At 65.4% G+C, this 57,651-nt stretch carries 43 protein-coding genes and 1 pseudogene (1 of these 44 cut by a window edge); 10 read left to right on the top strand and 34 right to left on the bottom strand.

Features of this window, described 5'->3' with window-relative positions; translation table 11 throughout:
- The 4 genes from A3K89_RS25035 to A3K89_RS25050 all read right to left on the bottom strand — a co-directional run.
- Positions 1–13,562 carry the 5' portion of a non-ribosomal peptide synthase/polyketide synthase gene (locus A3K89_RS25035; RefSeq protein WP_157105446.1) on the bottom strand. Its footprint begins 13,105 nt before the window's first position, so only the first 13,562 of its 26,667 coding nucleotides appear in the window; its start codon is at positions 13,560–13,562; the stop codon falls past the left edge of the window.
- A gap of 419 nt (positions 13,563–13,981) precedes the next feature.
- Positions 13,982–14,419, bottom strand: a complete 438-nt coding sequence (locus A3K89_RS25040) for a PPOX class F420-dependent oxidoreductase (protein WP_068432343.1) — start codon at positions 14,417–14,419, stop codon at positions 13,982–13,984.
- A gap of 9 nt (positions 14,420–14,428) precedes the next feature.
- Entirely contained in the window at positions 14,429–15,037 is a 609-nt protein-coding gene (locus tag A3K89_RS25045) for a TetR/AcrR family transcriptional regulator (RefSeq protein ID WP_068432346.1), read from the bottom strand.
- Positions 15,034–16,482 carry an amidohydrolase gene (locus A3K89_RS25050; RefSeq protein ID WP_068432348.1) on the bottom strand — a complete coding sequence of 483 codons (1,449 nt, stop codon included), beginning with the start codon at positions 16,480–16,482 and terminating at the stop codon, positions 15,034–15,036. Before A3K89_RS25050 ends, A3K89_RS25045 begins: the two co-directional genes overlap by 4 nt.
- A 41-nt stretch (positions 16,483–16,523) precedes the next feature.
- Between A3K89_RS25050 and A3K89_RS25055 the strand changes: the two genes are divergently transcribed.
- A complete protein-coding gene (locus tag A3K89_RS25055) occupies positions 16,524–16,952 on the top strand; it encodes an acyl-CoA thioesterase (protein ID WP_068432354.1) in 429 nt (142 codons plus the stop codon).
- On the opposite strand, the gene A3K89_RS25060 is transcribed toward A3K89_RS25055, so the two are convergent.
- The 12 genes from A3K89_RS25060 to mftE all read right to left on the bottom strand — a co-directional run bounded on the left by A3K89_RS25060 (position 16,949) and on the right by mftE (position 32,746).
- The gene (locus tag A3K89_RS25060; RefSeq protein WP_068432356.1) at positions 16,949–18,880 is read right to left on the bottom strand and encodes an acetoacetate--CoA ligase; all 1,932 of its coding nucleotides are present in this window, start codon (positions 18,878–18,880) and stop codon (positions 16,949–16,951) included. The two genes, A3K89_RS25055 and A3K89_RS25060, sit on opposite strands and share 4 nt — an antisense overlap.
- Before the next feature lie 124 nt (positions 18,881–19,004).
- Complete coding sequence (locus A3K89_RS25065) at positions 19,005–20,630, bottom strand: AMP-binding protein (RefSeq protein WP_068432359.1); 1,626 nt, start codon at positions 20,628–20,630, stop codon at positions 19,005–19,007.
- 49 nt (positions 20,631–20,679) lie between these two features.
- Positions 20,680–21,456 carry an ethanolamine ammonia-lyase subunit EutC gene (gene eutC, locus A3K89_RS25070; protein WP_068432362.1) on the bottom strand — a complete coding sequence of 259 codons (777 nt, stop codon included), beginning with the start codon at positions 21,454–21,456 and terminating at the stop codon, positions 20,680–20,682.
- A complete protein-coding gene (locus A3K89_RS25075) occupies positions 21,453–22,865 on the bottom strand; it encodes an ethanolamine ammonia-lyase subunit EutB (protein WP_068432365.1) in 1,413 nt (470 codons plus the stop codon). The genes eutC and A3K89_RS25075 overlap by 4 nt, the downstream gene beginning before the upstream one ends.
- Positions 22,862–24,301 (bottom strand): ethanolamine permease, encoded by a 1,440-nt coding sequence (gene eat, locus A3K89_RS25080; protein ID WP_068432368.1) that lies wholly within the window; start codon positions 24,299–24,301, stop codon positions 22,862–22,864. The genes A3K89_RS25075 and eat overlap by 4 nt, the downstream gene beginning before the upstream one ends.
- A gap of 90 nt (positions 24,302–24,391) precedes the next feature.
- Entirely contained in the window at positions 24,392–25,363 is a 972-nt protein-coding gene (locus A3K89_RS25085) for a cation diffusion facilitator family transporter (RefSeq protein WP_068432371.1), read from the bottom strand.
- 117 nt (positions 25,364–25,480) lie between these two features.
- Positions 25,481–26,023, bottom strand: a complete 543-nt coding sequence (locus A3K89_RS25090; RefSeq protein ID WP_174551508.1) for a DUF779 domain-containing protein — start codon at positions 26,021–26,023, stop codon at positions 25,481–25,483.
- A complete protein-coding gene (gene adh / locus A3K89_RS25095; RefSeq protein ID WP_068432382.1) occupies positions 26,023–27,546 on the bottom strand; it encodes an aldehyde dehydrogenase in 1,524 nt (507 codons plus the stop codon). The genes A3K89_RS25090 and adh overlap by 1 nt, the downstream gene beginning before the upstream one ends.
- 95 nt (positions 27,547–27,641) lie before the next feature.
- Complete coding sequence (locus tag A3K89_RS25100; protein WP_068432387.1) at positions 27,642–28,937, bottom strand: transcriptional regulator; 1,296 nt, start codon at positions 28,935–28,937, stop codon at positions 27,642–27,644.
- Between the two features lie 137 nt (positions 28,938–29,074).
- On the bottom strand, positions 29,075–30,559 hold the full coding sequence (mftG, locus tag A3K89_RS25105; protein WP_068432391.1) for a mycofactocin dehydrogenase MftG: 1,485 nt from the start codon (positions 30,557–30,559) through the stop codon (positions 29,075–29,077).
- On the bottom strand, positions 30,556–31,953 hold the full coding sequence (gene mftF, locus A3K89_RS25110) for a mycofactocin biosynthesis glycosyltransferase MftF (RefSeq protein ID WP_068432393.1): 1,398 nt from the start codon (positions 31,951–31,953) through the stop codon (positions 30,556–30,558). Before mftF ends, mftG begins: the two co-directional genes overlap by 4 nt.
- Before the next feature lie 103 nt (positions 31,954–32,056).
- On the bottom strand, positions 32,057–32,746 hold the full coding sequence (mftE, locus tag A3K89_RS25115; protein ID WP_068432396.1) for a mycofactocin biosynthesis peptidyl-dipeptidase MftE: 690 nt from the start codon (positions 32,744–32,746) through the stop codon (positions 32,057–32,059).
- Positions 32,747–32,834: 88 nt separating this feature from the next.
- Here mftE and A3K89_RS25120 point away from each other — a divergent pair, with 88 nt between their 5' ends.
- The 4 genes from A3K89_RS25120 to A3K89_RS25135 all read left to right on the top strand — a co-directional run bounded on the left by A3K89_RS25120 (position 32,835) and on the right by A3K89_RS25135 (position 36,621).
- A complete protein-coding gene (locus A3K89_RS25120) occupies positions 32,835–33,551 on the top strand; it encodes a GntR family transcriptional regulator (protein WP_068432403.1) in 717 nt (238 codons plus the stop codon).
- A 142-nt stretch (positions 33,552–33,693) separates the two neighbouring features.
- Entirely contained in the window at positions 33,694–35,256 is a 1,563-nt protein-coding gene (locus A3K89_RS25125) for an NCS1 family nucleobase:cation symporter-1 (RefSeq protein ID WP_114329771.1), read from the top strand.
- Positions 35,257–35,265: 9 nt separating this feature from the next.
- Positions 35,266–35,961 carry an aspartate/glutamate racemase family protein gene (locus A3K89_RS25130; RefSeq protein WP_068432405.1) on the top strand — a complete coding sequence of 232 codons (696 nt, stop codon included), beginning with the start codon at positions 35,266–35,268 and terminating at the stop codon, positions 35,959–35,961.
- A 6-nt stretch (positions 35,962–35,967) separates the two neighbouring features.
- Entirely contained in the window at positions 35,968–36,621 is a 654-nt protein-coding gene (locus A3K89_RS25135; protein WP_302050748.1) for a nucleoside/nucleotide kinase family protein, read from the top strand.
- A gap of 18 nt (positions 36,622–36,639) precedes the next feature.
- Here A3K89_RS25135 and mftD (A3K89_RS25140) read toward each other — a convergent pair whose 3' ends face one another.
- The 5 genes from mftD (A3K89_RS25140) to mftA are packed head-to-tail and all read right to left on the bottom strand — an operon-like array spanning position 36,640 to position 40,729.
- Positions 36,640–37,815: a pre-mycofactocin synthase MftD gene (mftD, locus tag A3K89_RS25140; RefSeq protein ID WP_068432481.1), complete on the bottom strand. Its 1,176-nt coding sequence runs from the start codon at positions 37,813–37,815 to the stop codon at positions 36,640–36,642.
- Positions 37,812–38,990: a pre-mycofactocin synthase MftD gene (gene mftD, locus A3K89_RS25145; protein ID WP_068432414.1), complete on the bottom strand. Its 1,179-nt coding sequence runs from the start codon at positions 38,988–38,990 to the stop codon at positions 37,812–37,814. Before mftD (A3K89_RS25145) ends, mftD (A3K89_RS25140) begins: the two co-directional genes overlap by 4 nt.
- A 13-nt stretch (positions 38,991–39,003) precedes the next feature.
- A complete protein-coding gene (mftC, locus tag A3K89_RS25150; RefSeq protein ID WP_068432415.1) occupies positions 39,004–40,236 on the bottom strand; it encodes a mycofactocin radical SAM maturase in 1,233 nt (410 codons plus the stop codon).
- A gap of 60 nt (positions 40,237–40,296) precedes the next feature.
- Positions 40,297–40,614, bottom strand: a complete 318-nt coding sequence (mftB, locus tag A3K89_RS25155; protein ID WP_068432417.1) for a mycofactocin biosynthesis chaperone MftB — start codon at positions 40,612–40,614, stop codon at positions 40,297–40,299.
- 1 nt (position 40,615) lies between these two features.
- A complete protein-coding gene (mftA, locus tag A3K89_RS25160; protein ID WP_068432484.1) occupies positions 40,616–40,729 on the bottom strand; it encodes a mycofactocin precursor MftA in 114 nt (37 codons plus the stop codon).
- Positions 40,730–40,843: 114 nt separating this feature from the next.
- Here mftA and mftR point away from each other — a divergent pair, with 114 nt between their 5' ends.
- Together mftR and mftM are read left to right on the top strand one after the other, a co-directional pair.
- Positions 40,844–41,476, top strand: a complete 633-nt coding sequence (gene mftR, locus A3K89_RS25165) for a mycofactocin system transcriptional regulator (RefSeq protein WP_068432418.1) — start codon at positions 40,844–40,846, stop codon at positions 41,474–41,476.
- 121 nt (positions 41,477–41,597) lie between these two features.
- Positions 41,598–42,422 carry a mycofactocin oligosaccharide methyltransferase MftM gene (gene mftM, locus A3K89_RS25170; protein WP_068432421.1) on the top strand — a complete coding sequence of 275 codons (825 nt, stop codon included), beginning with the start codon at positions 41,598–41,600 and terminating at the stop codon, positions 42,420–42,422.
- On the opposite strand, the gene A3K89_RS25175 is transcribed toward mftM, so the two are convergent.
- From A3K89_RS25175 to A3K89_RS25185, 3 genes are read right to left on the bottom strand one after another with little or no spacing between them, the layout of a single operon-like run.
- Positions 42,419–43,069 carry a MadR family response regulator transcription factor gene (locus tag A3K89_RS25175; RefSeq protein ID WP_068432423.1) on the bottom strand — a complete coding sequence of 217 codons (651 nt, stop codon included), beginning with the start codon at positions 43,067–43,069 and terminating at the stop codon, positions 42,419–42,421. The genes mftM and A3K89_RS25175 overlap by 4 nt on opposite strands.
- A gap of 6 nt (positions 43,070–43,075) precedes the next feature.
- Positions 43,076–44,413: a MadS family sensor histidine kinase gene (locus A3K89_RS25180; protein WP_068432431.1), complete on the bottom strand. Its 1,338-nt coding sequence runs from the start codon at positions 44,411–44,413 to the stop codon at positions 43,076–43,078.
- The gene (locus tag A3K89_RS25185) at positions 44,410–45,627 is read right to left on the bottom strand and encodes an iron-containing alcohol dehydrogenase (protein ID WP_068432434.1); all 1,218 of its coding nucleotides are present in this window, start codon (positions 45,625–45,627) and stop codon (positions 44,410–44,412) included. Before A3K89_RS25185 ends, A3K89_RS25180 begins: the two co-directional genes overlap by 4 nt.
- Before the next feature lie 216 nt (positions 45,628–45,843).
- On the opposite strand from A3K89_RS25185, the gene A3K89_RS25190 reads away from it, so the two are divergent.
- A complete protein-coding gene (locus A3K89_RS25190) occupies positions 45,844–46,890 on the top strand; it encodes a ferredoxin--NADP reductase (RefSeq protein WP_068432435.1) in 1,047 nt (348 codons plus the stop codon).
- Position 46,891: 1 nt separating this feature from the next.
- Here the strand turns inward: A3K89_RS25190 and A3K89_RS25195 are convergent, their stop codons facing one another.
- From A3K89_RS25195 to A3K89_RS25225, 7 genes are all read right to left on the bottom strand, one after another.
- Complete coding sequence (locus tag A3K89_RS25195; protein ID WP_068432436.1) at positions 46,892–47,185, bottom strand: PASTA domain-containing protein; 294 nt, start codon at positions 47,183–47,185, stop codon at positions 46,892–46,894.
- A 35-nt stretch (positions 47,186–47,220) separates the two neighbouring features.
- Entirely contained in the window at positions 47,221–47,889 is a 669-nt protein-coding gene (locus tag A3K89_RS25200) for an ABC transporter ATP-binding protein (RefSeq protein ID WP_068432443.1), read from the bottom strand.
- Positions 47,886–48,797, bottom strand: coding sequence for an ATP-binding cassette domain-containing protein (locus A3K89_RS25205; RefSeq protein ID WP_068432446.1), 912 nt, complete (start codon positions 48,795–48,797; stop codon positions 47,886–47,888). Before A3K89_RS25205 ends, A3K89_RS25200 begins: the two co-directional genes overlap by 4 nt.
- Positions 48,794–49,615 (bottom strand): ABC transporter permease, encoded by an 822-nt coding sequence (locus A3K89_RS25210; protein ID WP_068432449.1) that lies wholly within the window; start codon positions 49,613–49,615, stop codon positions 48,794–48,796. The genes A3K89_RS25205 and A3K89_RS25210 overlap by 4 nt, the downstream gene beginning before the upstream one ends.
- A complete protein-coding gene (locus tag A3K89_RS25215; RefSeq protein ID WP_068432452.1) occupies positions 49,608–50,684 on the bottom strand; it encodes an ABC transporter permease in 1,077 nt (358 codons plus the stop codon). The genes A3K89_RS25210 and A3K89_RS25215 overlap by 8 nt, the downstream gene beginning before the upstream one ends.
- Positions 50,639–52,249 carry an ABC transporter substrate-binding protein gene (locus A3K89_RS25220; protein WP_068432453.1) on the bottom strand — a complete coding sequence of 537 codons (1,611 nt, stop codon included), beginning with the start codon at positions 52,247–52,249 and terminating at the stop codon, positions 50,639–50,641. The genes A3K89_RS25215 and A3K89_RS25220 overlap by 46 nt, the downstream gene beginning before the upstream one ends.
- A gap of 126 nt (positions 52,250–52,375) precedes the next feature.
- On the bottom strand, positions 52,376–53,629 hold the full coding sequence (locus A3K89_RS25225; protein ID WP_068432455.1) for an MFS transporter: 1,254 nt from the start codon (positions 53,627–53,629) through the stop codon (positions 52,376–52,378).
- 95 nt (positions 53,630–53,724) lie between these two features.
- Between A3K89_RS25225 and A3K89_RS25230 the strand changes: the two genes are divergently transcribed.
- Positions 53,725–54,297: a TetR/AcrR family transcriptional regulator gene (locus A3K89_RS25230; RefSeq protein ID WP_068432456.1), complete on the top strand. Its 573-nt coding sequence runs from the start codon at positions 53,725–53,727 to the stop codon at positions 54,295–54,297.
- Here the strand turns inward: A3K89_RS25230 and A3K89_RS25235 are convergent.
- Both A3K89_RS25235 and A3K89_RS25240 read right to left on the bottom strand, forming a co-directional pair.
- Positions 54,256–55,038 (bottom strand): glutamate racemase, encoded by a 783-nt coding sequence (locus A3K89_RS25235; RefSeq protein WP_068432457.1) that lies wholly within the window; start codon positions 55,036–55,038, stop codon positions 54,256–54,258. The two genes, A3K89_RS25230 and A3K89_RS25235, sit on opposite strands and share 42 nt — an antisense overlap.
- 3 nt (positions 55,039–55,041) lie before the next feature.
- Positions 55,042–56,217: a cystathionine gamma-synthase gene (locus A3K89_RS25240; RefSeq protein WP_068432487.1), complete on the bottom strand. Its 1,176-nt coding sequence runs from the start codon at positions 56,215–56,217 to the stop codon at positions 55,042–55,044.
- A gap of 73 nt (positions 56,218–56,290) precedes the next feature.
- Here A3K89_RS25240 and A3K89_RS25245 point away from each other — a divergent pair, with 73 nt between their 5' ends.
- Positions 56,291–57,475, top strand: coding sequence for an acyl-CoA dehydrogenase family protein (locus A3K89_RS25245; protein WP_068432460.1), 1,185 nt, complete (start codon positions 56,291–56,293; stop codon positions 57,473–57,475).
- A 35-nt stretch (positions 57,476–57,510) separates the two neighbouring features.
- On the opposite strand, the pseudogene A3K89_RS26870 reads toward A3K89_RS25245, so the two are convergent.
- Positions 57,511–57,651 (bottom strand): annotated as a pseudogene (locus A3K89_RS26870) (IS30 family transposase); the annotation flags it as partial.

Genomic DNA, 57,651 nt, shown 5'->3' on the forward strand with positions numbered 1-57,651 from the left:
CGACGTGCGCGGAACTCGGTCAGCGCCAGGACGAGTGCTGCGAGGAGGCCGTCGTTGACACCGCCGTTGAATCGGGCGGGCACCGTCGTGAGAGTTGCTTCGGTGACCGTCTCCGACAGTTCGACGTCGACTCGATCGGTCGTCGACAGCGTGTCGACAGTCGGATCGAATCGACGACTTCCGAGCATCGGATCCGAACCGGCGAGAACTTCGGTCCACCACGTGACTTCGGCTTCGCGCGCACTGTCGTGTGCCGCGTCGACCAGGCCGTGCGCCCACCGACGCATCGACGTGCCGACCGGTGCCAGCGCGACGTTCTGATCGGCAGCTGCCTGGCCCCACGCAATGGCCAGGTCCGGCAACAGGATTCGCCAGGAGACGCCGTCGACGACGAAGTGGTGAGCGACGATGAGCAGAATGCCGGGTCGTGGGGTCTCGTCGACATCCGACACGAAGTCGAACCAGACGAACTCGAGCATGCATCCCGACTCGGGATCGAGCCGGTCCTTCGCGGCGTCGAGTTCGTGCTCGGCGCGCGCGAGAAGGTCGTCGTCCGAGATCGACGCGTCCAGCTCGACGCGGGTGATCATCCCGTCGACGTCGCAGGTGCCGGGTTCACGGGTGTGGAACGTCCACTCTCCGCCTTCGGCACGTTCGAGGACTGCACGCAGGACGTCGTGGTGGTCGACCACCGCAGTGATGGACCGCTCGAGCAACTCGCGTTCGATGCCGGTCGGCAGCGTCACCGCGACCGACTGCGCGAAACGGGAGAATCCGCCAGGACCGTCGACGATCGAGTGCATGATCGGCGTCAGAGCGAGCAGTCCGACGCCGCCGCCGGGAAGTTCGGCAACGACTTCACGCTCTTCTGCGTCGCCGAGAACTGTTGCCACCTCGGCCAACCCGGCCACCGAGCGCCGCTCGAACACATCGCGCGGAGTGAACGAGATGCCACGCGCACGTGCTCGCGACACCAGCTGAATGGAGACGATGCTGTCTCCGCCGAGTGCGAAGAACGACTCGTCGACGCTGACCTGCTCGACGCCGAGGACGTCGGCGAACACCTCGGCGATGATCCACTCGACCTCGTTGCCCGCAGCACGGAACGCCTGCTGCTCGAACACCGGCGCGGGCAGCGCCGCGCGGTCCAACTTGCCGACCGGAGTCAGCGGAACCTGGTCGAGCACGACGATGGCGGCGGGCACCATGTGTGCCGGCAGCGAGCGTGCGACGAAGGCCGACAGCTCGTCGACGTCGACGACCGCATCCCGAGCAGGCAGGACATAGGCGACCAGAGCCATCGTGCCGTTGGCCTGTTCGTGTCCGACGGTGGCGGCGAACGACACGCTGTCGTGCTGGACGAGAGCGGTGTCGATCTCGCCGAGTTCGACGCGGAAGCCACGGATCTTGATCTGGAAGTCCGAGCGGCCGACGAATTCGATGTTGACTGCTGCCGGGTCCTCCAACACCGCGTCGGAACCGAACGTCCAACGGACGATGTCTCCGGTGCGGTACATGCGGGCGCCGGGGGCACCGTACGGGTTGGCGACGAAGCGCGTCGACGTCAGATCCCTGCGCTCGTGGTAACCACGGGCCAGTGCGCCGCCCGCGAGATAGAGCTCACCTGCGGCACCCACCGGAACGGGGTTCATCCGGGCGTCGAGCACCAGAGCCGACATGCCGTGAATCGGACGGCCGACGGTGATCGGCATACCGGGACGCAACTCGGCGAACGTCGAGATGATGGTCGTCTCGGTCGGGCCGTACCCGTTGTAGTACTTGCGTCCCACCGCCCACCGGGCCAGCAGATCGGGAGTGGTCACGTCGCCACCGACGGACGCGACCTTCAGGCTGTCGACTCCCGTCGGGTCGACAGTGCCCAGAACGGCAGGCGTGATGATGGTGTGCGTGACCTGCTCGGTCTTCAGAAGGTCTGCGAGGTCCTCGCCACCGATGATCGACGCGGGCACGACGACGAGCGTCGCCCCCTCGGAGAACGCCGCCATCCATTCCAGTACGGACGGATCGAAGCTCGGTGAACAGATGTGGAGGAAGCGGGAGTCCGAGTCCAGGTGGTACAGATCGGTCGCGGCGTCGAGGACACCACCGAGACCGCTGTGCGTCACGACGACGCCCTTCGGTAGACCGGTGGATCCGGACGTGTAGATCATGTACGCGGCGTGGTCGATCGCGAGCGGCGCGAGCCGGTCGGCATCGGTGATCGGCGCGTCGGACTGCTCGGCCACGGTATCGGCGAACGCCGGATCGTCGATCTCGATCCACTCGGTCGCAGTCGGCAGGTGTGCCGAGAATTCGCTCGACGTGATGCCGAACAGGGCACCGGAGTCACCGAGCATGTGTTCGACGCGTCCCACCGGGTACGTCGGATCGACCGGCAAGTGGGCGGCACCGGCCTTGGCGACCGCCCACACCGACAGAACCATCTCGTACGAACGCGGGAAGGACAGCGCGACGATCGAGTCGGGTCCCGCGCCACGGTCGATGAGAACGCGTGCGATGCGGCTGGATTCGGCATCCAACTCGCGATACGTGACGGACCGGCCGTCGACGCGTACTGCGACGCCGTCCGGATTGATCTCGACTCCGCGGGTGAAGATCTCCGGCAGCGTTCCACCGTGGGTGACGTCGTCACCGTGGACGTGCGTCAGCCATTCGTACTCGTCGTCCTCGAGGATGGTCAGGTCACCGACCGGGCGCTCGGGTGTGTCGACGACGCCGCGCAGGATGCGCACGAAACGACGCGCGAACTTCTCGACGGTGTCGTGGTCGAACAGCGATGCGGCGTAAGTGAATTCGGCGGAGATTCCGGTCTTGGCCCCCGTCGAATCGGTGTGCTCGGACAGCAGCAGCGACAGATCGAACTTCGCCACGTCGATGTCGAAGTCGACGGCGCTGACCTTCAGCCCGGGCAGCTCGAAGCTGGTCTCCGGGAAGTTCTGAAAGGACAGCGCTACCTGGAACAGCGGGTGCCGTGCCGTCGAACGCTCGGGGTTGAGAATCTCGACCAGGCGCTCGAACGGGATGTCCGCGTGGCCGAATGCCTTCAGATCGGTGTCGCGGTTGGCCTGCAGCAGATCGACGAATCCCTTTGACGCGTCGACATCGGAGCGCAACACCAGCGTGTTGACGAACATGCCGATGACGTCGTCGAGTTCGGCCTCGCCGCGGCCTGCGATGGGCGTGCCGATGGCGATGTCGGACGTGCCCGACAACCGCGCGAGCAACACCGCGAGCGCCGAATGCATGACCATGAACAGCGTCGTTCCGGTCGTCCGAGCCAATGCGACGAGCTCGCGGTGCAATTCGGCGTCGACGAAGAACCGCGACGTGCCGCCGTCGAACGACTGCACCGCGGGCCGGGGACGGTCGAACGGAAGCACCAGTTCTTCGGGAAGGTCGTACAGAGCCGTCTTCCAGTAGTCGGCCTGTGCGGCGATCAACGACGCCGGATCGTTCTCGTCACCGAGAACCGAGCGTTGCCACAACGTGAAGTCCGCGTACTGGATCGGCAGCGGCGACCATCCCGGCGCCTCGCCGACGGTCCGTGCTGCGTACGCGAGCATGACGTCGCGAGTGAGCGGTCCCATCGACCAGCCGTCCGCACTGATGTGGTGCGCGACGAAGACGAGAACGTACTCGGTCGCCGACAGTTCGAAGAGCTCTGCATGCAGCGGCACCTCGGTGGTGACGTCGAACCCGGTCGCCACGATGGCCGCGATGCGCGGCATCAACTCGTCCTCGGCGATCGCCACCGGCGTCAACACCGGAACGGCCTTCTCCGTCGGCAGAATCACCTGTGCGGCAACACCGTCCGTCTCCGGGTACACGGTGCGCAACGATTCGTGCCGGTCCAGCACATCGCCGACGGCGGCCTGCAGCGCCGACACGTCCAGCGAACCGGACATCCTGATGGCGACGGGCAGGTTGTTGACCGCCGATTCGGTGTCGAAGCGGTTGAGGAACCACATGCGCTGCTGCGCGAGCGACAGCGGCACGTGGTCCGGGCGCGGGCCGGCGACGAGGGCCGCTCGTCCTTCTCCACCGACGTGCGACTCCGCCCGCGCAGCAAGGCTTTCGACCGTCGATGCTTCGAACAGCACACGCACGGGCACACGCGCGTTCAACGCGGAGCCGACGCGGGAGACGACCTGGGTCGCGATGAGCGAGTTACCGCCCAGTTCGAAGAAGTCGTCGTCGAGACCGACGCGATCGAGTCCGAGGACGTCGGCGAACACTCCGGCGACGATCTCCTCGACGAGAGTCGTGGGGGCACGGAAGGCGCGGGCCTCGAACACCGGTTCCGGCAGCGCGTTTCGGTCGAGCTTGCCCGACGCACCGACCGGAAGCGTGTCGAGCACCACGAACGCCGACGGCACCATGTACGACGGAAGCGAGCGTGCGACGACCGACTGCAGAACACCGGAATCCACCGTCGCACCCGCGGCGGGCACGACGTAGGCGACCAATTGCTCGGATCGAACCAACACCACGGCCGCCGACACCGAGTCCTGTGCCACGAGTGCCGATTCGATTTCGCCGAGCTCGATACGCAGACCACGCAACTTGACCTGGAAGTCGGTGCGGCCCAGGTATTCCAGCTCTCCGGCGGCGGTCCATCGCACGAGGTCACCGGTGCGGTACATGCGCGCACCGTCGTCGAACATCGATGCCACGAAGCGGTCTGCGGTCAGATCGGCGCGGCCGAAGTAGCCGCGTGCCACCTGCTCGCCCGCCAGGTACAGCTCGCCCGCGACACCGATCGGTACGGGACGCAGACGCGAATCCAGAACGAGGACACGGGAATTCCAGACAGGCGAGCCCATCGGAACCGAGACGCCGGAGATGTTCCACCCCGCAACGCCTGCCACCGGCCGCGACGTCGCGTGGACCGTGAACTCGGTCGGGCCGTACAGGTTGTGGATACCTGCGCCGGGTAGCGCTGCCGCGGCAGCCCCCACCACCGACACCGGCAGGGCTTCACCGGCCACCAGCACCGCGCGCAGTGTGCTGCATCCGCCCGGCGCGATCGCCGAAACAAACTCCGAAAGCACGGACGGGACGAACGACGTCGCCGTCACGCCCTCGGATTCGACGACCGCCACCAGGTACTGCGGGTCGCGGTGACCATCGGGCTCCGCGATCACCAACCGGGCACCCGACGCGGGCGCACCGAACAATTCCCACACCGACACATCGAACGTGAACGGAGTCTTCTGCAACACCACATCGTCGACGCCGAGACCGTACTCGGCGACCAGCCACGACACCTGGTTGACCACAGCCGCGTGCGACACCGCCACACCCTTCGGCCGACCCGTCGACCCCGAGGTGAACAGCACATACGCCGCATTCGACGCACGCAACGGCTGCATACGGTCGACGTCGCTCACCGCGCCGGCCGAGAACCCCTCGAGCGGAAGTCGATCCACCGCAACATGTTCGAACGCCACCTCGTCCCGCGACGTCGACAACGCCACCGACACACCGGCCGTACCGAGAATGTACTGGTTGCGCTCCGCAGGCTGGTCCGGATCCACCGGAACATACGCCGCACCCGACCGCAACACCGCATACAGCGCCACCAGCATCTCGGTCGAACGACGCATCGCCACCGCGACCGTCCGCTCCGGACCCACTCCCTCCGAGATCAGGTAACGCGCAAGACGATTCACCCGCGCATCGAACTCGGCGAAGGACAGAACCGTCCCCTCGAACACCACCGCCGTCGCATCCGGACGTGCCGCCACCTGCGCGTCGAACGCATCCAACACCGTCGCACCCGCATCCAGCGCATGTGCGGTGTTGTTCCACGACTTGAGAATCAGCCCACGCTCGACGGCGTCGAACAGTTCGATGTCGCCGACCCGGACCGCGGAGTCCTCGATGACGGCATCGAGCACGTACAGGAATCGATCCGCGAACGACGAGACCGTCGCCTGATCGAAAAGGTCTGTGGCGAAGGTGAACTCGGCGGACAATCCGTCGGCCTGGCCGCTGGGAGTCAGGCGTTCGGTGAGAGTCAGCTGCAGATCGAACTTGGCGACGGCCGCATCGAGGTCGACGCTGTCGATGCTGAGCGCAGGCAGGTCGAGATGCGTCGGGCCGAGATTCTCGAACGACAGCATGACCTGGAACAGCGGGTGCCGTGCCGTCGAACGGGACGGGTTCAGCACCTCGACGAGCCGCTCGAACGGAATGTCCGAGTGCGCGAACGCGCCGAGAGCGGCTTCGCGCGCGTGGGCCAACAGGTCGTTGAACGACTCGTGTCCGTCGACCTCGGTGCGCAGCACCAACGTGTTGACGAACATGCCGACGACGTCGTCGAGCGCCTGCTCGCCACGTCCCGCGACCGGGGTTCCGACGGCGATGTCCTCGGTGCCCGACAACCGTGACAGCAGCACGGCGAGTGCAGCGTGAACGACCATGAACAGCGACGCGTTGCGTTCGCGTCCGACGTCGAGCAAGCCGCGGTGCACGCGTGGCTCGATCTCGAAGTCGACCGTGCCGCCGCCGAACGACTGCCGCGCCGGACGCGGACGGTCGGTGGGCAGATCCAGCTGATCGGGAAGCCCGTCGAGGGTGCTCTTCCAGTAGTCGACCTGCTCGGAGATCAGCGACGTCGGATCGTCCTCGGAGCCGAGCGTCGCACGTTGCCACAGCGTGTAGTCGGCGTACTGGACCGGAAGCGGGGCCCACGCGGGCGACTCCCACTCGGTACGCGCCGCGTAGGCGACCATGACGTCGCGGGCCAACGGGCCCATCGACCATCCGTCGGCCGAGATGTGGTGCACGACCATGGTGAGCACGTGTTCGGTCGGGCTGATCTCGAACAGACGGGCACGCAACGGCACATCGGCCGTCACGTCGAACCCGGTCGACGCCAACTGCCGTATCGCCCTTTGCAATTCGGCGACGGTGGTGTCGATGGGCATCAGGTTCGGCACGATCTGGGCGGCGTCGAGGACCACCTGGTGCGGGCCGTCCGCGGAATCGGGGAACAGCGTCCGCAGCGACTCGTGGCGGTCGATGACGTCGAGGATCGCGACCTGCAGCGCGGGCACGTCGAGAACGCCCGTCAACCGCAGCGCGATCGGCAGGTTGTACGTGGCCGACTCGGTGTCGAAACGGTTGAGGAACCACATACGCTGCTGCGCCAACGACAGCGGAATGCGGCTCGGTCGCTCACCGCGTGCGAGCGCCACCCGAGCGCCCCGGCCTGCCTCCTGCTCGACGCGAACGGCGAGCTGGGCGACGGTCGGCGATTCGAAGATGGCGCGCACCGGAACCTGCGCGTCGAGTGCGGCACCGAGTCGCGCGACCACCTGGGTGGCGACGAGCGAGTTACCGCCGAGCTCGAAGAAGTCGTCGTCCAGCCCGACGACGGGCGCACCGAGTACGTCGCTGAACACGGTCGCGACCGTCTCCTCGATGGGAGTCGTCGGAGCGCGGAACGTGCGGAAGCTGATACCGACCTCGGGCTCGGGCAGCGCACGCCGATCGAGCTTGCCGATCGGCGTCAGGGGCACCTCGTCGAGCACCATGACGACCGACGGCACCATGTAGCTCGGCAACATCCGTCCGACGTGCTCGAGCAGTTCGGCCTTGTCGATCTCGTCGCTGCCGTGCACGTAGGACACGAGAGCCGTTTGGCCCGACTGCAATTCGTGCCCGAGCGTCGCTGCGAACGTCACAGCGGGGAACGTTTCGAGGGCGGCGTCGATCTCGCCGAGTTCGATACGGAAACCGCGGACCTTGACCTGGAAGTCCGACCGACCGACGTACTCGATCGCGAAGTCCTTCGTCCAGCGCACGACGTCGCCGGTGCGATACATACGAGTGCCTGTAGGACCGAAGGGGTCAGCGACGAAACGGTCCGACGTCAGACCTGCACGCTTGTAGTACCCACGTGCGACGGCGTCGCCCGCAAGATAGAGCTCACCTGCGACACCGACCGGAACCGGCTGCAGACGCGCGTCGAGAATCAGCGCCGAGACGCCGGGGACCGGTCCACCGACCGTGATGGGCTCGCCGGCGAACAGCTCGCCGCGCGTGGAGACGATGGTGGTCTCCGTCGGACCGTACGCATTGAAGAACCGTCGTCCACGTGCCCACCTGGACACCAGATCCTGTGCAGACGCCTCACCGCCGACGGACAGCAGCTCGAGGCTGTCGAGACCGGACGGGTCCATCGAGCCGAGAACCGCGGGCGTGATGATCGCGTGCGTGACACCGGTGTCGGCGAACAACCGGTGCAGTTCGGGTCCACCGATCACCGACGGCGGCGCGACGACGAGTGTTGCACCGGCCGAAGCGGTCAACGCCCATTCGAGAACCGACGGGTCGAAGCTCGGCGAAATGACATGCAGGAAGCGCGATTCCGGTGTGACCCGATAGAGCTCACGCGACTGGTCGACGAGACCCGACAGGCCTCGATGCGTCACGGCCACACCCTTGGGCAGGCCCGTGGAACCCGACGTGTAGATCACGTAGGCCGGGTTGTCGAGGTGGAGCGGAGCGATCCGCTCGGCGTCGGTGACCGCTCCGTTCGTGTACTGCTCGACGCCACGCTCGAACGCGGGATCGTCGACGGCCCACCACTCGCACGTGTCGGGAAGTTCGTGTATGCGTTCGGACGACGTGATACCCACGGCCGCACCGGAATCGGTGAGCATGTGCCGGACACGGTCGACCGGATACTCGGGGTCGACCGGCACCCATGCTGCGCCCGTCTTGGCGACTGCCCACATCGACACGACCATCTCCATCGAGCGCGGAAACGCCAGTGCGACAATCGTTTCGGCGCCGATTCCACGATCGATGAGGTACCGAGCGTAGCGATCGGTGATGTCGTCGAGTTCGCGGTAGGTCAGCTCGTCGCCCGACGCGTACACCGCGACGCCGTCGGGATTCGCGGTAACTCCCGCCTCGAGGAACTCGGGCAGTGTGCGGTGCGACGGCACCTCGCCGCCGTGCACGCTGGTGAGCGCGTCGAGTTCGTCGGCGTCCAGGATGTCCATGGCACCCACGGGCACCGACGCGTCCGCGACGATCGCGTCGAGGATGCGCAGGAACCGATCGGCGAATCCCTCGATGGTCGCTGCGTCGAACAGGTCGGTGGCGTACTCGAAGACCGCTTCGATGCGATCGGGCCTACCGGATTCGTCCTGATGCTCGGTGAGCCACAGCTGCAGGTCGAACTTCGCGATCGGAACGTCGAGTTCCGATGCGGAAGCGCGCAATCCGGCGAAGCCGATGTCGTTCTGGCGGGCGGCGTCGAGCGACAGAGCCACCTGGAACAGCGGGTGACGCGCCCGCGACCGGGCCGGGTTGAGGACCTCGACGAGACGCTCGAACGGAATGTCGGCGTGTGCGAAGGCCGACAGGTTGGTGTTGCGCACCTGGTCGAGCAGTTCGTCGAACGACGCATTCGGCTCGACGTGTGCGCGCAGCACGAGCGTGTTGACGAACATGCCGATGATGTCGTCGAGCTTCTCGTGTGCTCGGCCCGCAATCGGTGCTCCGATCGCGATGTCGGTCGTGCCGGACAGGCGTGACAACAGCACGGCGTACGCCGCTTGGACGACCATGAACAGCGACGCCTGATGCGTCCGAGCCACTTCCGCCAGGCCCTGATGGATGCGAGCGTCGACGACGAACCGGCTCTTCGCGCCGGCGTTCGTGGCCACCGCGGGCCGCGGCCGGTCCGATGGCAGATCGAGCTGATCGGGAAGCTCGTCGAGGGTGCGAACCCAGAACTCGATCTGCTGCGCCGACAGCGATGCGACATCGCTCTCCGACCCCAGCATGGCGCGCTGCCACAGTGCGTAATCCGCGTACTGGACCGGCAGCGGAGCCCACCCGGGAACGCGACCGTTGGTGCGCGCCTCGTAGGCGACCATGATGTCGCGCGCGAGGGGTGAGAACGACGAACCGTCGGCGGCGATGTGGTGAAGAACCATCGCGAGCACGAACGAGTCCTCGGCGAGCTGGAACAGCGCGATGCGGAACGGAACCTCGATCGAGACGTCGAAGCTCTCCCGTGCCAGATCGATCAGCTTCGACGTCAGCTCGGACTCGTCGACCCGCGTCGCGCTGAGACCGGTGAACGCGTCCTCGGTGCGCAGAACGACCTGCTGAGGCGAATCGTCGACGAGCGGATACACGGTTCGCAGCGTCTCGTGCCGCGTGACGACGTCGGCGAAGGCCGTGGACAACGCCTTCTCGTCGACCCGACCGGTCAGCCGGACCATGAACGGCAGGTTGTACGCCGCGGTGTCCGGATCGAACCGGTTGAGGAACCACATACGCTGCTGCGCGAGCGACAGCGGTACGAGGTCGGGCCTCGGGCCGGCCACCAGCTCGGGACCGCTCGTGCCCTGCTCCATCGCCGATTCGGCCCGGGCAGCCAGAGCGCCCACCGTCGGCGCCTCGAACAGTTCGCGTACACCGATCCGAATGCCGAGTGCGGTGCCGACGCGTGTGACCAGTTGCGTTGCGATGAGCGAGTTTCCGCCGAGTTCGAAGAAGTCCTCGTCGAGACCGACACGGGTGGCCCCGAGCACGTCCTCGAACACGCCTGCGACGACGTATTCGACGTGGCTCTGCGGTGCGCGGTACTCCTTCGCGCTGGCGAACACGGGCTCGGGCAGAGCCTTGCGGTCGAGCTTGCCGCTCGTGTTGAGCGGCAACGACTCCAGAACCATGACGGACGCCGGAACCATGTACGACGGCAGTGCATGCGACGCGAATTCCGTTGCGTCGCTGGGGTCCACGTTTCGACCCGGCGCCGCGACGACGTAGGCGACCAGCTGGTCACCGGTTGCCGTCGGCACGACGAGCGTCACGGCCTGCGAGATGTCCTCGTGCGCGAGCAGCACGGTCTCGATCTCGCCGAGTTCGATGCGCTGACCGCGGAATTTGACCTGGAAGTCGGTGCGGCCGATGTAGTCGATGTTGCCGTCGGCGCGCCACTTCACGAGGTCGCCGGTGCGGTACATGCGAGTACCGTTCTCCGAGAACGGGTTCGCGACGAAACGATCGGAGCTCAGGTCCGGTCGGCCGACGTAGCCGCGCGCGAGCTGCACGCCCGCGAGGAAGAGCTCGCCCGGCTCACCGATCGGAGTCGGACGCAGTGATGCGTCGAGAACGTAGGCCTTGACGTTCCATTCGGGCACACCGATCGGAACCGTGCGTACGTCCTGAATTCCGCTTTCGTAGTACGTCACCGACACCGCGGCCTCGGTGGGTCCGTACAGGTTGTGCAGGCCGGCCGGGCTCAGTTCACGGAACGCCGCGGCGGTCTCGGCAGGCAGGGCCTCACCGATCACGAAGACGTGGCGCAGCGATCCGCAGGTGCCGATCGGCGCGTTCGCGACGAACACCGTCAGCATCGACGGCACGAAGTCGGTGATCGTGACCCCGTGTTCGGCGATCTTGTCGGCGACGTAGATCGGGTCGCGGTGGCCGTCGGGGGTCGCGAGCACCATCGACGCACCCACCTGCAGCGGCAGGAAGAACCCCCACAGCGAGACGTCGAACGTCGTCGCCGTCTTCTGCAGGTACACGTCCGACGGCTCGAGACCGTACTCGGAACGCATCCACTGCAACTGGTTGTCGATGGCCTCGTGCGTGACGGCTACGCCCTTGGGACGACCCGTCGAACCCGACGTGTAGATGACGTAGGCGACGTTGTCGAGCCGCACCGGGCCGAGGCGGTCCGCGTCGGTGACGCGGGTGGCGTCGAGCGCGTCGTAGTCCAGGCGGTCGACCTCGAGCACGTCGATACCTGCCGGGAGGTCCACCTCGTCGTACGACGTGACCAGTACGCACAGCGGATTCGCCGACTCGAGGATGTACGCGGTGCGCTCGGCCGGGTGGTCCGGATCGATCGGAACCCATGCGCCACCGGCCTCCACGATGGCGTACATCGCGACGACGAGGTCGAGCGACCGTCGAATCGACAGTCCGACAAGAGTTTCCGGACCGACACCCATCTCGACGAGCCGGCGCGCCACTGCGCTGACGCGCGCGCCGAGTTGGCCGTACGTGAGCGACGACTGCTCGTAGATCAGCGCGGTGGCGTCAGGATCCATGTCGACACGAGCATGGAAGTCCGACAGCAGGGTTCGCTGCTCGACCGGGTGGTCGGATGCGTTGAAGGCGTCGACGACGAGCGCCTTTTCGGCAGCCGTGGTGACGTCGAGGTCCCACACGCGGCTCGATGGATCCGACGCGACGAAGCGGTCGAGGAACTCGACGAACCGTTCGTGGTTACGCGCGGACTCCTCGGCCGAGTACAGGTTCGGGTTCGACTCGAAGTCGATGTGCGTCGTCTGTCCACCGACGCTCTGGTACAGGTTGAGGCCGAAGTCCTCGATCAGGCCGGTGGACAGGATGTTGATGCCGCCCACCATCGATCCGAGGCGCACCTCGGTGAAGAACAGCATGATGTTGACCCACGGGCCGAAGAACGACGCCTGGCCGCTCGCCCCGCCTGCGTCGCGCCGAATGTCCTCATGACGGTAACGCTGGTGACGAAGCGCGCCGGACACCTCGGTTGTGACCTTAGTCAAGAGCTCTTCGACAGACGTGTCCCGCGCCACCGTCAAGCGCAGCGGTACGACGTTGGACACCATGCCGCCGGAGCGGCGGAGGACCGCTGTGGTGCGCGCGGTGACCGGAAGGCTCAGTACGACGTCCTCGCGGCCGGTCATGTGGGCGAGGTAGCTGGCGAACGCCGCGATGACGACGGTGGCCATCGTGGATTCGGTCGCCGCCGTCAGTTCCTCGAAGCGGGTGACCGTGTTGTCGCCGAGCGCCGCGGTGTCGATCTGGCTGATCGCAGCCGGAGGCGCCGTGCGACCGGCGATGCTGGTTGCCTCCTCGATGCCCGCGATGCGATCGGCCCAGTACTGGCGATCGGTCTCGAAGCGAGAGGAGTCCCGGTACGCGGCGTCGATCTCGTAGACCTTCTTCAGGTCCGACGACTGATTGGGCTTCGGTTCGACCTTCTCGACCTCGGCCGTGTAGAGCTCGGCGACGCGGTTCATGAACGTGACCGAACCGAACCCGTCGAGCACGACGTGGTGGACACGGTTGAACCAGAAGTAGCGGTCGGTGTCCAGGTGCAGGACCGTCGCCGCGATCAGACGGTCGTGCAGGATGTCGATCGGCGCGCTGTAGTCGGCCCGCATCCACTCGTGGGCGGCGCGCTCCGGATCGTCCTCCTCCCGGAGATCGACGTAACCGAGCGGCGCGTCGAGGGTCGGGTCGACGAACTGACGGGGCTCGGTATCGACCTCGACGATGCGGATGTAGCCGGACTGCATCTCGAGGGCAGCCGCGGCGGACGAGCGACGAAGCAGGTCTAGATCGAGGTCACCGCGAAGCTCGACGTACTGGGCGATGTTGGCCGGTACGGAGGGATCGACATGTTGGGCGAACCACATTCCGAGCTGTGCCGGAGAAAGAGGGAACGACGAGTGTGCCCCGAGCCTTTCGGATTCGCCATCGGTCGATCCTCCCAAACCTAGCGGGTTCAATCGAATCCTCTCTTCCCACTTTCACACGCCCCCAGCGAGAAGTCGGACGCACCGACTTTCCTTCTGGGCACCGAACACATCGATCTCGAAACAATGAAACTACGCATTTTGAACACAAACTGGCACCAGCACGGAGCCGATCGAAGTTACCCCTCGGTACATCTCTCGGCCAAGCCTTCACCGTTACACAGGACCGAGGACTTTGCCCACCTTCGCTGGGTACGACACTCGGCATCCGGCCGTCTCGGGCCAGCGGTTCGTGACACGTCACTAAAACGATGGTTCAGAATCCACATCCTTCGCTGAGCACCGGACCAATCTACAGGGCACACTCCCCCGTCATCCAAAACCGACGGGCTGTGGAAGTGGCACAGGTCATCGTGTTCCCGGACACGACGGAATCGAACCTCGCGGAACGCTCACGCAGTGACATTCAACGCGGCGGTGACCTTCGTTGCGCGGATCCGCACGACGAGTTCACCCGGGACTCCGTTGCGCCGACCGAACTCCTCGGCTCGGTCCCGGCCCATGTAGCGACCGCCGATAGCCGTTGCCGACGCGAGCAGGTCCTGCGGGTCCTCGGAGGTCTCGGCGACACCCTGGATCTGCACGAACCCGTACGGCGGCTCCTCGAGGTCGACAGTCAACACGACACGTGGGTCCCTGGCGATGGCCTTTCCTTTGGCCGTTCCACTGCCGGTGTTGAACACGACCACGTCGTCGTCGACCACGAACCAGACGGGAGCCACCAGGGGCCTGCCGTCGGGCGCCACCCAGCCGAGCTTGCCGGTTCTGGTGCCCGTCTCGAGGAACTCGCGGACCTCCGGGGTCAGAGAACGGTCTGGTGGTGAGTCCATGGCGTGAGGCTACCGCCCACCACCGACAATTCGCCGTGCGATGTTCAGGTAGACCTCGGTCAGTTCGAGAGCCGAGAGCGGGCCGCCGGGCCGATACCAGCCCGCGACGCCGACACACATCGTCGTCACCGCGCGCGACGCGTCGGCCGGATGGTCGGCGTCTAACTCTCCTGACTCGATGCCTGCCAGCACGATGCCGTCGAGTTGCCGCTGCTGCTCGTCACGAAGCTGCACGTAGTGCGCCCGGTTCTCCGGATCGAGGCTCCTGATCTCGGTCGACCCGATGAACGCCTGGTCGCTCCGATACATGTGGAACAACAACAGCGACTCGACGACGGCGTCGAACCGCGCCGACGGCGACGAGCCCGCCTCGGCGTCGGCCTGCTTCGACCGAGCGAGGAGTTCGTCCATCGCGGCCGTCATCAGCCCGACGAGCAACGCCTGTTTCGACGGGTAGTGGTGATAGAGCCCCGGCACGGACAACCCGGCGCGGCCGGCGATCTGCCGAACCGACGTTCCGTGATAACCCTGCTCGACGAACGCGCCGAGCGCGGCCGCGAGCGGTGCGGACAGCGTCGACCCCTCGTAGATGCGCCAGCTTCCCGGTGTAGTGGTCACAGCGACCTTCCGTCGAACGTGCAGACGCCGCCGCGGACCGTCGCCACGATCGGGACGGCACGCAGGTCTCGGTTGCCGAGGGAAGCCGGGTGCTCCGCCAGGAGCACCAGATCGGCGGATGCTCCGACCTCCACCGATGCGCGTCCACCCGATGCCGCTGCCAACGCCGCGTCGAGCGGAAGTGCCTCATGGGGTTGCCACGGCGCACGCTCGTCGTCGGTACGCCACACCGCGTCGGCGATCGCATCGAGCGGAGAAGGCGGGCTGACCGGGGCGTCGGATCCGAAGACGACGTGCGCGCCCGACTTGTGCAACGACAGATAGGGGTAGGCGATCGATTCACGGCCGCTCCAGAGTTCGTCGGCGACCTCGCGATCGCTCATCGCATGCTGCGGTTGAACCGAAGCGGTCACGCCGTTCGCCGCGAATCGCGCGATGTCGGTGGGCATCACCTGCTGCGCATGTTCGATGCGGCCACCGCACCCGACCGCGGCGAACGCGTCGAGCGCCAGTGTGTTCGCTCGATCACCGATCGCATGGATCGCGGGCACGATCCCACCACTCGCGGCCCGACGCATCAGCGTGACGAGATCCTCGGGCGTCTCCAACAGCAGTCCCGACCCCTCGCCGCCCGGGTAGGGATCGTGACAGCACGCCGTTCTGGTGTTGAGCGAACCGTCGAACATGACCTTGAGCGGACCGAGTGCGATCCCGTCGGCAACAGGGTCGCCGGTGTGCGCGCCGAGGGTCAGTTCGTGCCCCAGCCATTCGGCCCACACCGCGAACTGCACGTCGACTGCGGGGCGGGCGATCTCACTGCGCCGCGACCAGACGGTCCTGTTGTCGGCGTATTCGAAATCGGTGACGGCGGTGATGCCGCGCCTGGCCAGTTCGTCCGTGGCGGCCAGGGCCACACGATCGCTGTCGTCCGTGTCGACCAAGCGCTCGAGTGCGTTCAGCCCTTCCATGCAGTCGATGTCGCGCAGCACACCTGTCGGATGGTCGATGTGCAACTCCGCCAACAGGGCCGGGCTCAGCCACAGCGTGTGCAGGTCCATGCTGGTGATCGCTGCACGGCGACCGGGCAGCGCGTTCTGCAGCACGTCTTTGTGCGGCTCGTCGGGCCACAGCGCGTCGCGGAATCCCTGCGCGCGGAGAATGGACGTGCCGTGGCGCTCGTTGGAACGGGCGAGAATGTCCACCAGATCGACGGCGGAGTCGGCACCGGAGACGTCGATGCGCGTCAGCGACGCCGCCCACTGTGTCAGATGCACATGACTGTCGACGAACGACGGAACCAGTGCTGCGCCGCCGCCGTCGAACACATCGCCTTCGATCGGACGCGACGACGCGACAGTCGCGGTCACCTCGGCGACGCGGCCGTCGACCGTCTGGACGTCGACGGCCGGCCCGCCCGGCGCGAGGACGACATTTCTGATCAGCACACCCGGACTCTAGAACACCGAAGTCATGAGAACGTGTAGCGGTGACCGACGACAACGAGATCGGCTATCACGCGCGGGTCACCGTGCGCTGGTCCGACATGGACGCCTTCCACCACATCAACCACGCGCGCATGGTGACTCTGCTGGAGGAAGCGCGCATCGAGTGGCTCCTGAGTGCAGGTGAGGCCAACGAGAGTCTGATCAAGAGCGCGTTGATCGCGAACGTGAACATCTCGTACAAGAAGCCGCTGCGGCATTCGGACAGCCCGCTCGACATCACGTTGTGGTTCGAGAGGGTGCGGTCGGTCGACTTCACGATCGGCTACGAGGTCCGCGCCGCGGGCGCACCTGTGGGTTCGCCGCCTGCCGTCGTCGCGACCACTCAGATGGCGATGGTCGACGTCGGCTCGGAGTCGCTGCGCCGGATCACCGCAGACGAGAAGGCATACCTCGCACGGTGGACCCGCTAGCGCTTGTCCCGGCCTTGCTCGACGTACCAATCCACGAGATCCGGTGCGTCGACGGCGGTTCGGTCCAGAGTTCGCGACGCGTCGCCGCCCTGGAACAGACGCTTGATCGGCACCTCGAGCTTCTTACCGGTCCTGGTGTGCGGGACGCCGGGCGCGGCGATGATCTCGTCGGGCACGTGCCTCGGTGACGCGTGCTCACGAATTGCCGTGTTGATGCGCGCCCGCAGCGCGTCGTCCAGCTCGGTTCCGTCGGTGAGTACGACGAACAACGGCATCCAGTACCCACCGTCGCCTCGTTCGACCCCGAGCACGAGTGATTCGACGATCTCGGGCAGCTCTTCGACGGCTTGGTAGATATCGGCGCTACCCATCCGAATGCCGTTGCGGTTCAGCGTCGAATCCGAACGACCGTGCACGACGACGCTGCCGTACGCGGTCAGTGTGATCCAGTCGCCGTGTCGCCACACCCCTGGGTACGCGTCGAAATACGCTTCGCGGTAACGCGATCCGTCGTCGTTCCAGAATCGCACGGGCATCGACGGCATGGGCTCGGTGACGACCAACTCGCCGACCTCGTCGGTCACCGGGCGGCCGTCGACGTCGAAGGCCTTCAGCGCGACGCCGAGGAACGGCGCCGAGAGCTCGCCCGGCCACACCGGCACGGTACGGACCCCACCCGCGAACGCCGACACCACGTCGGTGCCACCGGAAATCGAGAACACCGGCACGTCGCGACCGACGTTGTCGGACAACCACAGTGACGACGACGCGGGCATCGCAGACCCCGTGATGCCTATCGCGCGCAATGCGGACAGATCGTGATCGCGCGACGGGCGCGATTCTGCCTTGATGCAGGACAGAACGTAGCCAGGACTGGTGCCCAGGAATGTCACCTTCTCCCGAGCAGTGATCGCCCACAGCGCATCGGGCGCCGGGTATGCAGGGCTGCCGTCGGCGCACACGATCGTTGCGCCGACGAGCAGTCCTGCCACCTGGAAGTTCCACATCATCCAACTCGGGCTCGTGTACCAGAAGAACGTGTCATCCGATCCGATGTCCGATTGCAGCGCAACAGCTTTGAGGTGTTCGAGCAACACTCCCCCGTGCCCGTGGACGATTCCCTTCGGCAGACCCGTCGTCCCCGACGAGAACACGACCCACAGTGGATGATCGAACGCGACCGGCACCGATACCCACTCACCCTCGCCGGCCGACGCGTCCTCCCACGAGAGGGAGCCGTCGACCGCGTCGCCGACTCGAATCACGGTGTCGACCGTCGTCAATCCGTCTCGGAGAACCGCGACATCGCCGCGCTTGTCGTGGTACTTACCGCCGTAGGAGTAGCCGTCGGCGGCGATCAGCACCTTCGGATCCAGCTGCCCCAGCCTGTCGAGGGCCGCCGACGCGGAATAGTCCTGCCCGCACGCCGACCACACCGCGCCGACACTCGCGCTTGCGAGGAATGCGACGACGGCCTCGGGAATGTTGGGTAGGTACCCCACGACCCGATCCCCGGGCTCGACGCCTGCCTCACGCAGCGTCCGAGCGAGCGCGGCCGTCTGCCGGGCGAGTTCTCGCCACGACAGCTCGGCGCGGAGGCCGTCCTCCCGTGCATGGACGATCGCCGTACGGTCACTGTCGGAGTGCCGTCGTACCTGGTCGACGTAGTTCAGCTGCACACCTGGAAACCACTGCGCTCCGGGCATACTCGAATTTCCGAGCACCTCGGTCGGCTCGGTGTCCGACTGGATGTCGAAGTAGTCCCACACCGTGCGCCAGAACTGCTCGACGTTCTGCGTCGACCACTCCCAGAGTTCGCGATAGTCGGCGGTGTCGACCCCGTGACGCTCCGAGACGACGCGCTGGAAGTCGGTGATCCGTGCGTTCTCGATGTCCTCCGACGACGGCGTCCACTGCGGTTCGGTCATGCGCCCAGTATCCCTCGAGCAAATCCGGCCCGGCCCGCAAATCTTCACGCCGAATCGAGATTCTCAGCCGATGCATCGACGGAGGATCCCGATTCGCCGTGAGAATCTCGAGTCGGCGGAAATCTCAGCTCAGCAAATCCAGCGACCTCTCCCGCATCTCGACCTTTCGGACCTTCCCGGTGACGGTCATCGGGAATTCGTCGACGACGTGGACGTACCGCGGAATTTTGTAGTGCGCGAGCTTCCCCTCACTGAAGGCTCGAATCCCCGAGGCGTCCAACGGTTCCGCACCCTCGCGCATCCGAATCCACACCATGAGTTCTTCGCCGTACTTGGCGTCGGGAACCCCGATCACCTGGGCGTCGAGGATATCGGGGTGGGTGTACAGGAACTCTTCGATCTCCCTGGGGTATATGTTCTCCCCGCCGCGAATCACCATGTCCTTGATGCGGCCGGTGATCGATACGTAGCCGTCCGAATCCATGATTCCGATGTCGCCGGTGTGCATCCATCCGGCCGCGTCGATCGCCTCGGCGGTCTTCTCCGGCTGCTCCCAGTAGCCGAGCATCACCGAGTAACCGCGGGTGCACAGCTCCCCTGCCTCGCCGCGTGGCACGGTCAGCCCGTCGACGGGATCGACGATCTTGACCTCGAGGTGCGGTCCGACGGCTCCGACCGTCGACACGCGCTGGTCGATGGTGTCGTCGCTGCGGGTCTGCAAGGACACCGGTGACGTCTCGGTCATGCCGTAGCAGATCGACACCTCGGCCATGCCCATTCGTTCGATGACCTGCTTCATGACTTCGGTCGGGCACGGCGAGCCCGCCATGATGCCCGTCCGCAGCGACGACAGATCGTACGAATCGAACTCGGGCAGAGCGAGTTCGGCGATGAACATCGTCGGTACCCCGTACAGCGACGTGCATTTCTCCTGAGCGACGGCCTTCAACGCCGCTGCCGGATCGAACGCCTGGCCCGGAATGACCATGGCCGCACCGTGACTCGTACACGCAAGATTGCCCATCACCATCCCGAAGCAGTGGTAGAACGGCACGGGAATGCACACGCGATCGACCTCGGTGTAGTGGCACAGTTCGCCGACGAAGAATCCGTTGTTCAAGATGTTGTGGTGACTGAGCGTCGCACCCTTCGGGAAACCCGTTGTGCCCGACGTGTACTGAATGTTGATCGGATCGTCGGCGCTCAACAGCTTCTGCGCATCGGCCACGAGCGACGGGTTCTCCGCGAGCGCCTTGTGCCCGCGATCGGTCATCAATTCCCACGGGAAACTGCCGACGAAGACGGCCTCGCGTAGATCGGGGCAGTCCGTCCGCGCTTTCTCGATCATCGCCGCGTAGTCCGCGCCCTTGAATTCGGGCGCAGACAGCAGAAGCGACACCCCTGCCTGCTTCAGTACGAACTGCAGTTCGTGCGTCCGGTAGGCCGGGTTGATGTTGACGAGAATCGCACCGATCTTGGCGGTTGCATACTGCGCGAGCACCCATTCGGGGCAGTTCGGTGCCCATATCCCGACCCGGTCGCCCTTCACGACGCCTTTGACCAGCAGGCCGGCGGCCAAGATCTCGACGTCGGCCAGGAACTCGGAGTACGTCCACCTCCGGTTCGTGGCGACGTCCACGAGAGCGTCGCGGCCGGCGTGGCGGGCAGCGGTTCGATCGAGGTCGGCACCGATGGTGTCGCCCAGCATCGGTATGGACGACACCCCGGAGGAGTAGCTGAGAGTTTCCATTTCACCCACGATAGTGACGCCCGTCACTACCTACCACCCCCGAACGGGGCTACTCCGAGATCACCTTCACGCCAGAGTTCTCGAGCGCGTCGGCCCTGGATGTGTCCTTCAGCGCGACACCCGACCTACCCAACTTTCGGGCGCCCGCGATCAAGCTCGCGACGATCTTCGCGGACTGCTCGTAGCCGAGGCCTTCCGGTGGGTGGATGTTCGAGATGCAGTTGCGATCGGCGTCCGACTTGCCCGGGGCAGGCAGATGCGTCAGATAGATTCCGAGACTGTCGGCGACGGACAGCCCTGGCCTCTCCCCGATCAACACGAGCACCGTCCGCACCCCCATCGCCTCGGCGATGTGGTCGCCCAGCGCGACGCGCGCCTCGGTTGCAATGACCGGCGGCGCAATCGAATACACGTCGGACAGTTCGCTCACGAGGGCACGAAGCATCTGCGTACCGTGATCCATCAGCGCGCGCGGAGACAAGCCGTCGCTCAGAACGACACCCACGTCGAATTCGCCTGCCGAGATCGCGCTCAGATCCTTCGGCTGCCGCCCGAGATCCGGCCGTCGCAGATATTCGGCCCTGGACTCCGCACGCGACGTCACGGCGACAGGCTTTCCGACGCCGACCGCCTCGACCTCGGCCGCGAACGCCTCCACGTCCAACGGCATGTGGACCGCGTCGCGCGCCGCAGCGTGCGCCGACCTGAACTCGAGCACTCGTGACGTCGGAAGCGCATCGCCGGTGCGCCCCAGTCCGATTCGGGCCTGTGTGGTCAGCCGCAAGTCGTCCCAGAATTCGTCGTCCCGCCGTTCGACACCGCTCATCGCGAGCTCGTCAATGCTCGGAGCGGCGACCCGGCTGCATCGATGTCCAGGAGCCGACCTGTTCCGTCGACCATGCCCAACCGGTCGAGCCACGCAGCGAACTCGGGAGCAGGCTTCAGCCCCAACACCTGTCGCACATAGAGCACATCGTGGAAGCTCAGGCTTTGGTAGCCGAGCATGACGTCGTCGGCACCCGGCACTGCGATGACGAACGCGACTCCGGCTGCACCCAACAGCGTCAGCAAGGAGTCCATGTCGTCCTGATCGGCTTCGGCGTGGTTGGTGTAGCAGACGTCGACGCCCATCGGCAGTCCGAGTAGCTTGCCGCAGAAATGATCTTCGAGCCCAGCGCGAACGATCTGCTTTCCGTCGTACAGGTATTCGGGACCGATGAACCCGACGACGGTGTTGACCAGGAGCGGCGAGAGATCGCGACAGACGGCGTACGCGCGCGCCTCCAGCGTCTGTTGATCGACAGGTCTGCCGTCCATGCCCACGTGAGCACCCGCGCTCAGCGCCGAACCCTGCCCGGTCTCCAAGTACATGACATTGTTTCCGACGGTTCCGCGGTGCAACGAGCGTCCTGCCTCGTTGGCCTCCCGCAGCAGCGAGACATGCACGCCGAAACCGGAATTGGCGCCCTCGGTGCCTGCGACGGACTGGAACACCAGATCGACGGGTGCGCCCTTCTCGATCAGTTCCATCGTCGTCGTCACGTGGGACAGCACGCAGGACTGTGTCGGAATCTCGAAGCGCTGACGGATCTCGTCGAGCAAGTGCAGCAGGTCCGACGTCGCGTGCGGCGAGTCGGTCGCGGGGTTGATTCCGATGACGGCGTCACCGGATCCGAGCAACAGCCCATCGAGCGTCGCTGCGGCAATGCCTTTCGGATCGTCCGTCGGGTGGTTGGGCTGCAGCCGCGTCGCCAGTGTTCCCGACAAGCCGACCGTCGTACGAAATGCAGACGTGACCTCCGTCGCCCTGGCGACGGCGATCAGATCCTGATTGCGCATGATCTTGCTGACGGCCGCAACCATTTCCGGCGTCAGCCCCGATGCGATCGATTTCAGAACTCGCACCGAGTCCTCCCGCGCGGCCGCGTCGAGCAACCAGTCTCGAAGACCGCCCACGGTGAGATGCGAGATCGTCCCGAATGCGACGCGGTCGTGCGAGTCGATGATGAGCCGGGTGACTTCGTCCGTCTCGTACGGGACGAGGAGGTCGTGCAGGAAGGTATCGAGCGAGACATCCGCCAGCGCCCATTGCGCCGCGGCACGCTCGGCGTCGGACTGTGCCGCGCAGCCGGCGAGTTCGTCCCCGGATCGCTGCGGAGTGGCCTTGGCCATCAAGTCGACGAGGCCGTCGAACTGGTAGGTCGTTCCGGATACCTGATGCCTGTAGGTGGTCATTCGAGCTCGGCTTCGGCCCGGGCAAGGGCGGCGAATTCCTCGTCGGGAGAGTTCGCGACGAGATGGTGCCTGCTGTAGATGCCGAAGTAGAGCATGAACGCGGCGAACACGCCGAGGCACCAGAGCGCGGCCGTGCTGTCGACGAGGAACGTCGCGACGACGGCCAGTGCAGCGACGACGAGCGCGAAGCCGGTGGTGACGACGCCACCGGGCGTCCTGTACGGACGCTCCATGGCCGGCTCCTTACGACGCAGCACGATGTGGCTGATCATCATCAGAACGTAACTCAGCGCGGCCCCGAACACTGCCATGTTGAGCAACATCGCACCCTGGCCGGTGAGCGAGAGCAGGAAGCCGATGACGCCGGGCACGATCAGCGCGAGCGTCGGAGCCTTTCGAGAGTTGGTGACCGACAACGTCTTCGGAAGGTAGCCGGCTCGCGACAGTGCGAACAGCTGACGGGAGTACGCGTACATGATCGAGAAGAAGCTGGCGATCAGACCGGCGAGCCCGATGTAGTTGACGACCTTGGCGGCCGAGTTGTCACCGAGCGCCTCGACGAGCGGATTGCCCGAGGACTGCATCGCCTCGGCCCCGCCTGCGCCGGTCACCAGGAACAACACGCCGGCCCCGGTCACGAGGAGCACCCCCATGGCCGCGATGATGCCGCGCGGCACGTTTTTCGACGGGTCCTTGGCTTCTTCGGCGGCGAGTGGAACACCCTCGATGGCGAGGAAGAACCAGATCGCGAACGGCACCGCCGCCCAGATGCCCAGGTAGCCGAACGGGAGGAAGCTCGACGCCCCTGCGGCATCCGTCGGCGCGATGTCGGTGAGGTTCGACGCGTCGAACTGTCCCAGTGCCGACACGGCGAACACCACGAGACCGACGAGTGCGATCGCGGTAATGACGAACATGATCTTGAGCGCTTCGCCCGCACCAGCCAGATGGATGCCGATGAAGATCGCGTACACCGCCAGGTACACCCACCATCCGTCGGTGATACCGAAGAGTCCGAGCGACTCCACGTAGGCGCCGATGAAGGTGGCGATGGCCGCGGGCGCGATTGCGTACTCGATGAGAATGGCTGTGCCCGTTGCGAATCCGCCCCACGGGCCGAGCGCGCGGCGGGCGAAGGTGTAACCGCCACCTGCCGCGGGAAGCGCCGACGACATCTCCGCCATGCCCAGCACCATCGCCAGATACATCCCGGCGATCAGGATTCCGGCGATCAGCAGACCACCGAACCCGCCCTGTTCGAGCCCGAAATTCCAGCCCGAATAGTCACCGGAGACGACGTAGCTGACGCCGAGCCCTGCGAGAAGAATCCAGCCCGCGGTGCCCTTCTTCAACTGCCGTTTGGCGAGGTAGTCCCCGCCTTCGACGTGGGACTCGGTCCCGTCGTGGTGAGCGCCTGCCGGTTCGGCGACGGACATGGGTGGCCTTCTTTCATCGAATGCGCTTCTCGCTGCAGCGAAGATAGGCCGACGCTGTAAGCGGGGCGTCATCAACAGATGACGGCTGTATTACGTGCGGTGCGAGACGGTTCCGGTGTCGCCCTCGTCCGGATCGGACACGGTGAACACCGCGTCGACGACGGCTACGTTGGACTCGAGACGGCTCTCCAATCGACGGAGCACATGGGCGATCGAGGATTCGACGGCGTCACCGACAAGGTCGACGCTGGCAACGACGAAAATCTGTTTCGGACCGACGAATTCGATGCGGACGAAACGAACCGACGCCACCTCGGGGAACTTCTCGATGCCACTCACCACCGCGTCCCATAATGCGCCGGGCCCGGGTTCTCCGGTGAGGAATCGACGATTTCGATCGATGAGAACGATCGCGACGACGCCGAGGAGCACACCGACGGCGATCGACCCGAGCGCGTCCCACACGGCGGAGCCGGTGAGCTGATGCAGTCCGATACCTGCTGCAGCGATGACCAGACCGATCAGCGCGGCGGCATCTTCGGCGAACACCGCACGCAGTGTGGGGTCGGACGTCTCCAGCGCGTAGTCGAGGAAGTCCGTCTCGTACGCGTTCGCTTCCCCGCGAATCTGTTTGACGGACTGCAGGAACGAGATTCCTTCGAGGACGAACGCGACTGCGAGCACCACGTAGTTGATCGTGTAGTTCTCGGCGGACGACTCGCCGCCGAGGAGGGAGGTGATTCCGTGCCACACCGACACCGCCGAGCCCGCCACGAACAGCCCGATGGCGGCGAGCAGTGACCAGACGTACGCTTCGCGGCCGTAGCCGAGGGGCCGACGGCGGTCGGGACCGCGGGACCCGCGCTTGTTCGCGACGAGCAGGAATATCTCGTTGCCGGTGTCGGCCCACGAGTGAGCCGCTTCGGCAACCATCGATGCCGACCCGGTCACGACGGCCGCAACGGATTTGGCGACGGCGACGCCGAGGTTGGCACAAAATGCGACGACGACCGTACGGAGGCTCTCGCCACCGGGAGCGTCCGAAGGTGTGGAACTTTTCACCGGATCGACTCTAGGCCCCTTCGGCGCACGTGCGTGGGAATGTACAGTGCTGCCGGGTCGTTCCGCAGGCTCCACTCCCGCCGGGTATACATTTCCACGCACGTGCAGCGAAGCTGCCTAACCCTGCAACATCCCTGGCACCGGACAGGCGTCCACTGCCTCGGCGACGACGATGACGTCGTCCGGCACAGGCGGCCTACGCCCCTCTTCCCAATCGACTCCGACGAACGGAGTCTCGTCCTTCAGCACGTCCCACTCGTCCTGCGTGAACGCGCGGCCGCGACTCAGGAACCGAAGCCCCTCCGGAGTTTCCAGCGAGAACCCCGAACCACGACCCGGGACGACGTCGAGCACCATCTGAGTGTGCTTCCAGGCTTCGAACTGCGAACCCGAAATCCACACCGGTACCGCGTCGCCGCCCTCGGGAAGGTCGGTCGGGATGTCGCCGACGTTCAGACGAAGGTCCAACAGCCCCAGCAGGACGTCCCGGTCGCCGACGATGAATTCGTCTGCGGGATAACACATCGGCGACGACCCGTCGCAGCATCCACCGCTCTGATGCATCATCAGTGCGCCGTGGTTACCGCCGAGGCGACGGAGAAGCTCCATCGCCCCGGCGGTTGCTCTGAGCCGGGCCGGGGGCCGGCTTGCGGCAGGCATCAGAAGAAGCCCTGAGCCTTCTGGGCGTAGCTGACCAAGAGGTTCTTCGTCTGCTGGTAGTGGTCGAGCATCATCTTGTGGTTCTCACGTCCGATGCCGGACTGCTTGTAACCACCGAAGGCCGCGTGTGCCGGGTACTGGTGGTACGTGTTCGTCCAGACGCGGCCGGCCTTGATGTCGCGGCCCGCGCGGTATGCGACGCCACCGTCGCGCGACCAGACACCTGCACCGAGACCGTAGAGGGTGTCGTTGGCGATCGAGATGGCGTCGTCGTAGTCCTTGAAGGACGTGACGGAGACGACCGGTCCGAAGATCTCTTCCTGGAAGATGCGCATGTCGTTCTTGCCGGTGAAGATCGTCGGCTGCACGTAGTAGCCGCCGTTCAGGTCACCGCCGAGCTGTGCGCGTTCGCCGCCGGTGACGACCTGCGCGCCTTCGCCCTTGCCGATCTCGATGTACGACAGAATCTTCTCGAGCTGATCGTTCGACGCCTGCGCACCGATCATCGTCTCGGTGTCGAGCGGATTGCCCTGTCGCACAGCCTTCGTGCGGATCGCAGCCAGTGCGAGGAACTCGTCGTAGATGTCGGCCTGGATGAGCGAGCGCGACGGGCACGTGCACACCTCGCCCTGGTTCAGCGCGAACATCGTGAAGCCCTCGAGAGCCTTGTCCTGGTAGTCGTCGTCGGACGACAGGACGTCGGAGAAGAAGACGTTGGGGCTCTTGCCACCGAGTTCGAGGGTGACCGGGATCAGGTTCTGCGACGCGTACTGCATGATGAGGCGTCCCGTGGTCGTCTCACCGGTGAACGCGATCTTGGCGATGCGCGGGCTCGACGCGAGCGGCTTGCCCGCTTCGGTGCCGAATCCGTTGACCACGTTGACGACTCCGGCAGGAAGAAGGTCACCGATGATCGAGATGAGATGGAGAATCGACGCCGGGGTCTGCTCGGCAGGCTTCAGCACGACGGCGTTGCCTGCCGCCAGTGCGGGAGCGAGCTTCCAGACGGCCATCAGGATCGGAAAGTTCCACGGAATGATCTGTCCGACGACGCCGAGCGGCTCGTGGAAGTGGTAGGCGACGGTGTCGTCGTCGATCTCCGACAGCGAACCTTCCTGCGCGCGAATGCATCCGGCGAAGTAGCGGAAGTGGTCGATCGCCAGCGGAATGTCGGCGTTGAGGGTTTCACGGATCGGCTTGCCGTTGTCCCAGGACTCCGCGAGTGCGATGGACTCGAGGTTCTCGGCCATGCGGTCGGCGATCTTGTTGAGGAGCACTGCGCGCTCGGCGGCGGAGGTCTTGCCCCAGGCGGGTGCTGCGGCGTGCGCGGCGTCGAGCGCGAGCTCGATATCCTCGGACGTGGAGCGGGCTACCTCGCAGAAGTTCTCACCGGTGACGGGAGTCGGGTTCTCGAAGTACTGGCCCTTGACGGGCGGGACCCACTCGCCGCCGATCCAGTTGTCGTAGCGCGGCTGGAAGGACATGACTGAATCTGCGGTACCTGGGCGGGCATAGACGGACATCTAGTGACTCCTTCGTCGTTCATCAACTGATGTGATTCAGAACACTAGAGTCTGCAACGTTGCAACTACGTTGCTGCACTGCGTGCAGAAAGAAACTACATGCCGAGCTGGCGATCCAGATGGTCGATACGTGCGCTGACCTGGCCGTACAACGCGGAATCGGCACTCAGCGTTGCCCGGTAGGCCTCCCACGCGACGAGGTCGCTCCTGCCGTGGATCGACGACGTCCATTGCGCCAGCAACATCGGGTCGCCGACGCGCAGTAGTGCAGCCTGGACCCGCGATCGCAGCTCGTCGCGAATCTCCTCGATCCCGGGCGACACCGATCCGGGCAGCACCGGGCCGGCATAGATACGCAACGCTGCTTCCACGTCGCCGCGATCGAGCGCCCGACGAACGTCGTCGACGTCGGACGTCAGCGCACCCACCAGTCGGTAGGGGCGCGACGCCAGGCCGGAGGAGCCGAACGTCTTGCGCAGACGCGACATCTCGGCCCTGATGGTCACCGAGTCGAGTTCCTGCTCGTCGAGCAGCACTGCGAGATGGTCTGAGCTGAGTCCTTCGGGATGATCAGCCAACAGCAGCAGAATCTCGGCGTGACGCTGCGACAATGCGGTGCGACCGCTTCCCCGGACCAGTCCCGGCCTGCCCGAACCCAGCACTTCGAGGCGAGGAGCTGTCTCGCCCAACGACTTCGGCGAGTTCATCAGATGCACGCGGAGCTCGGACTCGGCTGCGGCGACGGTCGCACGAATCAACGAGAGAACCTCGGGGACTGCGACGCGCGGTCCTCCGGTGATGTCGATGGCGCCGAGGATGTGCCCGCTCGTCGGGTGGTGCACGGGAGCGGCCGAACAACTCCAGTCGTGCACGGTACGAGTGAAGTGCTCGGCGGCAAAGATCTGCACACAATGGTCGACGGCGAGCGCGGTTCCCGGCGCGTTGGTGCCCTTGCTTTCCTCGCTCCAATCCGCCCCTTCGGCGAAATTCATCATCTGAGCACGGTCTTTCGCGGACGTGTCCCCTTCGACCCACAGGAGGCGGCCCTCCGCGTCGGAGATCGCCACGAGCAGACCGGTATCGGCGGCATCCTCGACGAGAAGTTTGCGAATGACGGGCCGAATGATCGACATGGGGTGACCGTTGCGATACCGCTCCAACTCGACACCCGTCAGCACCGGGGCCTCGTCGCGACCGTTGGGGTCGACTCCCTTGGTACGACTCCGCATCCAGGAATCGAGGACGACGGATCGGACGGAATCCCCTGCAGGCCACTCGTGCTCGACGAAGGACCGATGAGCGGTCGACATCTTGCGAGCCAGGACATCGACGTCGTCACCGGGGCGAACTGCTACCCACGGGTTGCCCTGTCCTGCCACTCTTCCTGTCATCTACGTAGTCCCTCTTCAGACGCGTTCACACCACTGTAACGCAGCTCACACACGCAGGTACAGCCGCACACCCCCGAGTGAGGTGCGGCGCTACGGTCACTGCTGCCGACCGTAGCCGATAATCGACGGACGCTCGTTCAGCCCAGGTCGTCGGCGATGTCGCGCGCTGCGCGTTCGGCCAGCATGATCACGGTCGCGTGCGGACCACGCGTGGGCACGACCGGGAACGACGACGTATCGACGACGTCGAGACCGTAGACACCTCGGACACGGCATCGGTCGTCGAGTACCGCGTCCGGGCCGCCCATCGCGCAACTTCCCGACAGGTGCAGAGCCGTGCCGAGTCGGCCGAGCAACCTGTCGCCGGCTACCTCGAGCTTCGTTGCGACAGCGGTCATCGGCGCCGTCGACAACAACGCGTCGACGACGTCGAGACCTGCGTGCAGCGCCGCACGGTCCGCCGCCGAGTCCAGATACCGATAGCGCACGAACGGCGAGTCCAGCGGATCGGCCGAGCGCAGCGTGATGTCCCCGCGACTGTCGGCCCGCATCAATCCGATTCCGATCATGGGATCCACCGGGCCGATGCCCGCGATCATGTATCCGAACGACGCTGTGTACGGCCGGATTTCGAGGTCGCCGACGTGCAGAACCACCTCGATCGGTGACGAGGGTCGAAAGGGTACCGAACTACGGTAGTAGACACCGATTTCGGGATGATCGGAAAAACCTCGACCCACTCGGGGATGGTCGAGACGAACGTCGATTCCGCAGTGCCGCAACGACTCCGCCGGTCCGACTCCGGACAACATCAACAACTGCGGTGTGCGCACCGCACCTGCGCACAGGACGACGCGGCTCGCTCGCATGTCGGTTGTCACGCCGCGACGGAGGATACGAACTCCGCATGCTGCGTCGCCGTCGAACAGTATCTTCAGAACGGTCGATTCCGTGAGAACCTCGAGATTGGGACGACTCAGACGCGGAATCAGATAGGTCGCAGCAGCATTCATGCGCATTCCGCGAAAGACGTTGAGCGGAACCGGCCCTGTTCCTCCAACCGGGCTTGGATCGTTCTTGTCCGGGTCGGCCGGGAACCCGAGCGACTCGCTCGCGTCGACGAACGCGGCAGTGACGCCACTCCACTCCTTCGGCGCTGTTCTCCACACCGGGATGGGCCCGCTGCTGCCGTGGCGGTCACTCGCGTAATCGTGATCGGTCTCCGACGCCGTGAAGTACGGCAGTACGTTCTCGTACGACCATCTGGACGGCCAGTGCAGAAAGTCGTCCGGCCGGGCCCGGATGAAGTACGCGCCGTTCACGGCCCCCGATCCACCGAGCACTCGGCCGCGCGAGATCTCACGCTCGACGCCGGGAGCGAGCTCTGCCGGGTAGGACGACGTCCACGGACTGCCAGGTCCGACCGGCAGAACATGGGCGTCGGCGATGTCCGGTGGGTAGTCCTGGACGCGGGAGACGCCCTGCCCGGCCTCGACGACGACAACCCTGCAGTCCGGGTTCTCACTGAGCCGAGACGCCACCACCGAACCGGACGAGCCGCCACCGACGACGATCACATCCGCGTCGACGACGTCCGATCGGCCGACGGCGGGACCGCTCACGAATCCATACGAGGCGTCAACGCGCCGAAGCTCCGAGATTCGACGGCACCTCGCCAGAGTCCAGCACCGTACGCGACGTCGTCCATGCGCTTGAAGAACGCGTAACGGATCGGGTCGAGTCCGCCGAGCTCACGGTGCTTGTACCAATCGGCGACGGCTTCTGCCACCGCCAGCCCGAGCGCGATCTTGCGAATTCGACTGGACAGCAACACCGCCAGCAGAGTGATCGGCCAATAATGTCGGCACAGCGCCGATGCGAGTTGCCACAGGCCGGCGACGAAACCTTCGGTCGCGAGGATGGCCGCGATGCGAGTCGGCTGGTCGAGTCCGACGAACATCTTGCGCAAGCGTCCGATGGTGACGGCCAGCGTGGCGAGTGCACCGATCACCCCGATCTTGGTCAGGCTCGCCGCCAGCAGGCACGCGACGAGCGTCCACGGGGACATCGCGATCGGAGGCACCATGCCGGGATGACGGTCGGCGAGTGGGCTGGCACCGGTGCCGTAGAACAGCTTGCGTCCGAACCAGCGGCCGAACGTCACCCGGTGGTCGTGCGCCACGTTGGCGACGGGCTCGTACCGCAGGCGCCACCCGGCCTCCTGCAGTCGCCAGCACAGATCGACGTCCTCGGCGACGTGCATCGACTCGTCGAAGCCGTTGCATTCCTCGACGACGCGGCGGCGAATCAACATCGCTGCGCTCGGCACGTAGGAAACCGAGCTACCCGCCTGCACCGCTGCCTCCCGACGCCCCAGATCCAGGGACGACCGGGCGTGTTCGTACCGGGCGAGCGCGTTGCCCTCCGGTTCGAGTGCCACGATGCGCGGCGCGACCAGAGCGACCGCCGGATCGGAGAAGTGCCCGAGCATCACCTCGAGCCAGCCCTTGCGCGGAACGACGTCGGAATCGAGGAACGCGACGAAATCGGTTGTGGCGCTGCGTAACCCCGTGTTGCGCGCCGCTGCCGGCCCGCGTGAGGTCTCGTGCCGCAGAACCGTGACCCCGCCGACGCTCCACTCCATCGCGGGAGGCTTCACCGGCACGTCCGATCCGTCGTCGACGACGATGACGTTCAGGCCGTGCAGCGCAGGCAGCAATCGTCCGAGGCCGGCTGCGTTGTTCTTCAGCGGCACCACGACGGTGACATCGCGGGGCGACGGGATCGACATCGGCCGCGGATTCGCCACGCCCGAATCGAGCAGCTTCCGCGCGACGAGAGCGGACTGTGAATCGGTGACCTCGAGGAAACCGTCGCCGATCATCGCGGCGGCCGTGGGCGCCAACTTCAGCATGCGTGTGGGGGATCCCCCGATCAGAACGCGACCGTCCGAGTATGTACGTACGCGCGGATCGACGCGCACCCCGAAACCATCAGGCAACCGACCTTGACCCATTTGGTGATCGTAAGCGGACACGGGACGAAAGTGTCATCCACGGCCCGAAAAAGTCACTAACATACCGTGCGCCTGTTTTCGTCCTGGGCTTTCGGCCGTTTCACTACACCAACATCCCCGTAGCCGACGGCATCCAGCGCGCCGTCGCCGCCGTCGCACGACGAACCATGTCGTCCAGGATGGACGCCCCCTCCTCCGCCGTGGCGCGACGCGGATCGCCGAGCACACCGTTCTCCGACACCGCGCGCGTTCCGCCCTCCCGTAGCCGCGGAAGCAGGTCGGGGAGGGCTTCGACGTTTCCGACCTCGACGCGTTCCATGTCGACGACCTCGGGTGAAAGATGCAGCAGCAGCGAGGTTTCGGTGTGTCCGGCATGGGCGTCGGCGCCGGGGACGGCACACGGCACCCAGGCGACGTCGCGTCCCTCGTACCGCAGCAGAGTGGTGGCGTCGACCAAGGTGGGGACGTTGCCACCGTGTCCGTTGACGAACAGCACGCGGGGCGCCCACCGACACGCCGACCTCCCGTACTCGACGAGCAGAGTCCGCAGCGCGTCGGCGCCGATCGACACCGTGCCCGGGAAACCCTCGTGCTCGCCGCTGGCGCCGTAGCCGATGGCGGGTGCCAGGGACGCGTCGGGCAACCGGGAGGCGACGGCGACGGCGATGCGCGTGTCGGTGTCCAGCGGCAGGTGCGGCCCGTGCTGTTCGAACGCCCCCACCGGAACGACGACCGTCGACACGCCACCGACGTGCTGCCACCCCACGTCGGCCAGTGGTGTCGGGTGCGTCATTCGCCCGATGCTAGTGCAGCGCACTTTTCACATGAACGAAACATCGACCGGTTAGCGTTCTCACCCGAGGATCTTCGAAGGGAGCGACGTGCCACCTCGTCGAAGATCCGTGCTTCTCGATCGATTGAACATCTCTGCCCCCGGAAGCCGGCAACACGCAATTCTCGACGAGCTGCGACGCGTCATTCTTTCCGGCGACGCACCGCCCACGACCCCGATTCCATTGAACGACGTCGCGGATATGTTCGGCGTCAGTCCCATTCCTGTTCGGGAGTCGCTCAAAACACTGATCGGTGAAGGATTGGTGGATCACCGGCCCAATCTCGGATACACCGTCGCGCAATTGACGTCCGCGGAATTATGCGAAATGTACATCGTGCGGGAAGTCCTGGAAAGCGCCGCGCTCGCGACTGCTGTCGAGTTGGCCACCGACGACGACCGTGAGCGCGCGATCATCGCGAACAAGGTTCTGGAACAGGCGATCACAGCTGACGACCCACGCGAGTACCACCGTCGGAGTCGTGAATTCCACATGGCGCTGACGCGGCCGTCACGCATGAAAAGACTTCTCCACATGCTCGAAGCGGCCTGGAACATCACCGAGCCTGTTCAGCCGATGGTGCACGTCGCCGGTTCGGATCGCGTGACACTGCATTCCGATCATCGACAGATGCTCGATGCATTTCTCGGCCGCGACGCAGCTGCTCTGTCGACTATCGCGCAATATCATCACGGACGTTTGAACACGGTCATTTCTTCCATTCCCGCGGACACCGGTCTGCTCGCAGATCCCACCACGGATTGAGCGGCCCGAAAGATATATTCCTGCCGTCACGCGGACGCAACACGTGCTCGCTACCTTTTGTCGCAGGTTCGCTCCATCGTCGTGGTCGAGCCTTCGCCATGCATTTCGTCCGCATGGAGCCCATCGCCCATCAGGAGCATCGATGACAAATTCAGTGCACGGACCAGGCACTTCGCCGGTAGGTGACGTGGTCGAAGCAGCGGGCCACCCGGTCGGCGGAGGCCTGATCAAGGACTCGTACGACCCACGGCTGACCAACGAGGATCTCGCCCCGCTGAAGAAGCAGTCGTGGACCTCGTACAACCTGTTCGCGTTCTGGATGTCCGACGTGCATTCGGTCGGCGGATACGTCACGGCGGGAAGCTTGTTCGCTCTCGGACTGGCGAGCTGGCAGGTCCTCGTCGCGCTCCTCGTCGGCATCACGATCGTCTACTTCTTCTGCAATCTCGTCGCCAAGCCCAGCCAGGCTGCGGGCGTTCCCTACCCGGTCATCTGCCGCGTGTCGTTCGGCGTACTCGGCGCCAACATCCCAGCCATCATCCGTGGCCTCATCGCCGTCGCGTGGTACGGCATCCAGACGTTCCTCGCGTCGGCTGCTCTCGACATCGTGCTCATCAAACTGTTCCCGGGGCTGGCGCCGTACGCCGTGACCGCCGATTACGGATTCGCCGGTCTTTCCGCGCTCGGGTGGGCCAGTTTCCTGTTCCTGTGGGTGCTGCAGGCCGCGGTGTTCTGGCGCGGCATGGAGTCGATTCGCAGGTTCATCGACTTCTGCGGTCCGGCCGTCTACGTCGTCATGTTCCTACTGTGCGGATACCTGATCTGGAAAGCCGGTTGGGGCGCAATCGATCTGAACCTCGGCGAGGTCGAGTACACGGGCTTCAGCTCGGTTCCGGTCATGCTCGGGGCGATCGCCCTTGTCGTGTCGTACTTCTCCGGCCCGATGCTCAACTTCGGTGACTTCTCCCGCTACGGGAAGTCCTACGGTGCGGTGAAGAAAGGCAACTTCCTCGGACTTCCCCTCAACTTCCTCGTGTTCTCGATTCTGGTCGTCGTCACGGCGTCGCTGACGCTTCCGGTCTTCGGTGAGCTCATCACCGATCCGGTCGAGACCGTGGCCCGGATCGACAGCACGTTCGCCATCGTGCTCGGCGCGCTGACGTTCACGATCGCCACCATCGGTATCAACATCGTCGCCAACTTCATCTCACCCGCGTTCGACTTCTCGAACGTCAGCCCGCAACGCATCAGCTGGCGTGCAGGCGGCATGATCGCCGCCGTCGGCTCGGTCCTCATCACGCCGTGGAACCTGTACAACAATCCGGAGGTCATTCACCTGACACTCGAAACGCTCGGTGCGTTCATCGGCCCACTGTTCGGCGTTCTCATCGCCGACTACTACCTGGTCCGCAAGCAGAAGGTCGTCGTCGATGATCTGTTCACGATGTCACCGGCCGGAAAGTACTGGTACTCCAAGGGATACAACCCGGCTGCGGTGTACGCCACCGTCGTCGGCGCCCTGGCCGCGATGTTCCCCGTGTTGTTCAACGGCGCGATCGACGGCATGGAGATCGCTGGCATGGCCACCGCGTCGAAGTACAGCTGGTTCATCGGATGCGGCATCGGATTCGGCCTGTACTTCCTGCTCGCCACCAAGACGAAGCTCGCAGTGACGAACCACCTCGACGACACAGCGAAGGTCTAGGAATTTCCAGTGCTGATCAAGGTCGTCAACCCGAACACCACATGGTCGATGACCGCGTTGATCGGTCAGTGTGCCCGGGCCGTCTCGAGCCCGGGCACAGTGATCGACGCGGTCAGTCCGACGATGGGGCCTGCGTCCATCGAGTCTCACATCGACGAAGCCCTCTGTGTGTCCGGCATTCTCGAACAGATTGCTCTCGGCGAAGAACAGGGTGCCGACGGCTACGTCATCGCCTGCTTCGGAGACCCGGGTCTCGACGCGGCACGTGAAGCCACGTCCGGTCCGGTCGTCGGAATCGCCGAGGCCGCCATGCACGCGGCAACTTTCCTCGGCCGCGGTTTTTCTGTCGTCACCACAGTGGGGCGGACGACCGGACGAGCATGGGATCTCGCGGACCGCTACGGCTTCGCGCGGCAGTGCCGGGGCGTTCACGCCTGCGAGATTCCGGTTCTCGAGCTCGAAACCGATCCCGACGCTCGCACGATCATCACCGAAGCCTGCCGGCGCGCGGCCTCGCAGGACGGCAGCGACACCATCGTCCTGGGCTGCGCAGGCATGGCCGATCTGCGCGCACACATCGAGAGGGAAATCGGTAGGCCCGTCGTCGACGGCGTGGCCGCAGCGACGACGACGGTGCAATCGCTCGTCACGATGGGACTGCGCACCGGGAGTGCGGCTCCGTCGCACGTGCGCGAAAATACATAGCCCGCTATACATTTCCGCGCACATGCGCGAAGCGCCTATCGTCGAAGAATGAACGAGTTGATCTCACGGGCGCGCAGTCTCGCCGAACGACCCGGCCGGACGGTCCTGGGGATCACCGGGCCACCCGGTGCAGGCAAATCGACGGTCGCAGACGCTATCGTCGACCAGCTCGGGCGCGATCTCGCAGTGGTCGTTCCGATGGACGGATTCCATCTGGCGCAATCGGAACTTCTACGGCTGGGCCGCTCGGCTCGCAAGGGCGCTGCCGACACGTTCGACGACGCCGGCTATGCCCATCTGCTCGAACGTCTCGCCGATCAGACGACGGGAGTGATCTACGCACCGCACTTCGACCGAACTCTGGAAGAACCCGTCGCGGGCAGCATCGCGGTCACGGCCGACGTTCCGCTCGTCGTCACCGAGGGCAACTACCTACTGCTCGACGACGGAAGCTGGCCGCGGGCTCGCGCCGCCATGACCGAGGTCTGGTATATCGATCTCGACGACGACGAGCGGCGTCGACGACTCGTGCAGCGGCACACCATGTTCGGGAAAAGCGAGGACGACGCTCACGCGTGGGTGCACGGGAGCGACGAGGCCAATGCACGCCTCGTCGCGTCCACGGCGTCTCGCGCAGACCGGCGGTTCCGCCACCCGTGAGCAGAAATGTACAGCCCTCTATGTATTCGCGCGCACGGGCGGCGAAGCCGCCATCACGACATCCGATCGCGTGAGCTCGTGCACCGACGACCGCCCCAGCCCGAGCACCGCGGAATCGAGCCCCCCTCGCAAGATGTCGAGAACGTTCTCCACTCCCGCCTGACCGTTCGCCGCCAGACCCCACAGATACGCACGACCGATCAACACCGCACGGGCACCGAGAGCGAGCGCCTTCGCCACATCGCTTCCGCGACGAACCCCGCCGTCCAAGGTGATCTCGACCTGATCGCCGACGGCGTCGACGATGGCAGGCAACAGTCGTATCGATGCCGGGGTGCCGTCCAGGTTGTTCCCGCCGTGATTGGACACCGACAGGGCGTCGCATCCGATATTCACTGCGCGGTGGGCATCGTCGACGCGCGAGATGCCCTTCAGCATGAACGGCCCACCCCAGAGCTCGCGTAGCCAGGCCAGGTCTTCCCAGCTCGGGAGCGGCGTGGCCATCCAGTCGCGGTACGCGCCGAAGAACGTCGGCGCCGAACCGTCGCACCCCGCGATGTTCGGTGCAGTCAGGTCCGGAATGCCACCCGATTTCACGAACTGCCACAACCACTTCGGACGCGACAGCCCCTCCGGCGCGAAACGGATCATCGTCCGCGCGTCGACCTTCTCCGGTATCGACGGTGAACCCCAGTCGCGCCCCTCGGAGAACGACCAGTCCATCGTCAGGATCAAGCCCACCGCTCCCGCACGACGGGCACGTTCGACGAGACGCCCCATGACGTCTCGGGATCCGACCCAGTGCAGCTGGAAGAACGTCTGCGGGTTCGCCTCGACGACTTCTTCCATGGGCTTGCTCGCGAACAGCGACAGACCCATCGAAACTCCGCGCGACGCAGCGGCCCGCGCGACGGCGACCTCACCGTCCGGGTGCACGGCCTGCACACCCGTCGGCGAGATCATGACGGGAAACGAAAGCGGTTGTCCCATCAGGGTTGTCGACAACTCACGCGTATCGGACAACCCGGCGACGCGAGGGGCGAAGCCGAGTTCGTCGAACGCTGCCGTGTTGTCCCCTAGCGTGATTCCACGCTCCGAGCCTGCCCTCAGCGCCGCGTAGACGGACTTCGGCAGGCGCTTCTCGGCCCGCCGCTGCGCCTCCGCCACGGTCTCGAACCACACGCTGTTGCTCAGACTCCGAGCCTCCGATCGAAACCGAGCGGCATCACGACATCGGACGGCGACAGATCGTGCACCGACGAGTGACCGAGACCGAGAACAGCGGAATCGACGCCACCACGCAGGATATCGAGCACGTTCTCGACACCCGCCTGCCCGTTCGCGGACAGACCCCACAGGTAGGCGCGTCCGATCAGGACGGCACGAGCGCCGAGTGCGAGTGCCTTCACCACATCGCTGCCACGTCGGACACCGCCGTCGAGCGTGATCTCGATCTGATCGCCGACGGCCTCGGCGATGGCAGGCAGAGCTCGAATCGGCGCCGGGGTGCCGTCGAGGTTGTTACCGCCGTGGTTGGACACCGAGATGGCGGTGCAGCCGGCGTCGACGGCCTTCTTCGCGTCGTCGACACGCATGACGCCCTTGAGCATGAACGGTCCGCCCCACTGCTCGCGCAGCCAGGCGACGTCCTCCCAGGTCGGGAGCGGGGTACCCATCCATTCGCCGTATGCACCGAAGAACGTGGGCGCGACGCCGCCCTCCGGCGGAGTCAGGTTGGGGGTCGTGAGATCCGGAATCTTGCCCGTCTTGGCGAACTCCCACAACCACTTCGGGCGCGTGATGCCCTCGGGCGCGAACTGGACCATCGCTTTCAGATCCATCTTCTCCGGGATCGACGGTGAGCCCCAGTCGCGGCCGTTGGAGAACGACCAGTCGAGCGTCATGATCAACCCGACCGCGCCCGCCGCACGTGCACGCTCCATCCGTTGCAGCAGCACCTCCCGCGAGCCCACCCAGTACATCTGGAAGAACGTCTGAGGGTTGGCTGCGGCGACTTCCTCGACGGATTTGCTCGCGAACGATGACAGGCCGATCGGAATTCCGCGTGCAGCCGCGGCCCTGGCGACAGCGACCTCCCCGTCCGGGTGCACGGCCTGCACACCCGTCGGCGAAATCATGACCGGGAACGAGAGTGGTTGTCCCATGACCGTTGTCGCGAGATCACGCTTGTCGGACAGGCCCGCGACATGCGGCGCGAATCCGAGCTCGCCGAACGCGGCGGTGTTGTCGTCGACGGTGATGCCACGTTCCGAGCCCGCCACCAGAGCGGAATACACGGACTTGGGCAGACGCTTCTTGGCGCGCCGCTGCGCTTCGGCAACGGTCTCGAACCACGCACTCTTGGCCATAGCTGATTGCTTCCTATTCCATTCCTGCGAGCGGGTTTTCGTCGCAGATCTTGGCCGGCGGCCGCATCATCAACGTGAGCGGCACCGACTTGCGGGGTGTCTTTCGGTTTCCGGAACGGGAATGGTCGACGCTCGACTTGGGGATCTCCCCCGCCGCAGCCAACGCCAATTCGCCGTTGCCGATCACGCATTCGGGATCCGGACCGTCCATGGGCAGGCCGGTGAAGAACTTCGCTGCCATGCAGCCGCCGCGGCACGCGTCGAAATGCGAGCACTTGGTGCACGCGCCCGAGGTCTGCGGCGACCGCAATTCCTGGAACAATTCCGATGTCTGCCAGACGGATTGGAATCCGCCCATACCGTCTTTCGCGTCGCGGACGATGTTGCCGGCAAGGAACTGCTCGTGGATGGCGAACGGGCAGGCGTAGACATCACCGATCGGGTCGATCAGGCAGACCACGCGCCCCGCACCGCACAGATTGAGACCGGGAAGGGCGTCACCGAACGCGGACAGGTGGAAGAACGAATCGCCGGTCAGCACGCCCTCGCCGTTGGCGACGAGCCAGTTGTAGAGCTCGCGCTGCTGAGCGGACGTGGGGTGCAGGTCGTCCCACACATCGGCGCCGCGCCCCGAGGGACGCAGGCGCGTGATGCGCAGCGTCGCACCGTACTTGTCGGCGAGAGCTTTGAACTCGTCGAGCTGGCTGACGTTGTGACGGGTGACGACGACGGAAATCTTCGCGTCCTTGAAGCCTGCTTCACGCAGGTTTTCCAGTGCGCGGCAGGCCATGTCGAACGAACCGGGACCGCGAACGGCGTCGTTGACCTCGGCAGTCGCACCGTCGATGGAGATCTGCACATCGACGTAGTCGGACGCCGCGAGACGTGCGGCGACCTCCTTGTTGATCTTCACGCCGTTGGTGGAGAACTTGACTCCCACCTGGTGCGCGGTGGCGTAGTCGACCAGCTCCCAGAAGTCCGAACGCACGGTCGGCTCGCCGCCACCGATGTTGACGTAGAACACCTGCATCTTCTGCAGTTCGTCGATGATCGACTTGCACTGCTCGGTGCTGAGCTCACGCGGATCGCGGCGACCCGACGAGGACAGGCAGTGCACGCACGACAGATTGCAGGCGTACGTCAATTCCCAGGTCAGGCAAATGGGGGCGTCGAGGCCGAGTTCGAACTGATCGACCAGGCGACCGACGGCGGGCGGCTGAGACGGCCGCTCCAACATGGAGGTCATTGTGCTGTCCTCTTCGAAGTTGAGGGGTTACTGCGGAAGGGCTGTTTCCCGTAGCAGGCTCTATCGGGGGTCGTTGGGGGCGGAGTCTCCAACTGTTGCGATCATGTGAGAATCCGCCAGCGTCGTAAGCGCTTTCACGTAGGGCGCGCGGCCTGACTCGGGGATCCCGGCGGCTTCGATCGCGCTGCGCATGTTCGGGTGCTGCGGGAAGGACTCGATGATCGCTACGATCGTGCGATTCTTGAGGAAGGAGAGCTTACGTGTCCCGAAGTGGTAGAGCAGCGCCCCGAAAGATTCGGGACGCAGCGCCACCTGCGGGTGAAGAGCCCACCGAGCATCGAGGTCCACGGCTTGGAGTGCCTTCACGGGTGCCGACATGTCAGTACACGCCGCACATTCCGTCGATGGAAACCTCTTCCACCAGCGACTCTTCGACGAGATCGGACTCGATCACGCCGGTGCTGACGACATCGGTTTTCGGGTTCTGGGACATCGGTACCTCCATCGGAGAGAATCATCGGGTGGGTCACAGTCGGCAGTGACAGTGACTTGGTTCACCACCATAATGGCATCGAGTGCACAAAGACAGTGATACGGGAGAAAAAGAGTGGGCAGACAGGCGAAACCGTCCAGCCGGGTAGGCCGTCGCCCATCCACGACGCGAGGGCAGATCAGCGACATCGGCATCTCGCTCTTCACCACACGAGGTTTCGACGAGACCAGCGTCGACGAGATCGCCGACGCCGCGGGCATCGCGCGTCGTACGTTCTTTCGGTATTTCCCTTCCAAGAACGCGGTTCCGTGGGGCGATTTCGACGAACAACTCACCGCGCTGCGCACTCTGCTCGCCCAGCTGCCGTCGGACATCTCCCTCGCCGACGGCATCCGTTCGGCCCTGTTGCAGTTCAACACCTTTCCCGACGACGAGAAACCCGTACACAGGCAGCGCATGGCTCTGATCCTGCGCAATCCGGCATTACAGGGCTATTCGATGCTGATGTACGAGGATTGGCGCGGAGTCATCGCCGAATACGTAGCCGCACGGACGGATTCGTCCCCGGAGAATCATTTCCCGCGAACCGTTGGCTGGATGGTGCTCGGTGTGGCAATGTCTGCGTACGAGCAGTGGCTCACCGACGAACAACTCGACCTCGCCGATCTCCTGTCCGACGGCATGACCGCCCTCTGTTCGGGGCTCGGCCCTCTGGCGGAGGGCGGGACCGCAGGAACGACCCAGTGAGAGGCCGGAGTGGAGCCCGCAGGAACGACCCAGTGAGAGGCCGGAGTGGAGCCCGCAGGAACGACCCAGTGAGAGGCCGGAGTGGAGCCCGCAGGAACGACCCAGTGAGAAAAGAACAGATATGACCGAACTCGACGCACTCGCCCCAGGAACACCGCGGATGTGGACCCACGAGAACACGACGGTGCAGTGGTCGGAATCGATTCCCGTCGGAGCTCTCGAACTTCGAAACACGGCGAACGAGGTCGTCGTCCGCCACGGCCTGACGTCGGCGCACATCGGCGAGCGGCTGGTCTCCCGGATCACCGACTTCGGTCTGTCGCAACGCGAATTCGAGCTCGTGATGGTGGGGCTGGTGCGATCGACCGTCGACGACCCCGTTGGGGCGTGGGCCACGTACTACCGCAATTCGCTCGACGAACTACTGTCGGGCACCGCCGACTTCGCGCCCGTGCACCGACGCGCCGAAGCACTGGTGACGGGGTCGGTTCTCGACCTCGGATCGTGCTTCGGATTCTTCCCGCTACGGCTCGCGCTGCAGGGCCGGCATGTCACGGCAACGGATCTGTCCGCAGGAACCATGCGGTTGCTCGCCACGGTGGCACCCCACCTGGGCGCCACACTCGACGTCATCACGTGCGACGCTGCCGGGATCCCGGTGCCCGACAAGAGTTCCGACACCGTGACAGCATTGCATCTGCTCGAGCACGTCGACGACGGCACGGGTGCGCGCATTCTGGGCGAGGCCATTCGTATCGCGCGTGAGCGCGTGATCGTCGCGGTTCCGTTCGAGGAAGAAGCGACGGCCTGTCACGGCCATATCCGAACGTTCGACGTCGACGCACTGCGCTTCATCGGCGAGCAGAGCGGCCTTCCGTTCGACGTCGACGAATTTCACGGCGGCTGGTTGGTTCTCGACACCAGCCGCGTCGGAGTCGGCGTCTAGATCAATCCCTGTTTGCTCGCGGCGTAGACCGCTTCGGCCCGGCGACTGACACCGAGCTTGCGCATGATGTTGCTGACGTGAAATTTCACGGTCGTCGCCGAGATGAAGAGCGTCGTCCCGATCTTGTTGTTGGACAGTCCTGTTGCCAACAGACGCAGCACTTCGAGTTCGCGATCGGTCAACCGTTCGGCGGCTGCGCCCTGACCGTTGAGCGATCGAACGACCGCTGAGGCGCTGCGCGAGTCGAATGCACTCTCGCCACGCGATACCGCACGCACCGCGCGAATCAGCTCGGTCGTGTCGACGTCCTTGACGACGTACCCGCGGGCTCCGGCGTGGACTGCCTCGACAACGAGGCGGTCGTCGAGAAATGTCGTCAGTACCAGTAACCCGATCCCGGGATGAGCGCTCGACAGTTGCGCGCACAGCGCGAGTCCCTCGTAGTCGGAACTGGCGGACAGCTTGAGGTCCATGAGAACGATGTCGGGCTTCACCCGCTCGACGACGGCGAGCCCCTCGCCACGCGACGACGCCTCACCGACGACCGTCAGATCGGTCTCGCGCTCGAGGACGGATTTCAGCCCGTCCCGAAGGATCGCGTGGTCGTCGACCAGCACGATGCGAATTACAGCGGTTGTCACGGTCATGACTGCTCACTCTCCTTCGGACGGGATGCGCACCGATATGCGCACTCCCCCGATGCGTGCCTTGCGGATCTCGAACGAGCCGCCGTGTTCTCGCGCCCGCGCAGCCATGTTGGCGAGCCCGCGATGACGACCGTCGACGTCGCCCGTCTCGGCCATCCGCCACATGAGGCGAAGGTACGACGGGTCGCCTGCACCGTCGTCGGCGATGGAGAGCTGCACATGTCGTTCGCGGTACGCGAGGCGCAGTATCGCGCGGCTGGCCTTGGCGTGAACTGCGGTGTTGAACAATGCTTCTCCGGCGATGCGCAGCAGATCGTGCTCGCATGCGCTGCTCAGTTCCACGGGCGTTCCTTCGACGCGGAGCGAGACCTTCAGCTCGTCCGGCATGTGCACTATCGACAGCTGCTCGAGCATTTCCGGCAGCGACGTTCGATCCGCGTCCTGTGCGTGATTCAGCGCGTAGATGGCCGACCGCAACTGTTCGACGGCTCGGCGCGTCAGTTCTTTTGCAACGTCGAGACGCTCCAAACGTTCGTCGGCCGGAATATCGTTGCGGCACAAGTCGATCTGCATCCCAGCCGACAACACGGCCTGCGTGACGCTGTCGTGCAGTTCGCGCGCGATGCGATGCCTCTCCTCGTCGAGCACCTGATGTCGATGCGCGGCACCGAGTTGTCGTTGCGTCGCTTCGAGTTCCGCGTTGCGGACAGCGAGGTCCGCCGCAGTCCGATGTGCCTCCGCGTATGCGTTCTCGGTGCGCTCGAGCAGAATGCGTCTGCTCTGATACAGCGCGGAGTTCTGCAGCGCGACGGCCGTCTGGCTCGCCAGAATGCTGAGGACCGCCGAGTCGGTCGCGTCGAGAACCCGATGCTTCGGCGTCCACGCCGCGAACGCCCCGACGACACCTCCGTCGAGTGCGATGGGCACGAATGCGTGGTGAGCGGCGATGACGGGACTTCGGCCGTCGCCGATCGTGGCGAGCCGAATCGCGTCGAGGCATTCGACGACATCGCCCGGCAACGGCGGACCTTCGACGTTGTCGACCAGGAACGGCGTCGCGTCCGGACCGAGCACGAGTCTGCGTGGTCCGGCGTCCGGTAGGGCGCCGTCGGCGAGCGCGAAGACCACCCACTGAGCGCTCAGATGTGCACGAGCCGCCTCGGCGACGGCACAGATCAACGTCTCGGGGCCGTCGACCGTCCGCACGAGAGCACGCGAGATCAACTCCAACGCATGGACGACGCGCTCGAGGCGCTCGGCCGCGCCACGATACTGGGGATAGAACGTGGCCTTTCCCGACCGCAGACCGGTCAGGAGGGACAGATCCGGTTGCGACGCCGTCACAGCGCGGTCCTGAACAGATCGACCATCTCTCGATGGGTCGCAGACCGCGGATTGGTCGACATGCATGCGTCGCGCAGCGCGTTGGTGGCGAGCACGTCGATGTCGGCGTCGCTGACGCCGATGTCCTTCAGTCCCTGGGGAACTCCGACCTGTCGAGCCAGTCGTTCGACCCGTTCCGCGACGGCAAGTGCAGCCTCCTCCGCGGATCCACGCGCCTCGGCGAGGCCCAGACTCGTCGCGACCGCGACGTAGGGCATCGGGTCGTGCGCAGCGTTGAATCGGATGACGTGTGGCAGCAGCACACCGTTGATGACGCCGTGTGGCAGGTCCAGCAGCCCACCGACCTGATGGCTCATCGCATGCGTCGCACCGAGGATCGCGTTCGTGAACGCAAGGCCTGCTTCCAGAGCGGCCTGCGCCATCGACGTGCGCGCACCGAGGTCGGACGGGTCGGTCATCGTGTGCGCCAGGTGCGACGTCACCATCGTCACCGCACGCAGCGCATGGTGGTCGGTGAGTTGATTGTGCCCCAGCGACACGAACGCTTCGATTCCGTGCGTCAACGCGTCGAGACCCGTTGCGGCGTTGAGCCATTCGGGCATCGTCGTCAACAGTCTCGGATCGATGACGGTGATGTCGGGAACCAGCGCACGCCCGAGGATGGTGATCTTCGTCGATCGTGTGGTGTCGGTGACGATACAGAACTGCGAGACGTCCGCACCTGTTCCCGACGTCGTCGGCACCATGACGAGCGGGGGAATCGGTCGCGTCGCCTGGTCGACCCCCTCGAAATCGAGGATCGACCCACCGTTTCCGGCCAGGATCGCAATTCCTTTGGCTGCATCCATGACCGAGCCGCCGCCGATCGCGACGAGTACGTCGCATCCGGATTCCTGGTAGACGACGTGGCCGGCTTCGATCTCGACGTCCTTGGGATTGGGCGTCAGGTCGCTCCAGACCGTCGGCGCCAACCCTTCCTCGATCAGCAGCGAGGTCAGGTGCGCGACCCACCCCGCTTCGATGAGACCGCCGTCGGACACCACCAATGGGCGGCGGGCCCCGAGTCGCAGCGCGGCGTGCGCGACCTCGCCGAGCGAGTTCTGACCGAAGACGATCTCGGGCGCGTGGAACTTCAGTACGCGCGGCGCCTCGATCGCGTTTCGATGCGAATGCAGATCGGCTAGCGCCCGACCCGTCGCGGCCGTCTCGATCATGTGCCTACTCGCCTCTGCTGTGCCTGCCGCTCGTGGTGCCGCGATCCGTGTGATTCACGTTACAACCCTAGCCGGACGGCGACCGAAGTTCCCACCAGCGGCCGGGCAGGTGGGCACCTACCCGATCGGGCAGGGCGACGAGCGACCGGCAGTCGACATACCGTAGCCGGCGTGCAAAACTAGAACACGTTACAGTTATAGACGAGAGGACGCCCGATGGCGACAGCCGACGCACGCCGCGGCAACCGATCCCTGCTGCTCAGGGTCGCCGAGGTCGTCGACGAGACCCCCGAAGCGCGGTCCCTCGTCTTCGACCCACCCGACACGTTCGAGTATCTACCAGGCCAGTTTCTGACCGTACGAATTCCGAGCAAGAGAACGGGCGCAGTCGCCCGCTGCTACTCCCTGTCCAGTTCACCGCACCGCGGTGAGCCGCCGAAGGTGACCGTCAAACGCACGTACGACGGTTACGGCTCCAACTGGGTCTGCGACAACGTCGAGCCGGGAGACACGATCGAGGTGCTCCCCCCGTCGGGGCGATTCACCCCGAAGGACCTCGACGACGATTTCCTGCTCGTCGCCGCCGGGTCGGGAATCACGCCGATCATGTCGATTCTGAAGTCGGCACTGAGCGAAGGCATCGGAACGGTGACCCTGTTCTACGCGAATCGCAACGAGAACTCCGTCATCTTCTCGAACGAACTACGGACGCTCGCAGCCGAATATCCCCGACGGTTGACCGTCGTACATTGGCTCGAATCGCTGCAGGGCATACCGACCGTCGACCAATTGGCCACTTTCGCGGCGCCGTGTCGTGACCGTTGTGCATTCGTGTGCGGGCCCGGGCCGTTCATGGATGCGGCCGTCAAAGCACTTGCGTCGAGCGGTTTTCCGCGGAACCGAGTACGACGCGAGATCTTCACCTCGCTCGTCGGCGACCCGTTCGCCGCTGTCGCCGAGGCAGAGGTCGCCGAGAGTCCTGCCCAGGCGGACGACGCGGTCGCCGTCGTCGAACTCGACGGCGGGAGGCACACTCTCGCGTGGCCGCGTGACAGGACGCTCGTCGACATCATGCTCGCCGAGGGCATCGACGTCCCCTACTCGTGCCGCGAGGGTGAGTGCGGGTCGTGCGCGTGCACCATGGTGGGCGGTGAAGTCGCGATGGAGAACACCGACGTCCTCGACGAGGACGACATCGCCGACGGGATGATCCTCGGGTGCCAGGCACGTCCCGTCAGCGACCGCGTCGAGATTCGGTTCTGACTCACCACGGATCGACGAACACGGTGATCGGCTGGGTTTCGGCAGCGGTCGTCGACGCGGCGAGCGACGTGCGGGTGACCGTCGTATCCCAGTCGTGCGCATAAGGACCGGAGACGACGACGTTGGTGAAGCCCGCGTCCTCGAGTACACGAACCGCTGCCGGAGCCGAATACCCGGTGACGTCGGGAACCGTGAGGGTGTCGGCCGTTGCCGCGGAGGCCAGTGACGCACCGCCGAGGGACAACGATCCGACGGCGGCGAGAACTGCGGCGGTCTTCTTGAACGAGTTGCGCACGATGACTCCTACGGAGAAGTGAATTGCTGACCTCTTCAGGTTGCACGCCTACCCTGAAAGTCCACGCCGTCCATGCTGTGGACTTCCTGGGTGCACAGCGCATTCAGCAGTTCGGTGTCGTGGCTGATCAGCAGGACACCCATTCCCGTTTCTTCGGCCTCGTTCCGAATGACGTGCATGATCGAGGCCGTCGTAGCCGCGTCGAGCATGGCCGTCGCCTCGTCGCAGATCAGATACTTCGGCTCCTGCGCCAGTGCCCGTGCGACACACGCTCGTTGCAGCTGCCCGTCGCTCACCTGGTGTGGACGACGCGTCAGCAGATCCGGCGTCAGGCCGACACGTGCAGCGAGATCGTGCGCGACGATCTTCCGCCCGACGATCGCGGCGGGCTGTTCGATGATGGACCGCAACGACATTCGTGGATCCGTCGCGGCGCGTGGCGACTGGAACAGCATCGCCACCTGACGCCGCATGGACGCGGGCACGCCGAAACCAGTTCCTGGAACTGTACTTCCGTCGATGGTCACCGTCCCCGCGCGCGGTTCGAGCAGCATCGCCAACACCCGCGCCAACGTCGACTTTCCGGAGCCCGACGGCCCGGCAAGACCGACGATCTCTCCGGCCGACACCGACAACGACGCGTCCTGCAGCACGTTCGACGTACCGGCATATCCCGCGGTGATTCCGACTGCGTCGAGACTCATGCACTCACCCTCGTTCGGTATGCCCTGCTGCCGAGCGTGACCAGTTCGGTCGGTCCGCCGGACATGACGGTGTCCGGTCTGCGCAGGTGATAGACGCACTCACCCGGCAGATCGGTGAGTTGTGGCGGGGTACCCGGCATGGGATGCAGCCCTCGCGACGGTAACGCGTTCACCAGATCCCGCGTGTAGTCGTGAAGCGGCTCGTCCAGAACCAGTGCGGCAGGGCCGGTTTCCATGATGCGCGACGCGTACATCACCGCGACTCGATCGGCGACGGCCGTGCGCATGAGCGACGCCAGGTCGTGAGTGATCAGCAGGACCGCGGCCCCGTCGTCGGCACACCGACGCAGGAGGCGCAGAACCCGATCGGTCAGTTCCCCGTCGAGGCCCGCTGTGGGCTCGTCGGCGACGATCACCGCGGGATCGCCGACGAGCGCACCCGCGATGGCGACGCGCCCGGCCATGCCGCCGGACAATTCGTGCGGGTACAGGTCCAGGTCGGCAGGGTCGAGACCGACGGTGCGCGCAAGTTCGTCGGCACGATGGCGTGACCCGAGTACTCGTATGGTCTCGTCGAGCTGCGACCGAGCCGTCCGCACCGGCGTCAGATACGACGACGCGGACTGCGGGATCAGCGCGACGTCACGGCCGCGGAAACCACTGTCGGCGAAGACGTCTACCGTGCGATTCGCAGTCGTGACCTCGATCGATCCCGACACCCTCGATCCGACGGGCAACATTGCCATCACGGCCGACGCGAGAATCGATTTGCCGCAGCCGGATTCACCGACCAACGCCGTGACCGTCCCTGCCGGGACGGACAGATTCACGCCCGTCGCGGCGTGCACGACCGAGCCGTTGCCCAGTGGAATACGAATCGTCAGGTCGTCGATCGTCAGTGCAGTCACAGTCGGAGCTCCGAAGGCTTGGGCGGGACCGTCGCGGCGCGTAGCGCCGACCCCGCAACGGCCATCGACACCGTGGCCAGGACGAGGATTCCGGCAGGAAACACCAGAGTCCACCAGCCACCGAGCAGCAACGAACTCCTTGCTTCGGACAGCAGAGTTCCGAGACTGGGTTCGTGCGGCGGCAATCCGAAGCCCAGGAAGGACAGGGTGGACTCGTGCCAGATCGCGTGCGGCAGAAGCAGAACGACGGCGACCAGAGCCTGCGGCAGGATCGCCGGCACCATGTGCCGCGTGATGACATGCGTGCGACTCGCGCCTGCAAGGACCGCCGCGTCGATGTAAGGCCGTCCACGCAGGCCGAGTATTTCCGACCGCACGATGCGCGCGACCTGCGTCCAGTGCGTCAGCGCGATCGACAGCACGATCGCGACGAGGCTACCGCGGAACATTGCGACGATGACGATCCCGAGCAGCAGGTGCGGCAACGCGTTGATCGCGTCGGTACTGCGCATGACGACGCGGTCCACCGGGCCACCCCACAGTCCGGCGATCGTTCCGACGGCCGCTCCGATCACCGTCGCCAACAGCGCACACGCGGCGGCGATCACCAGAGACGTACGGATCGCTGCCGCGCTGCGGACGAGCAGGTCTCGACCTGCCGAGTCCGTACCGAACCAGTGGGACGTCGACGGCCCTTGCCTGGCCGCAGCGAAGTCGGTGACACGATCGTCCACTCCCGACAGCCACGGCACGAACACCGCGTACAGCGCGAGCACAGCCAGAACCGCGCCCGCTACGGCGAGCCTGCGCCTATCCATCGGTCGTCACTCGCGGATCCAGACGTGCGACAACCACATCGGCGAGGAGCGATCCGAGCAGTACCGCCAACGTCGTTCCGATCGTCAGAAAGGCGAGCAACGCCATGTCCAGATCACGCGCGGATTGCACGATGGCTCCGGCGATTCCTGGCCACGAGAACACTTCCTCGACGAGGACCGCGCCGACGACGAGCTCCGGCAGTCGCACGCCGACGACGTTGACGAACGGGGCGAGCGACGTCGGCACGATGTGCTTCCGTGTGATCGTCGACGTCGGAATACCGCGTGCCACTGCGCCTGCGACGAAGTCCTCTCCGCGCGAGACCGATACGGACTCGCGAACAGCCAGCAGCAACCACGGCAGCTGCGACAGCGCGAGAACCGCGACCGGGAGCGCCATGTGTGCCGCGACGCCGGCGAACGTCGGGTCGGCGCCCGCGTCCGTCAGCCCGGCGACCGGCAGCCAGCCGAGCCCGAGTGCGAACAACGCGATCGCGCCGAGCGACAACACGAACGGTGGCAGACCCTGAATCGTGATGCACAGGGCGGTGACTGCGCGGTCGAGGATTCCACCGCTTCGAATTCCTGCGAGGACGCCGAGTACCAGCGCGACCGTCACGGCGAGCGCAAGCCCGACGCCTGCGAGCAGCAACGTCCACGGCACGCGCTCGGTCAGCACGTCCACCACCGGCTGCCCGAAGGACCGCGACATGCCCAGGTCACCGGTGAACAGACCCTGCACCCACTGCCAGTACGTGGTGTACCAGGGCTGATCCAGACCGAGCTGCTCGGCGATCATCTGCTTGTCGGCATCCGACGTCGTCGTGTACCGAACTCCGAGATAGGCGACGAGCGGATCGAACGGCGAAATCGACGCTGCCGCGAACAAACCCGCGGACACCGCAGCGCACACCGGAATCACGAACATCAGCCGGCGGCCGATCATGGCGAGGATCCCTCGGCGACGCGCACTCGGGTCGTGACGCGTCGTGGTCCTCGCGTCGGGCCGCGCGATCGTGGCCGTCACGACTGCCTCGTCCACGTCTGCAGCGACCACCACGGTCCCCATGTCACACCGTGCGCATGCGGTTCGAGGATCGGCCCGGACTTCGTCCAGTCCGAATCCTTCGACACGTACGTGTGGTCGAGGAACACCAGATAGACGTAACCGGGATCGTCGACGTACGCCCGCTGCATGTCGCGATACGCCGCGTCACGTTCGGCTGGGTCGAGGCTCCGACGTCCGGCCTCGAGCGCAGCATCGACGGCTGGGTTCGAGTAGTCGCTCGCGTTGTCGTAGATGCTGCCGACTCCCGGTTTCACGAACTCGGAATCGAGTGCGTTGTACGCCTGGGTATCCGGGTCGTACGGTTCGGAACCACCGCCGAGCAGCGTCGCGTCGTACGAGATGCGCGGGTCGATCCGGTCCCAGGACAAAGCCTCCAGATTCACTTCGACGCCGACCGCCAACGCATCGGATGCGAACGCCTGGGCCAGATCCCGTCGCACCGTGTCCGACGCGTTGTACATCACCGAGAACTCGGCACGCACCCCGTCCCTGACGCGTATGCCGTCGGGCCCGACGACCCACCCCGCCGCGGTCAGGAGCCGTTCCGCCTCAGCGGGATCGTAGGGGAACGCGGCCGATGGCTCGTACGCAGCGCCGTACACCTCCGGGATGGGTGTCGCGGCGGGGCGGCCGTGTCCGCCGAGGATGTTGTCGACCATCGACTGGCGGTTCGCGGCGAGGTTCAACGCCATCCGCATCGCCTTGTCCCCTGCGACGGGATTGTCGGTCGGCAGGGACACACCTCGCCAGTCCGCAGACGTGTTGGCGGTCAACGACATTCCGTCACGTCCGTCGAGAGTCTCGGCGAGCAGCGGCGGGAGGTTGGTTCCGTCGATCTCCCCCGCCGCCATACGCTGGGCTCGGGTGTTGTCGTCCGGAACGTACAGCAGAGTCAACTTCTTCACTTCCGGTGCGCCGTCGAAATAGTCCTCGTTGGCTTCGAACACCGCACGGTCGGGAGACAGGTCGACAAGCGTGTACGGGCCGGTCCCGATCGGCGCGGTGTTCAGACTCGACTCGGCCGCAAGCCCCTCGGTCGCAACGGATTCCGACGGTACGATGCCGATCAGCATCTTCGTCGGCATCGCCGAATAGGGATAGGCGAGACGAAATTCGACGGTCCGAGGGTCGAGCGCGGTCACCTCGGTGATCATGTCGAACGACGACCGTGCCTCCGACGCCGACGCCGGATTCAGGATGGCGTCGTAGGTGGCGACGACATCCGCCGCGTCGAACGTCGACCCGTCGGAGAACGTGACACCCTCGCGCAACGGAACCGTCCAGACGGTCGCGTCGGCATTGGCAGTCGGGAGCTCCGTCGCGAGGGACGGTTCGAAACCGGGAAGACCGTCGGCGCCGTCGAGCTTCAGCAGCCCGTCGTACATCTTGGCCTCACCCGCGGCGCCGTAACCGGCGATCGGGTTGTAGCCACCGAGTTCGTAGCCGTCCGCGAGGACGAGACCGTCCTGGGCCGACGAGCCCGACGAGTTCGTCGGCGCGCTGCACGCAGCCAGTGCGAGAGCGCACAGGGATGCAGCGCCCACAGCCAGTCCTGACCGAGCCATCGACCCTCCTTCGTTCATCTGAGCACTTGTTCAGATAAACAAATAGTCCCACAGACGACGAGGGACGGCAGCGAGACGACCGACTACCGCCCGGTCGTCCGGCAAGACTGGACGATCGGGTAGGGCTCAGACCTGAACTGCCACAGCGCTTCGCTCGCGCCTCGAGGCGACGATGCTGCCCACCGACGACGCCAGCGCCAACACGATCACCATCCCGCCGTAGACCACTGCGGTCGGCTCCAGACCGAAACCGTGAACCGCCAGGCCACCGACCACGGCAGGAACGCTGAATGCGGTGTAACTGATGACGAACGTGGTCGCGAAGGCACTGCCTCGCTCGGCCGCGGGAACCAGCGCGCCGAGTGTGCGCATCGCACCCAGGAAGGCACTACCCCACCCTGCCCCGGCGACGACCGCACCTGCGAAGTACAGCGTTACCGATCCGGCAGCGACGGCGATCAACGACGCAGTGACACCGACGGACAACACGATCGCCCCGCCGATCATCACAGCTCGAGGTGGTCGATGCCGAACCGTCGCGGCCGCAGCGGAACCCGAGAAGAAGAGGGCGAAGATCTCGAGCCCGCCGACGATGTGATTGTCGATGCCGAACAACGAACCCATGATCGACGGCCCGAGCGACAGGTGGAACCCGCCGAGCGACCACGTTGCGATCAATACCGGGACGATCAACAGGAACTGCGCGCGAATACCCTCCGGGATCGAGACTTTCGGCCAGAGCAACTGTGCAAGGTGGCGACGGGACTCCACGCCGTGCAAGGCCGATGTCTCCGGCACGAACAACAACACTGCCGCCAGGAGGACCGTCGACGCGATCAGGAGCGCGAAGACGAGAACCGTCGGTGCCGGTGCGAGTTGAACCAGCAGCCCGGAACCCAGTGCACCGGTGGCCAATCCGATCGACGGTGCCACACTGTTCACCAGCGGGCCCGACCATTCCGACGGCTGTAGATCGATCACAGCTGCGCTCAGAGCCCCCGTTGCCGTTCCCGCGGCCAATCCCTGCACGACGCGCGCCGCGATCAGAGTCGGCACGTCGTCGGCGACGACGAACAGCACGAGGCTGACGACCAGAAGTCCGAGCGCTCCGAACATGATCGGCTTTCGACCCACATGGTCGGACAGGCTTCCGACAACCAACAGCGCCACGAGCAGAGCGAGCGCGTACACGGCGAACACGATCGTCAGTGTCGTCGACGAGAAGCCCCAAGCTTGCTGATAGACCGGGTACAGCGGCGACGGTGCCGCCGACGACGCCATGACGACGAGATACGTCACTCCGACCGCGAGGAACGCGATCGAAGGCGGCATCCGTCGTGCCGATCGCTTCGCCGTTTCGGGCGCAACCGTCTCAGTCATGGAACCTCCCCAAGCGCCTAACGCAACTTCTATTGCTTTAGACGACGATAGACCGATGGCTGCACTAACGCCAATCCGTTTGCAATAATGGAGAAATGTCCGTTACCGATCGCCGTACGGCCCGCCCGGGCGGGCGCAGCGCCCGTGTCCGCGCCGATGTTCATCGGGCGGTCACCGAGCTGATCGGTGAAGAGGTCGACGCCTTGTCGATTCCCCTGGTTGCCGAACGCGCAGGCGTGGCTGCCACCACCGTGTATCGCCGGTGGGGCGACCTCGACGCCTTACGCACCGAGGTGGCGATGGAAGTCCTGACGGCCGACGGCCCCGTGCCCGACACCGGTGACCTTCATCGCGATCTGGCCATCTGGTGCGAATTCCTCGTCACCGACATCGCACGACCCGAACGCACCTCGTTTCTGCGCACTGTCGTGGGGTCGACGAAGGACGACACAGGCAAGAGTCACTGCCTCGACAAACGCGAACTGCAGATCGACACCATCCTCGGGCACGCCCGCGACCGCGGAGAGCCCGCCCCCACCCGCGACGACGTCATGGATCACGTCGTCGCGCCGTTGTACTTCCGCATCCTGTTCGGACTCGGCGGTACGGACGTCAGCTATGCGCGCTCACTGGTCGATCGACTGTTCCAGCACGAGGCCCGCGAGTAACCGTCCTTCGTGGTGCGCCAGCGCGCTCGCCGGGAGGCTGCCGTCACGTCCGCTGAGCGAGACCGTCACCGCACCCGACCCCGACGCGGGGCGACCCAACTGGTCGATGCGCCGAAGGGTCTGTCGCGCAACGGCTTCCGCGCTGTCGAACAGCGTGACACCATCCGGGAGCGCCGCCGCGATCTCGGCGGCGACGAGCGGGTAGTGCGTACACCCGAGCACGACGGCCTCGACATCCGAGGGCGTCGCGGCCGCGGCGGCATCGATGGCGCGTGAGATGCCGTCCCTGTCCCCCCGATCGATGGCGTCGGCCAGCCCATGGCAGGCGATCGCAGACACGGTACGACCGGGTGCGAAATCCTCGATCAACCGCGCTTGATAGGCACTTGCCGTCGTCGCCGCCGTTGCCCAGACAGCGATCCGATCATGTTCTGCCGCAGCGGGTTTGATCGCGGGAACCGTGCCGACGACGGGAACGGCCGTACCCAGGTGAGCACGCAGGTGCGTCAACGCGGTGACGCTTGCCGTGTTGCACGGCAACACGATCACCTCCGCGCCGGACGCGACGGCCCGATCGGCGGTCCCGAGTACACGGTCGACGACCCACTCGTCGGCCTTCGGTCCCCACGGAGCCCCGTCCGGGTCCATGAGGAGGAACAGATCGAGCTCGGGACGCAGTGTTCGAAGATGTGCCGACGTCGGCAACATTCCGAGTCCCGAGTCGATCAGTCCGACGATCATTCCTTACTGACCCAGCGCCTGCTCGATGTCGCCGACGAGATCGGCACCGTCTTCGATACCGACCGACAGACGCACCAAGTCGTCCGGAACCTCGAGCAAGGAACCGGCCGTCGACGCGTGCGTCATCGCACCGGGGTGCTCGATGAGCGACTCGACGCCGCCGAGCGACTCTGCCAGCGTGAAGATCTCCGTGCGCGCGCAGAAGTCCAGCGCAGCCTGCTTGCCGCCCTTCAACCGCACCGAGATCATGCCGCCGAAGCGTCGCATCTGCTTGGCGGCGACCGCGTGCGACGGGTGCTCGGCGAGACCCGGGTAGATGACCTGCGAGATGGCCGAGTGCCCGGAGAGCACCTCCACGATCTTCTCCGCATTGTCGCTGTGACGTTCCATGCGCAGGGCGAGGGTCTTGATGCCACGCAGCGTCAAGAACGCGTCGAACGGTCCGGGAACGCCGCCTGCGCCGTTCTGCAGGAACGCGAACGCCGCGTCGAGCTCCTCGTCGTCGGTGACGAGCGCGCCACCGACGACGTCGGAGTGTCCGCCGATGTACTTGGTCGTCGAGTGCAGTGCGACGTCGGCACCGAGCTGCAGCGGCTGCTGCAGGTAGGGCGACGCGAACGTGTTGTCGACGACGAGCTTCGCATTGCCCTCGTGCGCGACACCGGCAAGCGCCTCGATGTCACCGACGTTCAGGAGCGGGTTCGTGGGCGTCTCGACCCACACGAGCTTCGTGTTGGGGCGGATGGCATCACGCACGGCGTCGACGTCGGAGACCGCGGCGACCGAGTACTCGATTCCCCACTGCGTGAACACCTTGTCGATCAGACGGAACGTACCGCCGTACGCGTCGTTCGGAATGACGAGGTGATCGCCGGGACGCAAGGTCGCGCGCAGCAGCGCGTCCGTCGCAGCCATGCCCGACGAGAACGCGCGCCCGTAGGTGCCCGACTCGATCGCCGCGAGGTTGGCCTCGAGCGGCCGACGCGTCGGATTACCGGTGCGTGCGTATTCGAAGCCGCTGCGCATACCGCCGACGCCGTCCTGAGCGAACGTCGAGCTCGCGTAGATCGGCACGTTGACCGCGCCCGTCAGCGGATCGGGTTCGTACCCGGCATGAACCGCCTTGGTGGAAAACCCCTGCCAGGAGGTGCTGTCTGCCTTGCTGCGCTGCTCACTCATGGCTTCCAGCCTAATAGGCAGCAGAACTGAGTAGCCTGCGGGAGACACCGCCGAGAAGAAAGAGGCACCCATCGTGGCCGATTCGACTTCACGCTCGCAGAGCGTCGACGAACTCTTCGCCTTCGAGACCCTGCTCGACACCGAGGAGAAGGACATCCGGGCCACGGTGCGTGCGTTCGGCACCGACCGCATTCGCCCGCACCTCGCCGACTGGTTCGAGGAGGGGACCGTCCCCGCGCGCGAACTCGCGAAAGAACTCGGGGCCCTGGGTCTGCTCGGTATGCACCTCGAAGGGTACGGCTGCGCGGGCACGTCGGCGACGGCATACGGACTCGCCTGCATGGAACTCGAGGCGATGGACTCAGGTATCCGCAGTCTCGTCTCGGTGCAGGGATCGCTCGCGATGTTCGCGATCTGGAAGTACGGGTCCGAGGAGCAGAAGCAGCAATGGCTTCCCGGCATGGCCGAGGGAAACCTGATCGGCTGCTTCGGGCTGACCGAGGCCGACTACGGCTCGAACCCCGGTGGAATGCGGACGCGCGCCAGGCAAGACGGCAGCGACTGGATTCTCGACGGCAGCAAGATGTGGATCACCAACGGTCCCGTCGCCGACGTCGCGATCGTCTGGGCGCAGACCGACGACAAGATCCGTGGCTTCGTCGTTCCGACGGACACACCGGGCTTCACGGCGAACACCGTGAAGAAGAAGCTGTCGCTCCGGGCGTCCATCACCGGTGAGCTCGTTCTGGACGGCGTCAGGCTGCCGGAGAGCGCGATGCTGCCCGAGGCCCGCGGACTCGGCGGCCCGCTGGGCTGTCTGAACGAAGCGAGATTCGGCATCGTGTTCGGCGCGATGGGAGCGGCCAGGGACTGCCTCGAATCGGCGATCGAGTACTCGAAGACGCGCGAGGTGTTCGACAAGCCGCTCGGGGGCTATCAGCTCACGCAGGCGAAGCTCGCGAACATGGCCGTCGAACTCGGGAAGGGCGAGCTGCTCGCACTGCACCTCGGTCGACTGAAGGACCAGGGTGAACTGCGCGGCGAGCAGGTGTCGGTCGGCAAGCTGAACAACGTACGCGAGGCGCTGAAGATCGCTCGCGAATGCCGAACCATCCTGGCGGCGAACGGAATCACGCTCGAGTACCCGGTGCTACGACACGCCAACAACCTGGAGTCGGTGTTGACGTACGAGGGCACCTCCGAGGTGCATCAGCTCGTCATCGGTCAGGCGCTCACCGGTTCCAGCGCGGTTCGGTAGGCGCTCCGCGCATGTGAGTGCGAATGTCGGCGGTCTCAAGCGGTCATCGCAACGAGCGTCTTGTCGTATGCCTTCAGAGGAGTATCCCATCCGAGGGTCCTACGGGGACGGTTGTTGAGTAGGTCCTCGACCTCGGCGAGCCGTTCTGGGGAGTGAACGGACAGATCGGTGCCTTT

The sequence above is a fragment of the Rhodococcoides kyotonense genome (genome assembly GCF_001645385.1).
Lineage (GTDB): Bacteria > Actinomycetota > Actinomycetes > Mycobacteriales > Mycobacteriaceae > Rhodococcoides > Rhodococcoides kyotonensis_B.

What these genes read in the sequence shown, in the direction of transcription:
- A3K89_RS25230 (WP_068432456.1), top strand. Translation starts at nt 53,725, where the DNA reads ATGTCCGTTACCGATCGCCGTACGGCCCGCCCGGGCGGGCGCAGCGCC.
- A3K89_RS25100 (WP_068432387.1), bottom strand. Translation starts at nt 28,937, where the DNA reads ATGACAGGAAGAGTGGCAGGACAGGGCAACCCGTGGGTAGCAGTTCGC.
- A3K89_RS25215 (WP_068432452.1), bottom strand. Translation starts at nt 50,684, where the DNA reads ATGGGGACCGTGGTGGTCGCTGCAGACGTGGACGAGGCAGTCGTGACG.
- A3K89_RS25175 (WP_068432423.1), bottom strand. Translation starts at nt 43,069, where the DNA reads ATGACCGTGACAACCGCTGTAATTCGCATCGTGCTGGTCGACGACCAC.
- A3K89_RS25125 (WP_114329771.1), top strand. Translation starts at nt 33,694, where the DNA reads ATGACAAATTCAGTGCACGGACCAGGCACTTCGCCGGTAGGTGACGTG.
- A3K89_RS25065 (WP_068432359.1), bottom strand. Translation starts at nt 20,630, where the DNA reads ATGGAAACTCTCAGCTACTCCTCCGGGGTGTCGTCCATACCGATGCTG.
- A3K89_RS25090 (WP_174551508.1), bottom strand. Translation starts at nt 26,023, where the DNA reads ATGCCTGCCGCAAGCCGGCCCCCGGCCCGGCTCAGAGCAACCGCCGGG.
- A3K89_RS25040 (WP_068432343.1), bottom strand. Translation starts at nt 14,419, where the DNA reads ATGGACTCACCACCAGACCGTTCTCTGACCCCGGAGGTCCGCGAGTTC.
- mftF (WP_068432393.1), bottom strand. Translation starts at nt 31,953, where the DNA reads ATGGGTCAAGGTCGGTTGCCTGATGGTTTCGGGGTGCGCGTCGATCCG.
- A3K89_RS25075 (WP_068432365.1), bottom strand. Translation starts at nt 22,865, where the DNA reads ATGACCACCTACAGGCATCAGGTATCCGGAACGACCTACCAGTTCGAC.
- eat (WP_068432368.1), bottom strand. Translation starts at nt 24,301, where the DNA reads ATGTCCGTCGCCGAACCGGCAGGCGCTCACCACGACGGGACCGAGTCC.
- mftM (WP_068432421.1), top strand. Translation starts at nt 41,598, where the DNA reads ATGACCGAACTCGACGCACTCGCCCCAGGAACACCGCGGATGTGGACC.
- A3K89_RS25190 (WP_068432435.1), top strand. Translation starts at nt 45,844, where the DNA reads ATGGCGACAGCCGACGCACGCCGCGGCAACCGATCCCTGCTGCTCAGG.
- mftC (WP_068432415.1), bottom strand. Translation starts at nt 40,236, where the DNA reads ATGACCTCCATGTTGGAGCGGCCGTCTCAGCCGCCCGCCGTCGGTCGC.
- mftB (WP_068432417.1), bottom strand. Translation starts at nt 40,614, where the DNA reads ATGTCGGCACCCGTGAAGGCACTCCAAGCCGTGGACCTCGATGCTCGG.
- A3K89_RS25060 (WP_068432356.1), bottom strand. Translation starts at nt 18,880, where the DNA reads ATGACCGAACCGCAGTGGACGCCGTCGTCGGAGGACATCGAGAACGCA.
- A3K89_RS25220 (WP_068432453.1), bottom strand. Translation starts at nt 52,249, where the DNA reads ATGGCTCGGTCAGGACTGGCTGTGGGCGCTGCATCCCTGTGCGCTCTC.
- A3K89_RS25210 (WP_068432449.1), bottom strand. Translation starts at nt 49,615, where the DNA reads ATGGATAGGCGCAGGCTCGCCGTAGCGGGCGCGGTTCTGGCTGTGCTC.
- A3K89_RS25235 (WP_068432457.1), bottom strand. Translation starts at nt 55,038, where the DNA reads ATGATCGTCGGACTGATCGACTCGGGACTCGGAATGTTGCCGACGTCG.
- eutC (WP_068432362.1), bottom strand. Translation starts at nt 21,456, where the DNA reads ATGAGCGGTGTCGAACGGCGGGACGACGAATTCTGGGACGACTTGCGG.
- A3K89_RS25240 (WP_068432487.1), bottom strand. Translation starts at nt 56,217, where the DNA reads ATGAGTGAGCAGCGCAGCAAGGCAGACAGCACCTCCTGGCAGGGGTTT.
- mftE (WP_068432396.1), bottom strand. Translation starts at nt 32,746, where the DNA reads ATGACGCACCCGACACCACTGGCCGACGTGGGGTGGCAGCACGTCGGT.
- A3K89_RS25200 (WP_068432443.1), bottom strand. Translation starts at nt 47,889, where the DNA reads ATGAGTCTCGACGCAGTCGGAATCACCGCGGGATATGCCGGTACGTCG.
- mftD (WP_068432414.1), bottom strand. Translation starts at nt 38,990, where the DNA reads ATGGCCAAGAGTGCGTGGTTCGAGACCGTTGCCGAAGCGCAGCGGCGC.
- adh (WP_068432382.1), bottom strand. Translation starts at nt 27,546, where the DNA reads ATGTCCGTCTATGCCCGCCCAGGTACCGCAGATTCAGTCATGTCCTTC.
- A3K89_RS25185 (WP_068432434.1), bottom strand. Translation starts at nt 45,627, where the DNA reads ATGATCGAGACGGCCGCGACGGGTCGGGCGCTAGCCGATCTGCATTCG.
- A3K89_RS25225 (WP_068432455.1), bottom strand. Translation starts at nt 53,629, where the DNA reads ATGACTGAGACGGTTGCGCCCGAAACGGCGAAGCGATCGGCACGACGG.
- mftA (WP_068432484.1), bottom strand. Translation starts at nt 40,729, where the DNA reads ATGTCCCAGAACCCGAAAACCGATGTCGTCAGCACCGGCGTGATCGAG.